The organism is Streptomyces sp. NPDC001970 (genome assembly GCF_053594115.1).
In genome coordinates this window covers 114,281-170,636 of record NZ_JBSFDW010000017.1, presented here as the reverse complement: position 1 = coordinate 170,636, position 56,356 = coordinate 114,281, and the positions used below count along the sequence as shown (strand labels likewise).

Here is a 56,356-nt window from a genome sequence, read left to right as displayed (position 1 = left end):
ACCTCCGATGCCCTCGCGCCGGGCGAGCGCGTCGACCCGCTGAGCGGCGAGCACGTCGACCCGCTGAGCGCCGTCCGCGGCGACGGCGACCCGGCGTGCGACGTCTTCCTCACCGGCACGGTCTTCCTCGACATCATCTTCACCGGCCTCGACAGCGCGCCCGTCCGCGGCACCGAGTCCTGGGCGCGCGGCATGGGCTCGAGTCCCGGCGGCGTCGCCAACATGGCCACCGCGCTCGCCCGCCTCGGCCTGCACACCTCCCTCGCCGCGGACTTCGGCGACGACCACTACGGCGACTACTGCCGGGACGCGCTGGAACAGGGCGAGGGCATCGACCTGACGCTGTCCCGGACCGTCCCCGGCTGGCACTCCCCGGTCACGGTCTCCATGGCGTACGAGGGCGAGCGGACGATGGTCTCGCACGGCCACGAGGCCCCGCCCTCCGAGAACCCGGAGAACACCGTCCCCGCCGGCCCGCCCCGTGCACGGGCCGCCGTCGCCTCGCTCGTCCCGGGGCGCCGCGAGGGCTGGATCGCCGACGCGGCCGCGCGCGGCGCCCGGATCTTCGCCGACGTCGGCTGGGACGACACCGGCCGCTGGGACCTCGCCTCCCTCCCCGGGCTGGAGCTGTGCGAGGCGTTCCTGCCCAATGCCGAGGAGGCGATGCGCTACACCCGCACCGACTGCCCGCGCGCCGCCGCGCGCGTACTGGCCGAGAAGGTGCCGGTCGCCGTCGTCACGCTCGGTGCGGAGGGCGCGTACGCCGTGGACGGCGCCACCGGCGAGACCGCGGAGGTCCCGGCGATCGAGGTCGAGGCGCTGGACCCGACGGGCGCCGGCGACGTCTTCATGGCGGGCTTCGTCACCGGCACGCTCGCCGGCTGGCCGCTCGCCGACCGGCTGGCCTTCGCCGGACTGACGGCCGCCCTGTCGGTGCAGGAGTTCGGCGGCTCGCTCTCCGCGCCCGGCTGGTCGGAGGTGGCGGCCTGGTGGCAGCGGGTCCAGGGATGCGCCGACCAGGACCCGCAGGCGCTCGCCCGCTACGGCTTCCTGGGCGGGCTGCTGCCCGCGTCCTGCCGCCCCTGGCCGCTGCAGCGCGCGGTGCCGACGATCGGCTTCCGCCGCTCCGCGTGATCCCGCCGGCCCGGCCGCCACGACGCTGGATCGTCGACCGCGCTGGATCGCGGACGCGGCTGTGAGGCCTGTGCGGCCCGTCCGGACCGCCCGGTCCGGGCCCGGGGCGCGGTCGGCGGTGGATGCGTGCGGAAAAACGCTTCGGGAGTGTCCGTGCGGGGTCGTACGCTTGGTGTTCCAGAGGTTGTCGAGCAGCGAGAACCCTGCAACGGGAGGTATGTGCAGGCCACAGAGCCGGCCCATGACTCAGACACCCACAGCCCAGACCCCAGCGCCGGGGCAGGCACGAGCCCACTTCACCGTCCCCGCCAAGCATCCGATGGTGACCGTTCTCGGCTCGGGTGACGCCCTGCTGCGCGTGATCGAGAAGGCCTTCCCGGCGGCCGACATCCATGTCCGGGGCAATGAGGTCAGCGCGGTCGGCGACGAGCGGGAAGTCGCACTGATCCAGCGTCTGTTCGACGAGATGATGCTGGTGCTCCGCACCGGACAGCCGATGACGGAGGACGCAGTGGAACGCTCGATCGCCATGCTCCGGGCGAGCGAGAACGGCGACGGACCGGACGAGACCCCGGCCGAAGTCCTCACGCAGAACATCCTTTCCAACCGCGGCCGCACCATCCGGCCCAAGACCCTCAACCAGAAGCGCTACGTCGACGCGATCGACCAGCACACGGTCGTCTTCGGCATCGGCCCCGCCGGTACGGGCAAGACGTATCTCGCCATGGCCAAGGCGGTCCAGGCGCTCCAGTCCAAGCAGGTCAACCGGATCATCCTGACCCGGCCGGCCGTCGAGGCGGGCGAGCGGCTCGGCTTCCTGCCCGGCACGCTCTACGAGAAGATCGACCCGTATCTGCGGCCGCTCTACGACGCACTGCACGACATGATCGACCCCGACTCGATCCCGCGCCTGATGGCCGCGGGCACGATCGAGGTCGCGCCGCTGGCGTACATGCGGGGCCGCACGCTCAACGACGCGTTCATCATCCTCGACGAGGCGCAGAACACGAATCCGGAACAGATGAAGATGTTCCTGACGCGTCTCGGCTTCGAATCGAAGATCGTCATCACCGGTGACGTCACCCAGGTCGACCTGCCCGGCGGGACCAAGAGCGGTCTGCGCCAGGTCCGGGAGATCCTGGACGGCGTCCCGGATGTGCACTTCTCCATGCTGACGTCGCAGGATGTCGTCCGGCACAAGCTCGTCGGCCGTATCGTCGACGCGTACGAGCAGTACGACAGCCGTAACGGCACCAACGGGAAGTGAACCGGTCAGCACCATGTCGATCGACGTCAACAACGAGTCAGGTACCGAGGTCGACGAGCAGGCGATCCTCGACATCGCCCGCTACGCGCTCGCGCGGATGCGTATCCACCCGCTCTCCGAGCTCTCGGTGATCGTCGTGGACGACGAGGCCATGGAGCAGCTCCACATCCAGTGGATGGACCTGCCCGGCCCGACCGACGTCATGTCCTTCCCGATGGACGAGCTGCGCCCGCCGGTCAAGGACGACGAGGAGCCCCCGCAGGGGCTCCTCGGTGACATCGTGCTCTGCCCCGAGGTCGCCCGTAAGCAGGGCGAGGAGGCGCCGACCCAGCACTCCATGGACGATGAGCTCCAGCTCCTCACCGTCCACGGAGTGCTGCACCTCCTCGGCTACGACCACGAGGAGCCGAACGAGCGCGCCGAGATGTTCGGCCTGCAGGCGGCGATCGTCGACGGCTGGCGCTCGGAGAAGGGTCTGACCGGCCCGTCCCCGGCGCCGACCGTTTCATGAGCACCCAACTGATCATCGGCGCCGTCCTCCTCGTCGTCGTCGCGTGGCTGGCGGCGTGCGCCGAGGCGGGCATCGCCCGCGTCTCCAGCTTCCGTGCCGCCGAGGCGCTGCGCTCCGGGCGGCGCGGCGCGGAGCGACTCGTCCAGGTCGCGTCCGACCCCACCCGCTATCTCAATGTGGCCCTGCTCGTCCGGGTCGCCTGCGAGATGGCGGCAGGGGTCCTCGTCACGTACGCCTGTCTGCAGGAGTTCCCCGAGACCTGGGAGGCGCTGGCCGTCGCCATCGGCGTGATGGTCCTCGTCTCCTTCGTCGCCGTCGGTGTCTCGCCGCGCACCATCGGCCGCCAGCACCCGCTGAACACGGCGACGGCCGCGGCGTACGTCCTGCTCCCGCTGGCCCGCGTGATGGGCCCGGTGCCGCAGCTGCTGATCCTCATGGGTAACGCGCTGACCCCCGGCAAGGGCTTTCGCAAGGGACCGTTCGCGAGCGAGGCGGAGCTGCGCGCGATGGTCGACCTCGCCGAGCAGGAGCAGCTGATCGAGGACGAGGAGCGCCGCATGGTGCACTCCGTCTTCGAGCTCGGCGACACCCTCGTGCGGGAGGTCATGGTCCCGCGCACCGATCTGGTCTGCATCGAGCGCTACAAGACCATCCGCCAGGCGCTCACCCTCGCCCTGCGCTCCGGCTTCTCCCGGATTCCCGTGACCGGCGAGAACGAGGACGACATCGTCGGGATCGTGTATCTGAAGGACCTCGTCCGCAAGACGCACATCAACCGGGACGCGGAGGCCGAGCTGGTCTCCACGGCGATGCGGCCGGCGACCTTCGTGCCGGACACCAAGAACGCGGGCGACCTGCTGCGCGAGATGCAGCAGGAGCGCAACCACGTCGCGGTCGTCATCGACGAGTACGGCGGCACGGCCGGCATCGTCACGATCGAGGACATCCTGGAGGAGATCGTCGGCGAGATCACCGACGAGTACGACCGGGAGCTGCCGCCCGTGGAGGAGCTCGGGGACTCGCGCTACCGGGTCACCGCGCGGCTCGACGTCGGTGACCTCGGTGAGCTGTTCGGTCTCGACGAGTTCGACGACGAGGACGTCGAGACCGTCGGCGGTCTGCTCGCCAAGTCCCTCGGGCGCGTCCCGATCGCAGGCGCGAGCGCGGTGGTGGAGCTGCCGGACGGCCGCTTCCTGCGGCTGACCGCGGAGTCGCCGGCCGGCCGCCGGAACAAGATCGTCACGGTGCTGGTGGAGCCCTCGTGACGGACCGGCTGACCGCGCAGCAGCTGAAGGCCTTCTGTCTGGAGCAGACGGCGTCGGTGGAGGAGTTCCCCTTCGGCCCCGAGTGGTCGGTCTTCAAGGTCGCCGGCAAGATGTTCGCGATCACCGACCTGGAGGCGACGCCGCTGAAGATCGGGCTCAAGTGCGACCCGGACGAGGCGGTGCGGCTGCGCGCCGAGCACCCGGAGATCGTGCCCGGCCGGCACCTCAACAAGCGCCACTGGAACACGCTGACGGTGGACGAGCTCCCGGCCCGCATGGTCCGCGAGCTCGTCGAGGACTCCTACGACCTCGTCGTCGCCGGCCTCCCGAAGGCGGAGCGGCTCCGCCTGGACCGGCCCTGACCGAGGGGCCCGTCCTCAGGATCCTGCCGGGCCCGCGGGCCCGGGGCGCCGGGAGCCGGCCGGGGACCCCCGCCTTATGCTCGGCACATGACTGAGAGCACCGAGCTTGGCCCCGAGGACCGCAAGATCATCACGCTTGCCCGCAGTGCACGCGCCCGCAACGGTGTGCCGGAGGGCGCGGCCGTGCGGGACGAGACCGGGCGTACGTATGTCGCGGGGACCGTGGCGCTGGATTCGCTGAAGCTCAGTGCGCTGCAGACCGCGGTCGCGATGGCGGTCGCAAGCGGTGCGAAGTCCCTGGAGGCCGCGGCGGTGGTGACCGAGGCCGAGACCGCGGCGGACGCCGACCGCGCGGCGGTACGCGACCTGGGCGGCCCTGAGACCCCCGTACTGCTGGCGGGCCCGGACGGAACGGTGCGGCTCGCCCTCACGGCCGGCTGACGCACACCCTCGTGGCCTTCTGACGCGCCGCCGCCGGCCGGAGGCGGCCCACTCGCCGACCGGACAGTAGCGTCCCGGTGTCAAGTCCGTTGAAGAATCAAGCGGCCTTCTCTTGCAATCGCCGCTCCACTGCGCATCAAAAACAGCAGTTTCCGACGGACCGTCAGATTCCTGGGCGGCCGGGTACTGGGCGCGAGCCGCAGCCCCGGGCCGCGGTCGGTCGTCCCTCCCTCGGTGTGGCGTCCGCACCCCGCCCGCGGACGGTCCGCGTACACCCGTCACGCAGCCCTGCAGCGCCGTGCCCGCATGTCCGTACGACCGGACGGCGGGTCCGGTGGGAGTCCACCGCGTGGATCGGTGCGCCCGAAATGCGGCATACGACCAACTCCCGGACAAGGGAAGGGGAATCGAATGAGACGCAGCAGGTTCGGCATCGGCACGGCACTGGCCGCGGGGGCGCTCGCGGTGAGCGGTCTGGTCTTCGCGCCGGCCGCGCCGGCCGTCCAGCCCGCCGACGCGACCGCGGAGTACGACTGCGGGGCCTTCGGCGGTGGCGACGCCGACCTCCATGCCACACAGTCGGGCGGCTATATCACGATCACCGTCAGCACGTCCGTCGTGACGCCCCTCCCCATCGGTGCGGGCGACGCGACCACCACGCTCGTCCTGACCCTGAACGGCGGCCCCGGCACCGCCACGTTCACGGGCAGCTCCAACCCTGCCATCCCGGCGTTCAACCCGTTCACCAGCGGTCCCCTCACGAGCTCCACCGGCTTCGCGGCCGGTGACACGCTCGACTCGTACTTCGGCGGCACCGCCCTCACGCTGGAGATCTTCGGCACGACGGTCGAGTGCGAAGCCGTCACCTCGCAGTCGAGCGAGTTCGTCGCCGACTGATCCACGCCAGGAGCGAAAGGGCCGCCGCCCCTCCTGGTGGCGGCCCTGCTTCTGCTGATGTGTCATCCGGTGAGTACCGGCAGGCCCCCGCATGCGGGGAAGTTGACAGTATCTGATGGCCCATCAGTCAGGACATTTCGATTCCATTGACTTCTTCCGCCCACCGGTCGTCAATGGCCCCCCGTAGGTGCAGAAGAGCAGAAGAGCCGCTGCATCCACACCCTCAGGAGGGGGTAACCATGGCCTTCTCGGGTCCGCCGAACCGAAGATCTGCCGGCCGAAGACGTCGATGGGCGGCAGCCCTGGGGGTGACCGCGCTCGCGGTCACCGGGGCAGGGGTGCCGGCATCGCCTGCCGTCGCGCAGGCGACGGCGTCCGTGGCGGTGGACTTCCCCACGCACTGCGTGCCGCCGCCCATCGCCGGCATCCCGCCGATCGACGGCACCACCACCGCTGAGATCACCGTCGACAACGCCGCGCCCAAGGTCGGCGACACGGTCACCGTCACCTACACGGTGACCAAGCCCGCGGCGAGCAACCCGGTCGACCTCGCGCTCCCCGCCGACATCATGACGCCCAGCGGCAAGGTCGCCCTCGGCGGCACCCAGAGCGGCAGCGTCACCGTCACCGGCCCCAAGAAGAACCCGCCGGTCCCGGGCAAGGGCGAGTTCCCGCCGTTCTCGATGACCGGGACGTTCACGGTCACCGCGCCCGGCTCGATCACCCTCTCGCCGGGCGACTACAACATCCACACCAGCTACATCATGGAGCTGGACACCCCCTGCACGGTGACGAATCCGCCCGCCCCCGTCTCCCGGACGATCATCGCGACGGACGACGGCGGCCCGGTCAACGAGCGCACCATCACGCTCGGCGCGGCCTCCGGGAAGCCCGGCGAACGGGTGACCGTCACCGGGGCCAGGTTCACCGCGAACGCCGATGTCACCGTGGCCGGGTGGAACGGCTCCGGACCGACCGCCGACACGATCACCTCCAAGGCGAACGCCGCGGGCAGCTTCACCTTCCGGCCGAAGATCAACGATCCGGCGACCGTCGGCATCGTCGCCTTCGAGGGCGCGAGCTGGGATCCGGCGAAGGGTGCGGGCCCGGCGGCGTACACGCTCGTCGGCGACGTGCCCCCGCTCAGCCAGCAGATCACCTCATCGGTGAAGGCGGGCACCCTGTCCATGACCCAGGCCGGCGACTCCGTCCCGCTGACGTCCGTCGACTTCGGCCAGGGCGGCGCCGCCACCGGAGACCTGAACGCGGTGACGGTCAAGGACTTCCGCGGCGGCCCCGCGGGCTGGTCCCTGACCGGCAGGGTCACCGACTTCACCGGACCGGGCGGAAAGATCGACGCGGGCAAGCTCTCCTGGACCCCGTCCTGCACCACCAAGGCGGGCAGCCCCAGCACCTGCGCGGCGGGCTCCGCGGGCGTGGTCGGCAACGCCGGTGCCACCCTGGCCTCCGCCCCCGACGGAGCGTTCACCGGCGGTGAGTTCACCGCGGGCGCGAAGGTGTCGCTGGACGTCCCGGCGTTCACGGCCCCGGGCGCCTACGCCGCAGTGCTCACGCTGACGCTCACGTGACCACCAGGCGGGCCGGGCGCGCACCCGGTCGGCCCGCCCCGACTCCCGGGGGTTCCGCACCCGTGCGAAAGCTGTCCGCACTCCTCCTGGCCCTGACCGCCCTCCTGTACGGCGCCCCGGGCACCCACGCCGCCGACAACGGCGAGTGGTCCGTCGAGCCCGCCGCCTCCGCGCTCGGCAGCCGCCCGTACTTCTCTCTCTTCGCCACGCCCGGCACCACGCTCACCGACCGGGTCACCGTCAGCAACAAGACCGCCGCCCCGCTGACCTTCCGGCTGTACGCCGCCGACGCGTACAACACCGAACGCGACGGCGGCTTCGCCGTACGCACCCGGAAGGAGCGCCAGCACGGCGTCGGCGCCTGGGCGAAACCGGAGCGCGACCGGGTCACCGTCCCCGCGCGGTCCTCGGTCACCGTCCCCTACACCCTCACCGTCCCCGAGACCGCCGAGCCCGGCGACCACCCCGGCGCCGTCGTCGCCCTCGACGAGCGCGTCGCCGCGGGGTCCGGGGAATCGGTCGCGGTCGGTGTCCAGCGGGCCGTCGGCGCCCGGATCTACCTACGGGTGAACGGACCGACGATGGCCGCCCTGTCCGTCGAGGACGTCCGGTACGCCCCGGACCGGCCGCTGGTCCCGGGCATCGGCGAGAGCAGCGCGCTCATCTCGTACACGCTCCACAACCGCGGCAACGTCACGCTCAATCCCAAGGTCGCCCTCCGCGCCGAGGGCCTCTTCGGCCGTACGCTCCTGGCCCGCGACCTGACGAAGATCCCCAGCGAACTGCTGCCGCGCCAGAAGATCCGGCTGACCGAACGGTGGCCGGGAGCGCCCCAGTTCGACTGGGGCGAGGTCACGCTGACCGCGAGCGCGCGTGACGTGCGCGAGTCCTCGGCGGTGTCCTTCCTCGCCCTGCCCTGGCTGGTCGCGGGCGTCCTGTCGGCGGCGGGTGCGGGCGCGGCGGTGTGGCTGCGCGTACGGCACCGGAGGGTGCGCGATGCGTGACGACGGCGGCCCGGCGAGGGCGCGCGGTACGTGAGGGGCCGCGGATCGGGGAGAATGGCCCGCATGAGCGTTCACACCCCTGGATCCGAGGCCCCGCACCGCGCCGGCTTCGCCTGTTTCGTCGGCCGCCCCAACGCGGGCAAGTCCACCCTCACGAACGCTCTGGTCGGCCAGAAGGTGGCCATCACCTCCAACCGGCCGCAGACCACCCGCCACACCGTCCGCGGCATCGTGCACCGCCCCGACCTGAACGCACAGCTCGTGCTCGTCGACACCCCCGGACTGCACAAGCCGCGCACGCTCCTCGGCGAGCGCCTCAACGATGTCGTACGGACCACCTGGGCCGAGGTCGACGTGATCGGCTTCTGCCTTCCGGCCAACGAGAAGATCGGTCCGGGGGATCGGTACATCGCCAAGGAACTGGCCGGGATCAAGAAGACCCCGAAGGTCGCGATCGTGACCAAGACCGACCTGGTCGACTCCAAGACGCTCGCCGAGCAGCTGATCGCCATCGACCGGATCGGCCAGGAGCTCGGCATCGAGTGGGCGGAGATCGTCCCCGTCTCGGCGGTCGGCGACAAGCAGGTCGCGCTGCTGGGCGACCTGCTCGTCCCGCTCATGCCGGAGAGTCCTCCGCTCTACCCGGAGGGCGACCTCACCGACGAGCCCGAGCAGGTCATGGTCGCGGAGCTGATCCGCGAGGCCGCGCTCGAGGGCGTACGGGACGAGCTGCCGCACTCGATCGCGGTGGTCGTCGAGGAGATGCTGCCGCGCGAGGACCGCCCCGCGGACAAGCCGCTCCTGGACATCCACGCGAACGTCTACATCGAGCGCCCCAGCCAGAAGGGCATCATCATCGGCCCGAAGGGCAGCCGCCTCAAGGAGGTCGGCATCAAGTCCCGCAAGCACATCGAGGCGCTCCTGGGCACGCCGGTCTTCCTGGACCTGCACGTGAAGGTGGCGAAGGACTGGCAGCGGGATCCCAAGCAGCTGCGCAGGCTCGGCTTCTGAGGTCCCGGGCCGTCCCGGACGCCGCCTTTCCCGGCCGCGTTTCCTAGGAGCCTTCCTCGAGGACCATCGAGATCAGCTTGCGCTGCTCCTCGGTGAGCCTCGGATCGGCGCAGTAGACCGTCTTCCCGTCCACGGTGAGCTGGTACTGGAAACCGTCCGGTACCCCCACCGGCGGGGTGCCCCGGCCGTCGTCCACGGCCCGCTCGGCCAGGGCATGCCACTCCTGGGCATCGGCGCGGGCCGAGGTGTCCACCTCGGCGACCTTCTCGATGCCGGCGAAACCACCCGTGCGTCGCACTTGAATACGCATGGGTCCTGTCTAACCCGTCCCGCGCCGTTCCGCCTCAGTTGGCCGGTACGCCGACCTGCGACCAGGCCTTGAGCACCGCCTCGTGCTCCTCGCCCTCCCCGTACCGCGCGGCCGCCGCCGCGACGGTGGCCCTGGCGAAGTCGGTGAAGGACGCGTCGACCTCCAGGGACCCCGAGACCATCACGTCGTACCAGATCTGCCCCGCCCGCTCCCATGCCTTGCCGCCGAGCCGGGTGGCCAGCTGGTAGAAGGCGTGGTTGGGGATGCCGGAGTTGATGTGCACCCCTCCGTTGTCCCGTCCCGTACGGACGTAGTCGTCCATCGTCGCGGGCTGCGGGTCCTTGCCGAGCACGTCGTCGTCGTACGCCGAGCCCGGCTCCTTCATCGACCGCAGCGCCACGCCCGTCACCCGCGGGGCGAGCAGCCCGGCGCCGATCAGCCAGTCGGCCTCGTCGGCGGTCTGGTCGAGGGTGTACTGCCTGACGAGCGAGCCGAACACGTCCGATACGGACTCGTTGAGCGCGCCCGGCTGGCCGAAGTAGGTGAGATTCGCCGTGTACTGGGTGAGGCCGTGGGCCAGCTCGTGCGCGATGACGTCGACCGGCACGGTGAAGTCGAGGAAGATCTCGCCGTCGCCGTCGCCGAACACCATCTGCTCGCCGTTCCAGAAGGCGTTCCCGTATTTCTCGTCGTAGTGGACGGTCGCGATCAGCGGCAGGCCCTCGCCGTCGATGGAGTTCCTCCCGTACGCGGACAGCAGCAGCTCGAAGGTCGCGCCGAGGCCGGCGTACGCGCGATTGACGGTCGCGTCCTGGCCCGGCTCGTCGCCCTCGCCGCGCACCTTCGTGCCGGGCAGGTCCGTCCTGTGCTCCGCGTCGTGGAGGGTGCGCTGCGGCCCGTCCACGACCGGCTCGGCGGGGGCCGGGGCGCCGATGACGGTGGTCAGGCGGCGGCTGGTGCGCTGTGCGGCGTCCGCGACCAGGGTGCGGCGGGCGGCCGCGGAGATCGCCGGGTCGTCGGAGCGGGCGAGCCTGTCGAGGAGGTGCGGCGGCACGATGCCGCAGAAGACGGGGGACAGGACCGGTGGCGTCGAGGAATCCATGTCTGGCAATGTGGCACTCGGTCATGACGATGTCACTAGCTGCGACCGTGATGAGTGAGGTATTGCTCACTGAATAGGGTGATGAGTCACATTTGGGCGTTACTTTGCCGTTATTGATCGCTCGTCCCGCATACTGAAACAGGACCGGCGCTCACGCCCGGGCTCAGCTAGGCTCGTCGGCATCATGCGTTTCGGGCTGCTTCTTCTTAGCTGCCGCGGCGAGGGCCTGTAGTCGTAGGCCGACCCCCTCCCCGCGGAGTCTGGTGCTGCTTCGACACAGTCGGCCGTCCCCCAGCAGGACACCGAGGAGCCCTACGCAATGTCTCAGTCGCAGTGGATCGGCCGGCCCACGCCGATCACCAGCACGACGCACACCCAGAAGCCCTCCGGCATGCCGGTCCACAAGTACGGCCAGTACGAGGCCGTGTCGATCCCGGATCGCACCTGGCCCGAGAAGCGGATCACCAAGGCGCCGCGCTGGCTGTCCACGGACCTGCGCGACGGCAACCAGGCCCTGATCGACCCCATGTCGCCGGCCCGTAAGCGCGAGATGTTCGACCTGCTGGTCCGCATGGGCTACAAGGAGATCGAGGTCGGCTTCCCCGCTTCCGGTGAGACGGACTTCGCCTTCGTACGCTCGATCGTCGAAGAGGGCGCGATCCCCGAGGACGTGACCATCTCCGTCCTGACCCAGGCCCGCGAGGACCTGATCGAGCGCACCGTCGAGTCGCTGATCGGCGCGAAGCGCGCCACCGTCCATCTCTACAACGCCACGGCACCCGTCTTCCGCCGGGTCGTCTTCCGCGGTTCCAAGGACGACATCAAGCAGATCGCCGTCGACGGCACCCGCCTGGTCATGGAGTACGCGGAGAAGCTGCTCGGCGACGAGACGGACTTCGGCTACCAGTACAGCCCGGAGATCTTCACCGACACCGAGCTGGACTTCGCCCTGGAGGTCTGCGAGGCCGTCTGCGACGTCTGGCAGCCCGGCCCCGGCCGCGAGATCATCCTGAACCTGCCCGCCACCGTGGAGCGTTCGACGCCGTCCACGCACGCGGACCGCTTCGAGTGGATGTCCCGCAACCTGACCCGCCGCGAGCACGTCTGCCTGTCCGTCCACCCGCACAACGACCGCGGCACCGCCGTCGCCGCCGCCGAGCTGGCCATCATGGCGGGCGCCGACCGCATCGAGGGCTGCCTGTTCGGCCAGGGCGAGCGGACCGGCAACGTCGACCTGGTCACCCTGGGCATGAACCTGTTCTCGCAGGGCGTCGACCCGCAGATCGACTTCTCGCAGATCGACGAGATCCGTCGCACGAGCGAGTACTGCAACCAGATGGAGATCCACCCGCGCCACCCCTACGCGGGCGACCTCGTCTACACCTCCTTCTCCGGCTCCCACCAGGACGCCATCAAGAAGGGCTTCGACGCCATGGAGGCCGACGCGGCCGCCCGGGGGAAGACCGTCGACGACATCGAGTGGGCGGTCCCGTACCTGCCGATCGACCCGAAGGACGTCGGCCGCTCCTACGAGGCGGTCATCCGCGTCAACTCGCAGTCCGGCAAGGGCGGCATCGCGTACGTCCTGAAGAACGACCACAAGCTGGACCTGCCGCGCCGCATGCAGATCGAGTTCTCCCGCATCATTCAGGCCAAGACCGACGCCGAGGGCGGCGAGATCACGCCGAAGGAGATCTGGTCGGTCTTCCAGGACGAGTACCTGCCCAACCCGGACAACCCCTGGGGCCGGATCCAGCTGCGCTCCGGCCAGAGCACGTCGGACACGGACGGCACGGACACCCTGACGGTGGACGCGGTCGTCGACGGCGTCGACACCGTCCTGTCCGGCTCCGGCAACGGCCCGATCTCCGCGTTCATCGACGCGCTGAACACGATCGGGGTCGACGCCCGCGTCCTGGACTACCAGGAGCACACAATGAGCGAGGGCGCCTCGGCGCAGGCCGCCTCGTACATCGAATGCGCCATCGACGGAAAGGTCCTGTGGGGCATCGGAATCGACGCCAACACCACGCGTGCGTCGCTGAAGGCGGTCGTCTCGGCCGTCAACCGCGCGGCGCGCTAGTACCTCCTCACGAACCCCGCCCCCGTCATGGGGGCGGGGTTCGGCCATGTCCGGGCGATCTGGCTCCCGGGTGCTGACGTCACATCGACGATGTGGCTAACATCACGTCAATGCGGCAATGTTGCCGCGGGGGCACCCCCGTGCCCGAAGGGCTACGGGGGAGTGACGGAGGTGCGACGTGCTGCCAGCCCGAGGACAACGTGGCCGAAAACCAAGCATCAACGGCATTCGTCCCCTTCGTGTCTTCGGCGTGCGCACGTCCTGGACCACCGTCGGCGACGGGGAGTTCTTCTGCTCCGCATGCGGAGGCGACCGCAACTACCGCCGCCGCACCGGCAGGCGCCGCTTCACCGTCCTCGGCATCCCCGTCATCCCGCGCGGCTTCAGCGGCCCGGTCCTCGAATGCGCCGCCTGCCACGCCCACTTCGGCACCGACGCCCTCGACCATCCGACGACCGTCCGCTTCTCCGCGATGCTCCGCGACGCCGTCCACACGGTCGCCCTCGCCGTCCTCGCGGCCGGAGGCACCTCGTCGCGCACGGTCAGGGAGACCGCGGTCGCCACGGTCCGCGCCGCGGGGATCGTCGACTGCACGGAGGACCAGCTGACGACGATGATCGAGGCGCTCGCCGCCGACACCGGCCGCTTCGTCACCGACACGGGGCCGTGCGGCGCCGCCCTCGCCATCGAACTCCACGAGGCACTGGAACCCCTCGCCCCGCACCTCGCCCCGGCGGGACGCGAATCGATCCTGCTGCAGGGAGCGAGGATCGCCCTCGCGGACGGGCCGTACAGCCCGGCGGAGCGCGACGTGCTGACGACCGTGGGCAACGCGCTGCGGCTGCGCGCGGACGACACCGCGCGGCTGCTCGCGGCAGCGCGCACGCCCTCGACGTAGCACGGCCCGGGCAGCCGGTCCGCGTGGCCGGTACGCCCCGGGGAGTAACCGCCCCCGCCCGCCGCCCCCGGGAGTAGCCCCGAACTCGCCCTGTGGCCCGACGAATCGGCCCTCCCGCGACGGGAGTCTGGATCCGTCCAGACACCCAGCCGGAGGGAGGCCCGCGATGGGGGCCCCGACCACCTCGTACGACGCCGCACCGGCCGCCCCGCCGGGCCCCGGGAAACAGCGCCCCGGCCGCGCCGCACTGCCCTGGGCGGTGCTCGCCCTGTGGATCGCGGTCCTCGCCGTCGCCGCGCCCTTCGCCGGCAAGCTCGGTGACGTACAGCGGGACAACATCGTGGACTATCTGCCGGCGGGCGCGGACTCCACCCAGGTCGCCCGGATCCAGCAGGCGCTGCCGGGCGGCGAATCCACCGAACTCGTCATCGTCTACCAGCGCGACAGCGGACTGACCGCCACCGACCGCGAGACCGCGGCCCGCCAGGTCGCCCGGATCGCCGCGGCGCACGACCTTGAAGAGGAGCCCAGGGGCATCCCGGCCGAGGACGGCACCACCCTCATGTTCCCCGTGTCGTCGACCGAACCCGGCAACGACGAGAAGGCACGGGCCGCCTTCGTCGAGGACGTACGGGCCGGCGTGAGCGGCAGCGGCGGACTGAGCGTCGAGGTCGGCGGGCCCAGCGCCCTCCAGACCGACATGGAGGACGTCTTCGAGACCATCGACGGCACGCTGATGATCGCGACCGTCGTCGTGGTCGCCGTCCTGCTCATCCTCACCTACCGCAGCCCGTTCCTGTGGCTCGTCCCGCTGATCGTCGTCGGCGTCGCCGCCCTCACCACCAGGGCCGTGATCTACGGCCTCGCCCAAGGCCTCGACATCACCGTCACCAGCCAGAGCGCGGGCATCATGACCGTCCTCGTCTTCGGCGCGGGCACCGACTACGCGCTGCTGCTCGTCGCCCGCTACCGCGAGGAACTGCGGCGCGTCCCGCAGCCGTACGACGCGATGCACGCGGCCCTGCGCGGCTGCGGGCCCGCCGTCCTCGCCTCATCGGGGACCGTCGCCGCGGGCCTGCTGTGCCTGCTCGCCGCCGACCTCAACAGTGCCCGCGGGCTCGGTCCCGTCGGGGCCGTGGGCGTGGTCTGCGCGCTGGCCGCCATGCTGACGCTGCTGCCCGCCCTGCTCGTGCTGCTCGGGCGCAGGGTCTTCTGGCCCCTCGTTCCTCGCTACGGCAGCGAGGCCGAGCAGCGCCGCAGTCTGTTCGCCGCGATGGGCGGCTCCGCCGCGCGCCGGCCGGTGGCCGTCCTCGCCTCCGGGACGGTGCTGCTCGGGGCGCTCGCGCTCGGCGCGTTCCAACTGCCCGGAACCCTCAAGAACGAGGACAGCTTCACCGAACGCCCGGAGTCCGTCTCCGCGATGCGGGCCCTGGCCGCCGCCTACCCCGACCGCAGCAGCCAGCCGATCAGCGTGATCACCCCGGCCGGCACCGCCGACCAGGCACTCGCCGCGGCCCGCGCGACCGACGGCGTGGCCGCCGCCGAACGCGGACGCACCGCGGAAGGCTGGACCGAGCTGGCCGTCTTCGCCGAGGACGCACCCGAAACGGCCGGCGAGACCGCGACGATCAAGGCGCTGCGGGCGGGTCTCGACGGCCCGTACGGCGCGTGCGTCGGCGGAGCGAGCGCCCAGCAACTGGACCTGGAGGACACCAACACACGCGACCGGAAGATCGTCGTCCCTCTGGTGCTCGCCGCGGTCCTGCTCATCCTCGTCGCCCTGCTGCGCAGCATCGTCGCCCCGCTGATCCTCATCGTCGCGGTCGTCGCCGTATGGGGTGCGGCCATGGGCCTCGGCGGGTTCGTCTTCCAGTCGCTCTTCGGCTTCGCGGGCGTCGACCCCGGGCTGCCGCTGCTCTCCTTCGTCTTCCTCGTCGCCCTCGGCGTCGACTACGGCATCTTCCTGATGCATCGGATGCGCGAGGAGGCCCTGTCCGGCGCCGAGCCCCGGGCGGCCGCACTGACCGCACTGCGCACGACCGGCGGAGTCATCGCCTCCGCGGGTATCGTGCTGGCGGCCACGTTCGCGGTCCTGATGAATCTGCCGCTGGTCACGCTGGTCGAGCTGGGCTTCGTCGTCGCCGTGGGGGTGCTGCTCGACACCTTCCTCGTACGGACCTATCTGGTGACGAGCGCGAGCCTGCTGCTCGGCCGCAGGGTGTGGTGGCCCGGAAGGCTCAGCAAGGCCAGTGCCGTCAGTGCCGTCAGCGCCGTCAGTGCCGCCAGTGCGGTCACCGCGGCCGAGGACCGACCCCGTACCGGAGGATGACCGCGTGAAACAGCCTGAGAGCGAGGGAGGGGCGCGTCCCCGCCTGGGCGAGCGCGTGCTCACCGCCGTCAGCCGCGACCCCATGACCGTGCCGCACCGGCAGCGCAACGACGTGCTCATCGCCGCCGCCACCGCCGTCGGCTCCCTCGTTCTCGCGCTGGTCGTCCGCGACGGGCGGACTCCCGACGCGATCGGCTGGGCCCTGCTGGCCGGCAGCATCGTGCCCCTCGCGTGGCGCCGCAGCCGCCCCGTCCTCGTCCTGTTCTCCGTGCTGGTGTGCGTCGCGCCGTACCACGCGGCCGACTACACGCACGCCGCGCCCGTACCGGGCGCGATGCTCGCGCTCTACACCGTGGCGGCCACCGCCCGGCCCCTGCACACGCTGCTCATCGGCACCGGTGTCATCGGCACCACCCTGACCGTCATGTTCAGCGTCAACACCCATCAGGGCCTGGAAACGCTGCGCACCACCGGCTGGATCCTCGCCGTGATCGTCTTCGGCGTCGATGTGCGCACCTACCGCCGCTACATCGCCTCCGTGGTGGCCCGCGCCGAACGCGCCGAGCGCACCCGCGAGGAGGAGGCCGCCCGCCGCGTCGCCGAGGAGCGCCTGCGGATCGCCCGCGACCTGCACGACCTCCTCGCCCACAGCATCACCCTGATCGGGGTGCGGACCTCGGTCGCCGCGCACATCCTGACCGTCGACCCGGACCGTCTCGACCGCGAGGCCGTCGCCGTCGCGCTGGAGGAGATCTCGGAGACCTGCCGGGAGGCGCGGGCCGAACTGCGCACCACACTGGCGGTACTGCGCGCGGACGGCACCCCGGACGCCGCCCTGGACGGCCCGCTGCCGGGCCTGGCCGCGCTGCCCGGTCTCGTACGCACGACGGAGGCCGAACTGACGATGCGGACCGGCGACGCGCGCGTTCCTGCGGCGTCGGCGGCGGCCGCGTACCGCATCGTGCAGGAGTCCCTGACGAACGCGGTACGGCACGCCGGCCCCGAATCCGGGATACGCGTCCTGGTGGAGGCGGGCCGCGACCTCACGGTCACGGTCACCAACGGCGGCGATCACTGCCCCGCCGATGGGGGCACGGGCTTCGGGATCGCCGGGATGCGGGAACGCGCCCGCAGCGTCGGGGGCACACTGTCCGCGGGCCCGCGCGACGAAGGCGGGTTCGAGGTGGTGGCCGTGCTGCCACTCGGTGAAGGGGAGGCCCTGGCATGACCGACCCGATCCGCGTACTGCTCGCGGACGACCAGACCCTCGTCCGCGCATCCTTCGCGATGCTCGTCGAGTCCGCCCGCGACATGGAGGTCGTCGCCCAGGCCGGTACGGGCGTCGAGGCGGTCGAACTGGCCCGCTCCGCCCGCGCCGACGTCATCGTCATGGACATCCGCATGCCCGAACTCGACGGCATCGAGGCCACCCGCCGTATCGCCGCCGACGAGGATCTCGCCGGCGTCAGGGTCCTCGTCCTCACCACGTACGACACCGACGACCACATCCTGGAGGCCCTTCGCGCGGGCGCCTCCGGCTTCCTCGTCAAGGACATCCGGCCGGCCGACCTGCTCGCCGCGATCAGGACCGTCGCCGCGGGCGACTCCCTGCTCTCGCCCGGCCCGACCGCGCGCCTGATCGCCCGGGTCCTCGCCGCCCCGCCCGCCGTCCCCGCCCCCACGGCCGGCGGCCCCGAAAACCTCTCGGAGCGCGAACGCCAGGTCCTCACCCTCGTCGCCCGCGGCCTCACCAACACCGAGATCGCCGAGACGCTCGCCCTCAGCCCTCTCACCGCCAAGACCCACGTCAGCCGCATCATGGGCAAACTCGGCGCCCGCGACCGTGCCCAACTCGTCATCGTCGCCTACGAGTCGGGGCTCGTGACCCCGGGCGCCGGGGCGCGCTGAGGGGCTCGAAAGAGCCCGTCCGGCGCTGGAGGACGGACACCCGGGCCCGCTGGACGGTACGGGTCTCGTCGCAGGGGTCCGAGGGCTTGCCACCGGTTCGGCGGATTCCCGCCGTGCCTTGTCGATGAAGTGTCAACTTCCGGTGTGCGTGTGGTTGTTGGTGGCCCATCGATGTGACGGGCGCGTGTGCGCATGGCATGCTTCGGTCACTGTTACTCGCGAGTAGATCCATGAGTGTCGATCCGTGACACGACCCGTGACTCGACGCATGAGTCGACGCGCAGGTGGATCCGCGAGCAACGGCTGCCACCCCCCCAACACCATCGCCGGAGGACCTCCCGTGCGTGCCCTCACCAGGAAATTCCTGGTCCCTGTCGCACTGACGACGTTCGCCCTCACCATGAGCGGCTGCTCCACCTCACCCACCACGCCCGCCACCGGCCCTGCCGCCGGTGCCACCCCCGCCGCCGAAGCGACCACTGCCGACGGCTCCCAGCGGCTCGATGTCGCCGCGGCGCCGACGGGCACACCCGCGCCGACCGCCGTCGCCAGGGCGGGCGGGCAAGGATCGGGCGCGAGCAGGACCTCCCTCAAGGTCGCCTCCTTCGACAAGCGCACCGGACGCGCCGTCATATCCACGCCACGGACGGCGCCGGTCAGCGCACCTGCCGCCACCCCGTCCGACGCCGACGCCGACGCCGACGCCGACGCCGACGCCGACCCCGATCCCGCCCACGCCCCCGTCAAGACCGGCGACATCATCGCCAGCGCACCCGCACCCGGCGCCCCCGACGGCCTGCTCGCCCAGGTCACCGACATCGTCGGCGAGACCGACCGGGGAACAGAGGTCACCACCAGGCCGGCCACCCTCAGCGCCCTCCTCGCCGACGACAAGGCGAAGGGCCGGATCCCCGTCGACCCGTCATCGGTCGACGTCGAACCCCTGCTGCAGGGAGTGAAGTTCTCCTGGGCCAGGTCCGGTGGCGCCACCTTCGGCCCCAAGGGCGCGAAGCTCCCCCTCGGCAGCCTGCGCCTCGACGTCGGTGCCGCCATCGCCACCGCGGAAGGCGCCCCCGCGTCCGCCGCCGCATCCGTCAACGGCTTCGTCCAGCTCGCACCCGAGGTGGAGTTCTCCTACGACGGCGCCGCCCACGACCACTTCCTCGGCCTGACCGGCGACTGGACGGCCCAGTGGGAGCTCAAGGGCCGCGCAGCGGGCGGCGTCGAGCAGCGGATTCCGTTCGCCAGGCTCCACGCCGACCCCGTGATCCAGGTCGGCCCCGTGCCCGTCGTCGTGAACCTCGACCTCACCTGCTACATCCAGGTCGAGGCCGACGGCCGCATCACCCTGGACGTCGAGCAGAACGTCGCCGGCGACTTCCGCGTCGGCGGCAGCTACGCGCCCGCCAAGGGCTGGACCCCGGTCAGCGCCTCCGACGTCACGGGCTCGCCGGTCAAGGCGACCGTCACGGCGGACGGCCGGGCAAGGACGGCGCTCGGCGCCGAGGCCGCCATCGGCCTGTACGGCATGGTCGGTGTCACCGCCGACTTCGCCCCGTACGTGCGCGGCGAGGCCACCGCCACCGCCACCGGATCCACGGACGGCACCGGCTCGGTCGTCGGCACCTGGGCCCTCCACGGCGGCTTCGACCTGAGCGGAAACCTCCAGCTCCAGCTGTCCGTCTTCGGTACGCCCGTCCTCACGCACCGCATCCCGCTGGGCAGCCTCCACCGCGAATGGCCGCTCGCGAGCGGTGCGGGAAGCGCGAGCGCCCTGCCGTCCACCCGAACGCCGGCTTCCTGACAGCCGGGTTGTCCACAGCCCCTCCGCCTTCGCCGTACGTGTGCGCCACAATGGCCGCATACGTACGGCGGTTGGGGACGGGGGGACTGTGCTGCTGCTCGTGGTTGCCCTCGTCCTCGTCGCGACAGCCGCCGTCGTGGCGGTACGGGGGTCACGCGCTCGCCGTCCCGAACCGGCCCCGGACGCGGACCCGTTGGTCGCTCCCGTCCCGCACGACACCACCCGCGGGGCCGAACTGCCCGACCCGATCGCCGACTTCGTGGGCCGGGCGGACGACCTCGCCACGCTCCTGCGCCTCGTCCGAACAGGCCACCGTGCCATAGCCGTCACCGGGGCCCCCGGCCTCGGCAAGTCCGCCCTCGCCGTCCGCCTCGCGCACGAGCTGCGGCCCTTCTACCCCGACGGCCTGCTGTACGCCGACCTCGGCTCGGGCCGCGGTGACGTACCGGCACGCCTCCTCGGCGCCCTCGGCGCGCCCGAGGAGGAACAGACGGGCGAGGCCCCCGCACTCGCCGCCCGCCTCCGCAGCCGCACCGCGGGCCGCCGCGTCCTCCTGCTCCTGGACGCCACCACCGACGCGCCCCAGGTCCGTCCTCTGCTCCTGCCCGGTGACGGCTGCCTGACCCTGATCACCAGCCGCAACGCGCTGACCGACCTCCCGGAAGCGACTCCCTTCCCCCTCGGGCCCCTGACCGAGTCGGACGCCCAAAGGCTGTGGGCCGTCGTTCCGCCGGGGGCTCCGCCGGGGCCTCCGCCGGGGGCACCTCCCGGACAGAGCTCCGGGGGAGGTGGAGGTACCACCCACGCCGGAAGGGCCATGGGGGAGGGTGGGCACATCCCGCCCACCGGCCCGCACCTGGCCGACGGCCTCGTCCGCAGCTGCGGCCGGCTGCCCCTCGCCGTCCGTATCGCCGCCGCGGTAGGCGGGCAGCCGTCCGAGCTGGCCCACCGCATCAACGCCGAACGGGCCCGCCTCGACGCCCTCCACGTCGGCGACGTGCACGCCCGCGCCGCCTTCGAGATCGCCTACGCCACGCTGAGGGGCGCCGACCGTCACCTGCTCCGCAGCCTCGGCGCGTACCCCGGCCCCCGCGTGACCGTCCGTATCGCCGCCGCTGCAGCAGGCTGGGAGCATGAGGCCGCCCACGTTGGCCTGCAGCGCCTCACAGCCGCCCAACTCGCGCAGCCCGACGGCCCCGACGCGTACCGCCTCCATGCGCTGGTACGCCGGTTCGCCGCCGAGCGACTCGAACGCGACACGGCACCCGCCGAGTGCCGAGGCGCCCTGGAACGGCTCCTCGCCGCCGGTCCGGAGGACTCCACCGCCGTCTCCCTTCTCGTACGCGCCGGAGTACGGGAAGGCCTCCACGGTGCCGCACACCACCTGGCGACCACGGCGGACAGCCGCTTGCGGGACGAGCCCAGCCAGCTCCCGCGCATCGCCATGTGGTCGGCCGTCCTCGACGCGGCCCGCCGGTCGGGCGAGCACGACTGGGCGGGGCACGCGCTGCACGGCCTGGGCGACGCGTACCGGCGCGAGGGCCGCTACGAACAGGCCGTGGACCATCTGCGGATGTCCATCGCCGTCCAGCAGCGACGCGGCGCTCGCGCCGAACAGATCGAGACCCGCCGGCTCCTCGGAGACGCCCTGCACCGGGCGGGCCGCTACGACGCCGCGCTGCGTGAGTTCCAGATGGCCCTGGACGGCAGCCGCGCCCTGAGCGGGCCGACGGGCGAGGCGGAGATCCTGCGCGGCCTCGGCGCCCTCCACCTCGACCGGCGCCGCCCCGACGAGGCGATCACGTGTCTCGAAGCGGCCGTCCCCCTCACGGGCTGCCCCGACACCCGGCGCGTCCTGGGCTCGGCCTACGTCCAGACCGGCAACCTCACCGCCGCCGAGCGGTGCCTGAGGTCGGCCCTTGTGACCTACCGGCGGCACGGCCGCGCGGTAGGGGAGGGCTGGACCCTGCGCGAGCTGGGCTATCTGGAGGAGCGCCGGTGGGCGTACGGGGCGGGCGCGGACCACCACCGTGCCGCCCTGGCCGCCTTCGACCGCGTCGGCTACGGCACGGGCGTCGCCGCCGCGGCCGAGGCGATAGGCGACAACCTGCTCGCGCAGGGCGACGAGGCGGGCGCCGACACGGAGTACCGCCGCGCGGCGACGGCGTACGCGGACCTGGGCGACCACATCCGCGAGGCCGAGGTCCGCCGCAAGCTCAGCGTCCCTTGACGGTCCCGTCGACGAACGCGGCCCAGGCGGCGGCCGTGACGACGAGGACGGGGCCGGTGGGGGTCTTGCTGTCACGGACGGGGACGACGCCGGGGATGTCGTCGAGGACTTCGACGCAGTCGCCGCCCTGGCCGTTGCTGTACGAGCTCTTGCGCCAAGGGGCCGCGCCGGGGAAGGCGTACGCGACCTCGATGCAGTCCTCCCCGCCGTCGCCGCCGCTGTAGGTGCTCTTGCGCCAACGGGCGGTGCTCAGGTCGTATTCGCGCATCGTCTGTAGTCCTCCGCCACCGACTGGATCAGGGCCAGGGACGCCTCCGGCGACTGCGCGGCGGCCCTGAGCAGATCGTAATGCGCCTGCGTGCGCTTCACTACGGCCGGATCGTCGAGCAGATTCCCCGAAAGTACAGCCTCTGTGTAGGCCGTTGGCGGAGCGTCCTCGAACTCCATGAGCCTCATCATCTTGCCCATCGCCGGGTGTGCCCCGGCCGAGAACGGAAGCACCTGCACCAGCACCTTGCGCTCGCGCGCCATCACCGCGATGTGGTCCAACTGCCGGGCCATCCCGGCCGGACCGCCCACCGTGATACGGAGCGAGGCTTCATGCAGGACGGCCCAATACACCGGCCGTGTAGCGTCGTTGAGGACAGGGGCACGGTCCATGCGGGCCCGAACCATCTCCTTGATGTACTCCTCGTCGGCGAGCGGGTTGCTCGCCAGGTACACCGCGCGGGCGTACTCGGCGGTCTGAAGCAGTCCCGGCACCACCGCAGGCGCGTACTCGCAGATCTTCGTCGCCAGTCGCTCAAGCTCCGCCACGTGCGCGAAGTACTCGGTGTACGGCGAATCGGCGATCAGCTTCTTCCACATCCGCTCGAAAAAGCCATCGGTTTGTAGCGTCTCGTCAATCCTGGTCGCTACATCCTTCTGTGGCTTCCGAATAGCCTGTTCGAATTGGCCGATGTAGCCCCCGGATACGAATACCCGCCGCCCCAGTTCCCCCTGCGTCAGCCCCGCCATCTCGCGCCTGGCCTTGAGCTCCAGCCCGAAGAACTCCCAGGCCGCCTGCCTGGACCCCGCCCCTCGCCGCATACCTGCGTTGGCCATGGATTAACTCCTTTGTGCTGCCGAGCAGTTGTAGCGCGCGTATGTCTGCCGATTCTAGGTCTGTGTCCTCACACTCATGAGGGGAAGGAAGAAAAGGAATCCGAGGCATGACGAGAGGAGCGCCGTGGAAGAAATGGACCATCTCCAGGACGCCGAGGCGGCTGTGGCGGAATTGAGGTGCGCACTGGCCCGGGCCGGAGTGACGTTGCCGTCGCTCGGACCGGATCCGGTCACGTGCGCCGGCCGGAGTCCGAGGGTGCTGGTCGAGCTGGGTCGCTGCACGGTCGAGACCGCGCGCCGGATGGCCGCCGCGCTGCCCGGACCGCGGGAGGAGGCGGGGCGATGACGGCACCGGCCGTGGGGTCGTACGTGATCGACACGAGCAACGGGCAGGTGGGGCAGGTCATGGGCCACGAGGGACCGTACGTCCAGCTCAGACCGATCGGCGGCGGGCGCGAATGGGACTGCCCGCCCGACGCGCTGCGCATCGCCACCGCGGCGGAGCGCCTCAGCGCGGCGACGTCCTACGCGAACGCCCGCAGCCGCGGCGAGGTGCCGTAGGCAGCCTGCCCGGATGGAGCCCGACGAGCCGCTGGAGGCAGAGGACCACGGCATCCGTTCGGCAGGCTGTCGAGGCTCCGGCGACCCGCTACGGCACCCCGACGCTTGGTCTTCGTACCGTACCGGCCGGGGAGAACCAGTTCCCGCCCTTCCGGCGGGATCACCCGCGGATGAACCCCGAGTGCCGGGGCGCGGCCCGCCGGCCCGGCGCCGTACGCGAGAATGGCCCCATGAGTCTGTTCCGCGACGACGGCATCGTGCTGCGCACCCAGAAGCTGGGTGAGGCGGACCGGATCATCACGATCCTCACCCGGGGCCACGGCCGTGTCCGGGCCGTCGCGCGCGGGGTGCGGCGCACCAAGTCGAAGTTCGGGGCGCGGCTGGAGCCCTTCTCGCACGTGGACGTGCAGTTCTTCGCCCGCGGCAGCGAGCTCGTCGGGCGCGGGCTGCCGCTGTGCACGCAGAGCGAGACGATCGCTCCGTACGGTGGCGCGATCGTCACCGACTATCCCCGCTACACCGCCGGGACGGCGATGCTGGAGACGGCGGAACGGTTCACCGACCACGAAGGCGAGCCCGCCGTCCAGCAGTACCTGCTGCTCGTCGGAGGCCTGCGCTCCCTCGCCCAGGGCGAGCACGCGCCGAACCTCATCCTCGACGCGTTCCTGCTGCGCTCCCTCGCCGTCAACGGCTACGCGCCCAGCTTCGAGGACTGCGCACGCTGCGGCCTCCACGGGCCCAACCGTTTCTTCTCCGTCGCGGCGGGCGGCGTCATATGCGGCGACTGCCGGGTACCCGGCAGCGTCGTACCCTCTGCGGAGGCCATCGGACTGCTCAGCGCGCTGCTCACCGGCGACTGGGACACCGCGGACGCGGCCGAGGCGCGCCACGTCCGGGAGGGGAGCGGGCTCGTGTCGGCCTACCTCCACTGGCACCTCGAGCGCGGCCTGCGCTCGCTGCGGTACGTAGAGAAGAACTAGGAAAGCGAAAGCTAGGAGAGTGTGACCCCCATGGCACGACGCGGAATCCTGGGACGTTCCCGCCGCGAGTACAAGGTCCCCGAGCCGCACCCCTCGGGGGCCCGCCCGCCGAAGATCCCGGGCGAGCTGGTGCCGAACCACGTGGCGATCGTCATGGACGGCAACGGCCGCTGGGCCAAGGAGCGCGGCCTGCCCCGCACCGAGGGGCACAAGGTCGGCGCCGAGCGTGTGCTGGACGTGCTGCAGGGCGCGATCGAGATGGGCGTCGGAAGCATCTCCCTGTACGCCTTCTCGACCGAGAACTGGCGGCGCTCGCCGGACGAAGTGCGCTTCCTGATGAACTTCAACCGTGACTTCATCCGCAAGACCCGCGACCAGCTCGACGAACTCGGCGTCCGGGTGCGCTGGGTGGGCCGCATGCCCAAGCTGTGGAAGTCGGTCGCCAAGGAGCTCCAGATCGCACAGGAGCAGACCAAGGACAACGACAGGCTCACGCTGCACTTCTGCATGAACTACGGCGGGCGTGCGGAGATCGCGGACGCGGCGCAGGCGCTGGCGGCGGACGTGAAGGCGGGCAGGCTCGACCCGTCGAAGGTGTCCGAGAAGACGTTCCAGAATTACCTGTACTACCCGGACATGCCGGACGTCGACCTCTTCCTCCGCCCGAGCGGCGAGCAGCGCACCTCCAACTACCTGATCTGGCAGAGCGCTTACGCCGAGATGGTCTTCCAGGACGTGCTCTGGCCCGACTTCGACCGCCGCGACCTGTGGCGGGCCTGCCTGGAGTACGCACAGCGCGACCGCCGCTTCGGCGGGGCGATTCCCAACGAGGAGCTCCTCGCGATGCAGGGCAAGGACCCGGCACCCGACGCGGCCGTCTGACCGGCTGGACCGGTTGTCGGACCCGCCCACTACGATCACGGCTCGTCACTGAAAGGAACCGGGGAGGGGCCGTGACCGAGAGGCAGAGCATGACGGCAGAGACCGTCGTCGAGCTGGCGTACGAGCTGCGGCAGCCGGACTGGTCCGACGCGTTCCATGCCCGCGGGCGAGTACGGGGGATCAAGGGCCGGCTGCGAGGCCTGCTCATGCCGTTGCTCTTCGCGTCGGCGGTGTGGCTGCTCGCCGATGACGTCCTGGCCGCGGGCTTCGCCTTCGTGGGCAGCCTGTTCGGCCTCGTCGCCAGAACGGGCGTCCTGGCCGCGCGGCACGCCAGGATGAGCGCCCCGCTCGCGCCCTGGACCGTGACCGTCGCCGACTCCGACGACGCAGTGCGCTTCACAGGCACGCATGTAGAGACCCGCCGGGGCTGGCAGACCTTCGGCGGGTACGTGGAGACCACCGCCGGATTCGTCCTGCTGTCCCCGGCCCCGTACTCGGTCGTCGTCCACTATCTGCCGAAGCGCGCCCTGGGCCAGGCCGACACCGACCGCCTGCGCGGCATACTCGACCGCCGCCTGCGCCGCTACGGCCGCCGCCCACCTCAGCACTGAGGGCCGACCAGTAGGATCCGTGGGTTGTCGCACCGGGGAGGGACCGTGGCCGAGGGCCGGAACGTTGAGGAAGAGGGCCGGAGCGTTGGGGAAGTCGTGACGGGGCAGGCGGTGGAACTGGTCTACCGCCCCACCACGGACGATGTGAACCAGGCCCTTCGCGTGAGGTTGAAGCGGTCCTTGGGCTGGCGCTTCGCGTGGGTGATGGGCGTCTTCTGCGCCGTGATCGTCGTCCTCTTCATGCTGCTGTTGCTGCTGACCGGCCGCGGCCTCGGCGCGATGCCGCCCGCGGTGTGGGTGGCGATGGTGGTCTTTCCGCTCACACTCTGGGGAACCCCGCGGCTGCAGGCCCGGGCCGTGACGAAGCACGCCGAGCAGCAGGGCGAGTTCCGGGCGTACGTCGACGACACGGGCATCCGCATCGCCGCCGAGAGCAGCTCGAGCCAGTACGGGTGGCAGAGCTGGGGCCGCTACGCCGAGACGGACGGAGTCTTCGTCCTGCTCAGCCCGGACAAGGCCGGCGTCGGCGTGATGATCCTGCCGAAGCGGGGCGTGACCGGCCCGGCCGACGTGGACCGGCTGCGGGCGCTCCTCGACCAGCACCTCACACGCATGTGACCCGACTGCCCGGCTGCTGACCTGCCCGCTACGATCACGGCCCATTCACCACAGAACTGGGGAGGGGCCATGGCCGGGCACAGGGGCATGCCGGAGACGGACCGGAGCACAGACGTCGTCGAGCTGGTCTACCTGCCGAAACCCGCCGACACCCTCGTCGGCCTCCGGGTCCGCGAACGCATCAAGCGCATGCATCTGCTGCGCGGCGCGTTCCTCGCACTGTTGGCGGTCTGGCTGCTGCCCGTCGTGGCCCGAGGGCAAGCCGACGTGGTGCAGACAGCTCTGTGGCTGTTCATCGTCCTCGTGATCTGGGGGTATCCGCGGATACAGGCCGCCCATGTGCAGCGGATCGTCGGGTGGCAGGGGGAGTACCACGTGACCGTGTCCGAAGCAGGGATCTCCTGCACCAACGACCACAGCACCCTGACCCAGAAATGGTCGCTCTTCCAGGGCTACCGGGAGACGGCCGGCCATTTCGTCCTGCTCAGCCGGGACCCCAACATCATGGTTCTCGACGTGCTGCCCAAGCGCGGGCTGAGCGCGCCGGGCGACGCGGACCGGATGCGGGCGCTCCTCGACCGCAACGTCGCCCGCGCCTGACGCCGTACCTCAGGCGATCGACCTGCGGGCGCGGCGGTCAGCCCTTCGCCGCCGCGCACTCCGCGCACGTACCGAAGATCTCCACTGTGTGCGCCACGTTCACATACCCGTGCGCCGCCGCGATCGTCTCCGCCCACTGCTCGACGGCCGGGCCCTCGACCTCGACCGCCTTGCCGCAGACCCGGCACACCAGATGGTGGTGGTGCTCACCGGACGCGCAGCGCCGGTACACCGCCTCGCCGTCGCTGGTGCGCAGCACATCGACCTCGCCGGCCTCGGCGAGGGACTGCAGCGTCCGGTAGACCGTCGTCAGGCCCACCGAGTCGCCGCGGTGCTTGAGCATGTCGTGCAGCTCCTGCGCACTGCGGAACTCGTCGACCTCGTCGAGCGCCGCCGCCACCGCAGCCCGCTGCCGGGTCGACCGGCCGCGTACGGGGGGTCCAGCAGTCGCCACAAGTGCCTCCTCACGTTCCGCCGCTCCTCGTCGGGCCATTCTGCCAGGCGTGGACCGGAGCCCGGGCCGAACCAAGATCAGACCCTGACGCCGTTCGGCGCACCGTCCACCGGACGAGGGACGGTGGCCGCCGGGAGATCCAGATCGCACTCCGACTCCGCCGCTTCCCGGGCCTTCGCCCGTCGGCGCGCCAGCGGTGTCGCCAGCACCGTCAGCAGCACGAACACCCCGATCGCCAGCAGCACGATCGTCGCACCCGGCGGCACGTCCTGGTAGTACGAGACCACCGTGCCCGACAGCGTCACCGCCGTACCGATCGCCACCGCGCCGACGAACGTCACCACGAACGACTTGGCGACCTGCTGCGACGCCGCCACCGGCACCACCATCAGCGCGCTCACCAGCAGCAGACCGACCACCCGCATCGCGACCGTGACCGTCACCGCAGCCGTCACGGCCACCAGCAGATTCAGCGCCCGCACCGGAAGACCCGTGACCCGCGCGAACTCCTCGTCCTGGCTGACCGCGAACAGCTGCCGCCGCAGACCGACCGTCACCAGCAGCACAAAGCCCGCCAGCAGACAGATCGCCGTCACGTCCTCGTCGGAGACCGTCGACAGCGAACCGAAGAGATACGACGTGAGATTGGCGTTCGAGCCGTTCGGCGCCAGATTGATCAGCATGACGCCGCCCGCCATACCGCCGTAGAAAAGCATCGCCAGCGCGATGTCGCCGCGCGTGCGCCCGTACGCCCGGATCAGCTCCATCGCGACCGAGCCCACGACCGCCACCAGCGTCGCCATCCACACGGGATTCGTCGACAGCAGGAAGCCGAGGCCGACACCGGTCATCGCGACATGGCCGATGCCGTCGCCCATCAGCGCCTGCCGGCGCTGCACCAGATGCACACCGACGGCCGGAGCCGTGATCCCCACGAGCACGGCGGCCAGCAGCGCCCGCTGCATGAAGGGGTCCTGGAGAAATTCCATGATCAGGTCAGCAGTCCCGTGCGGAGCGGCTCGTCGGCCGCATGCGGATGTACATGGTCATGGCCGGGCAGCGCATGCTGCCCGACGGCCTCGGGCGGCGGCCCGTCATGGACGACGCAGCCGTCGCGCAGCACCACCGCTCGGTCGATCAGCGGCTCCAGCGCGCCCAGCTCGTGCAGCACCAGCAGCACCGTCGTGCCGGCCGCGACCTGCTCGCGCAGCGTCGCCGCGAGGATCTCCTGGCTGGCCAGGTCCACGCCCGCCATCGGCTCGTCCATGATCAGCAGATCGGGTTCCGTCGCCAGCGCGCGGGCGATCAGCACCCGCTGATGCTGACCGCCGGACAGGGCGCCCACCGCGTCCCTCGTCCGGTCGGCGAGCCCGACCAGCTCGATCGCCCGCTGCACGGCCGCCCGATCCTCCTTGGACGGCCAGCGCAGCTTCGTACGCGACAGCCGCCCTGACGACACGACCTCGCGGACCGTCGCCGGGACACCGCTCGTCGCGGTCGTGCGCTGCGGTACGTACCCGACGCGCGACCAGTCACGGAAGCGGCGCAGCTCGGTACCGAAGAAGGACACCGAGCCGCCCGTGAGCGGCACCTGGCCGATCAACGACCGTACGAGTGTCGACTTGCCCGAGCCGTTGGCGCCGAGCAGTGCGACGACCTCACCGCCTTCAACGGTGAGGTCGACGCCACGCAGCACATGGCGCGAGCCGAGCGTGGCCCTCGCCCCGCGGACGGATATGACGGGATCGCTCACGCTCACAACTGCTCCTCGGATGCTGCTGTCGGTGCTGCCAGGGCTGCGGCTACGACGGCGGATGCCACGGCCGCGGCAGCGGTACTGCCTGTCACTTCGCGCCGAGAGCCTTCTGCAGCGCGGCGAGGTTGGACTGCATCACCTCGATGTAGTCATCGCCCTTGGACCGGTCCGTGATTCCCTCCAGCGGGTCCAGGACGTCCGTCGTGAGGCTCGCGTCCTCGGCGAGGGTCTTCGCCGTCCTGTCGCTGGCGAGCGTCTCGAAGAAGACCGTGGTGACCTTGTCCTTCTTCGCGATTTCCTGGAGCTCCTTGATGCGGGCGGGGCTCGGCTCGTTCTCGGGGTCGATGCCCGCGATGCCCTCCTGCTCCAGGCCGTAGCGCTCGGCGAGGTAGCCGAAGGCGGAGTGGGTGGTGATGAAGGTCTTGGTGCTCGTGTTCTTCAGGCCGTCGGTGAACCGGGTGTTCAGGGCCTCGAGCTTCTTGACCAGCTCGTCGGTGTTCTTCTTGTAGTCGGCGGCGTTCGCCGGGTCGGCCTTCTCCAGCGAGGCGCCGACCCCCTTCGCGACCTCCGCGTACTTGACCGGGTCCAGCCAGACGTGCGGGTCGGCGGCGGCATCCGCCGCGCCGTGCTCGTCCGCGTGCTCGCCCCCGTGCTCGGCGTGCTCCTCGGGGGTCTCGCCCTCGTGGCCGTGGTCGTGGCCGACCTCGGTGCCATGGTTCTCGAGCGTGGTCAGCGTGGCCGCGTCCACGGTGTTCTCGACGCCGGCCTGCTTGATCGCCTCGTCGACGGCGGGCTGGATACCCTTGAGGTAGAGGACGTAGTCGGCCTGGCGGAGCTCGGAGGTCTGCCTGGGCTTCAGCTCCAGGTCGTGCGGCTCCACGCCGGGCTTGGTGAGGGTGGTGACCGCCACATGATCACCGCCGATCTGCTCGGCGAGATACTGCAGGGGATAGAACGACGCCACCACATCCAGCTTGCCGTCGCCCCTGTCGCCGCCTGCGGCGTCGGAGGTTCCGGAGCAGGCCGTGAGGGTGACGAGGGAGAGAGCGGCCGCGCCGGCGACGGCGGTGGCGGGTATGAGGCGTCGTACGTTCATGACAGTCATTTTCAACAAACTTGGAAACGATTGTCAACAAAGATCGAGGTGGGTCCACTCCCGGTACCGATTTGATCCAGGGGGTGCGGCCGCCGGTAATCTGAAGCATTCGCTTCGCCCGTCGTCGTAATGAAGAGAGCACCGTGGCCGCCGACAAGATCGACACGATCGTCAACCTGAGCAAGCGCCGTGGCTTTGTCTACCCGAGCAGCGAGATCTACGGCGGCCAGAAGGCCGCCTGGGACTACGGACCGCTGGGTGTCGAGCTCAAGGAGAACATCAAGCGCCAGTGGTGGCGCTACATGGTCACCTCGCGTGAGGACGTCGTCGGTCTCGACTCGTCGGTGATCCTGGCGACGGAGGTCTGGGAGGCCTCCGGCCACGTCGCCACCTTCACCGACCCCCTCACCGAGTGCACCTCCTGCCACAAGCGCTACCGCGCCGACCACCTCGAGGAGGCGTACGAGGAGAAGCACGGCCACGCCCCCGCGAACGGCCTGGCCGACATCAACTGCCCCAACTGCGGCAACAAGGGCCAGTTCACCGAGCCCAAGCAGTTCTCCGGCCTCCTCTCCACCCACCTCGGCCCCACGCAGGACTCCGGCTCCATCGCCTACCTGCGCCCCGAGACCGCCCAGGGCATCTTCACCAACTTCGCCCAGGTCCAGCAGACCTCGCGCCGCAAGCCCCCGTTCGGCATCGCCCAGGTCGGCAAGTCCTTCCGCAACGAGATCACGCCGGGCAACTTCATCTTCCGCACCCGCGAGTTCGAGCAGATGGAGATGGAGTTCTTCGTCAAGCCGGGCGAGGACGAGAAGTGGCACGAGTACTGGATGGACCAGCGCTGGAACTGGTACACCGGCCTGGGTCTCCGTGAGGAGAACATGCGCTGGTACGAGCACCCCGCCGAGAAGCTCTCCCACTACTCCAAGCGCACCGCCGACATCGAGTACCGCTTCCAGTTCGGCGGCAGCGAGTGGGGCGAGCTCGAGGGCGTCGCCAACCGCACCGACTACGACCTCACCGCCCACTCCAAGGCCTCCGGCACCGACCTGTCGTACTTCGACCAGGAAGCCGGCGAGCGCTGGACGCCGTACGTCATCGAGCCCGCCGCCGGCGTCGGCCGCACCATGCTCGCCTTCCTCCTCGACGGCTACAACGAGGACGAGGCCCCCAACGCCAAGGGCGTCATGGAGAAGCGCACCGTGCTCCGCCTCGACCACCGCCTCGCCCCGGTCAAGGTCGCCGTCCTGCCGCTGTCCCGCAACCCGCAGCTCTCCCCGAAGGCCAAGGGCCTCGCGGCCGACCTGCGGCAGAACTGGAACATCGAGTTCGACGACGCGGGCGCCATCGGCCGCCGCTACCGCCGCCAGGACGAGATCGGCACGCCGTTCTGCGTCACCGTCGACTTCGACACCCTCGAGGACAACGCGGTCACCGTGCGCGAGCGCGACTCCATGAAGCAGGAGCGCGTGTCCCTGGACCAGATCCAGGGCTACCTCGCGACCCGCCTCATCGGCTGCTGACATCCGCCGGCGGACGCTCAACCGCCGACATTCATCAGTACGACAGCAAGAAGCCCCCGGTTCCGGGTACGGAACCGGGGGCTTCGATGCACACTGGGGCCCACTCGTCGACAGCCGACAGCCGAGAGGCGACAGCGGAGGCCCAGGATGCCGTCCACCACCAGCAGCAAGGTCAGCAGATGGGACCGGCACGGGCGGGAACACGTGGTCCGCGTCCAGAAGGCAGGCATACAGCGGGCGTTGACCTGTGACACCTGCGGCTGGCGCAAGAGCGCGCAGTTCCTGCCGTGGCTGAAGGCCGAGGAACACCTCGCCGAGGCCCACCAGGCCACGGTGGACCCGGCGGGCACGGGCACGGGTAGGTCGGGAACCTGAGACCTCGGGGTCGGATGACCGCGGACCTCAGGCCCGAAGGCCCAGAGCCGGCGGACCGTTGACCCGTGGACCTCAGGCGGGAGGGCCTCACGCGGGAGGACTTCAGGCCGGGGGACCTCAGGCCGGAGGACCTCAGGCCCGCAGGCCGCGCAGCAACAGCTCGCACACCGCGCGGAATTCGTCGTCGATCGACGCCCGCCGCCACTCCGGCGCATGCACCGGATCGTGAAAACGGGTCGTCGCGTCGAACACCGCCTGCGCCGCCGCGATCGGCTCCGAGGCCTCGAACTCCCCGCTGCGCACACCCGCTTCGATGATCCGCGTGAGCTGGCTGACCAGCACCACCAGATGCTCGTCCACCACGTCACTCGCCTCAGTGATCAACACCGAGTACGTGGCGAACAGCTCCGGATCACCACCCGCCTTGTGACGCTTCGCCTCGAAAAGACCCGCGAGCCAGGCGCGGAGCTTCTCCTCCGCCGACCGGGCGGGCCCCTCCGTGATCTCCGACAGCAGCGCCTCCGTCCGGCCGAGCCAGCGCGCCGTCACCGCCTCGCGCAGCGCCGCCTTCGTACGAAAATGCCGGTAGACGCTTCCATGGCTCACACCGAGCACCCGCGCCACGTCGACGACCGTGGCCTTCGCCGGGCCGTAACGACGCAGCACCTCCTCCGTGGCCTCGAGGATGCGATCCGTGGTCAGTGTCTCGGTGGTGGGCATGGCATCGACGGTACCTGGCCGGTCCGACAGCGGCGCCGTCAGTGCTCGCTGTCCAGGTGCGCCATCTGAGCCTCCGGATACCGCGCACCGGCCGCCGCGTCCGCCGGGACCGCACGCTCGATCGCCTCCACGTCGGCGGAGTCCAGCGTGACGGCGAGCGCACCGAGCGCCTCGGAGAGCCGGTCGCGACGGCGGGCACCGACGAGCGGCACGATGTCCTCACCGCGCGCCAGGACCCAGGCGATGGCGATCTGGGCGACCGAGGCACCCTTCTGCTCGGCGATCTTGCGCAGCTGCTCGACCAGGTCGAGGTTGTGCTTCAGATTCTCGCCCTGGAAGCGCGGGCTCATGCCGCGGAAGTCGTTGGCCGCGAGCTTCCGGTCGCTCGTGAAGTGGCCGCTGATCAGCCCGCGCGACAGCACGCCGTACGCCGTGATGCCGATGCCCAGCTCACGGGCGGCGGGCAGGATCGCGTCCTCGATGCCGCGCGAGATCAGCGAATACTCGATCTGGAGGTCGGAAATCGGGGCGACCGAGGCCGCCCGGCGCAGGGTCTCCGCGCCGACCTCGGACATGCCGATGTGCCGGACACGGCCCGCCTGAACCAGCTCGGCGATCGCGCCGACCGTCTCCTCGACGGGGACCTCGGGGTCGACGCGGGCGATCCGGTAGATGTCGATGTGGTCCGTGCCGAGGCGCTGCAGCGAGTACGCCGCGAAGTTCTTCACGGCGGCGGGCCGCCCGTCATAGCCGGACCAACCGCCGTCCGGGTCGCGCAGCGCCCCGAACTTCACGCTGGTGAGCGCCTTCTCGCGCGCCGAGGCGGGGGCGGTGCGCAGCGCCTCGTTGATCAGCAGTTCGTTGTGACCCATTCCGTAGAAATCACCGGTGTCGATCAGCGTGATCCCGGCGTCGAGCGCGGCATGAATGGTCGCGATGGACTCGGCCCGGTCGGTGTCCCCGTACAGCGCGGACATACCCATGGCGCCGAGGCCGAGGGCGGAGACCTCGGGGCCGGTGGTGCCGAGGGTGCGGGTGGGGACGGGGCGAGGGGCGTTGGACGTCATCGGGGGGCTCCTGGGGAGGGGACGAAACGGGTGTCGTGTGACGACTATGGCATGACGACTGACAGATTTCAATATTTGTCAGTCGTTATTCGTCAGCTCCTCGGTCGGTATCGGGTGTGGCGCGTGGAAAACCGGATGCCCTGGCACGGCCCCGGGCTGTAGGTTCGACCGCATGTCTTCCTTCTTCCAGATCTACGAGTGAGAGTGCGGCGGGCCGCGTCCCGCCCCCACCAGATGACATCCGGATCACTTCTCACCACGATGGGAGAACCCCGTGGCCAAGAGCCGAAACAACCTCCTCGGCGTGGGCGGACAGCGCCGGAAGCTGTCCCGCGCCGACCAGCACGGAAACGGACCGACGCGTAACGCCGAGCGCAAGGCGGTGTCGGACCAGAAGCAGGAGCTTCTGCGCAAGATGAAGGAGCGCGCCCAGGACGCCCAGGGCGACAGCGACTCCGGCTCCGGCTCGACCGCGCCGGCCTCGCAGAGCTGACGCTCTCTCGCCTCACGACGGGCCGGGCCGCTCAGGCACTCCGGGCCCGTTCGTTGGTTGGTGATGTCCGCGTCGAGAAGACGGCCGTGGGCCGGGATCACCTCGGGTGATCCCGGCCCACGCTTGCGTTCCACGACGGTGCATGATCAGCGGTTCGCCGCGATCACCTGGTCAGGATCTGCTGGCCTCGGGTGCCCGCACCTTCGCCGCCTCCAGCCGCTCCGCCGTCCGCCGCGCCGTCTTGCGCGCCCATCGTCCGCTGGTGGCGAGGCCGACCACGAGGACGGACAGGCCGCAGCCCATGATGATCCACCACGCGGGGCGGCTCGCCTCGACGAAGCCCGCCGTGTGGGCGGCCGCGCTCGTGCCCGCTGCCAGGACCGAGCCGATGACCGCGACGCCGAGGGTGGCGCCGGTCTGGCGGCTGGTCGAGGCGACCGCGGCGGCGACGCCCGCCTGGGAGCGGGGCATGCCGGAGACGGCGGTGTTGGTGATGGGGGCGTTGACCATGCCGAAGCCGAGGCCGAAGAGGACGTAGCCGGTGAAGAGGAGAGCTGTCGTCGTCTCGGCCTCGAAGGCGGCGAAGAGCAGTCCGCAGGCGGCCATGGCGGACCCGGCGACGATCAGGGGGAGTCGCGGGCCGCGGCTGCCGACGAGGCGGCCCGAGAGCGGGGCGCAGACGAAGGTGAGCGCGGCCATGGGGAGCATGTACAGGCCGGCCTGGAGGGCGGAGAGTCCGCGTACGTCCTGCAGGTAGAGGGTGTTGAGGAAGAGGAAGCCGCTGAGTGCGGCGAACGCGCTGATCGCGATGACGGTTGCGCCGCTGAAGGGTGCGGAGCGGAAGAAGCGCAGGTCGATGAGGGGTTCGTGGCGCCGCGGCTCGTATATGAGGAGTCCGGCGAGGGCGAGTACGGCGATCGCGGCGAAGGGGAGCACGGCGGCGAGTCCTTCGGCGGGTGCCTCGATGATCGCGTACGTGAGCGAGCCGAGGAGGGCGATGACGAGGAGTTGGCCGACCGGGTCGGGGCGGCGGGGCTTCGGGGCGCGGGACTCGGGGACGTAGCGCCAGGTGAGGACCAGGGCCGTGAGGCCGACAGGGACGTTGATCCAGAAGATGGAGCGCCAGCCGACGGTCTCGGTGAGGAGTCCGCCGACGACCGGGCCCGCGGCCATCGATATCCCGACGACGCCGCCCCACGCCCCGATGGCGCGGGCGCGCTCGCGCGGTTCGGTGAAGGTGTTGGTGATGATCGACATGGCGACGGGGTTGAGCATCGAGCCGCCGACCGCCTGGACCATGCGGAACGCGACGAGTGAGTCCAGGTTCGGTGCGAGGGAGCAGAGGATCGAGCCGAGGGTGAAGAGGACGAGTCCGGTCTTGAAGACCCTGCGGCGGCCGATCCGGTCGGCGGTCGACCCGGCGAGCATGAGCAGTGAGGCGAGGACGAGGGTGTAGGCGTCGATCGTCCACTGCATTCCGGCGACCGTGGCGCCCAGCTCGCGGCGCATGGAAGGCAGGGCCACGTTGAGGACGGTGTTGTCCAGGCTGACGATCAGCAGGCTCATGCAGCAGATCGCCAGGACCAGGAGCTGCCGGCGGTGGCTCAGCTCTGACGCGGGCATGCGTACATAGTACGCCTAACTAATGAACTTGCCAGTGCGCGACAATGGTCGAATGACCACGCTTGCCCAGCCTTCGACGCTGTCCATCGGCCCGCACGCCGTGCAGCCCCCTGTGGTGCTCGCTCCCATGGCCGGCATCACGAACGCACCGTTCCGTACCCTCTGCCGCGAGTTCGCCGAAGGCGTGCGAGGGTTCGGGGGCAGCCCTCCGATGGGCGCGGTCCCGGGCGGCAAGGGGCTCTTCGTCAGCGAGATGATCACGACGAGGGCGCTGGTCGAGCGCAACGAGAAGACGATGCAGCTCATCCACTTCGACGAGACCGAGACGCCGCGCTCGATCCAGCTGTACGGAGTGGACCCGATCACCGTCGGCAAGGCCGTCCGCATGATCGTGGACGAGGATCTGGCCGACCACATCGACCTGAACTTCGGCTGCCCCGTCCCGAAGGTGACGCGCAAGGGCGGCGGCTCGGCGCTCCCGTACAAGCGGAATCTGCTGCGGGCGATCCTGAACGAGGCCGTGGGCAACGCCGGGGACCTGCCGGTGACGATGAAGATGCGCAAGGGCATCGACAACGACCACATCACCTACCTGGACGCGGGCCGTATCGCGGTCGACGAGGGGGTGACCGCGATCGCTCTGCACGGGCGCACGGCGGCGCAGCACTACGGCGGCACGGCCGACTGGGACGCCATCGCCCGCCTCAAGGAGCACGTGCCCGAGATCCCGGTGCTCGGCAACGGCGACATCTGGTCGGCGGACGACGCCCTGCGGATGATGCGCGAGACCGGCTGCGACGGCGTGGTCGTGGGGCGCGGGTGCCTGGGCAGGCCGTGGCTGTTCGGGGATCTGGTCGCCGCTTTCGAGGGTAGGGGCACCTATGCGCGCCCGTCGCTGCGCGAGGTCGCGGACGTCATGGTGCGCCATGCCCAGCTGCTGGGTGAGTGGATCGGCGACGAGACCCGTGGCGTGATCGACTTCCGAAAGCACGTGGCCTGGTATCTCAAGGGCTTCGCGGTCGGCTCCGAGATGCGCAAGAGGCTGGCGGTGACGTCGTCGCTGGACGAGCTGCGCGCTCAGCTGAGCGAGCTGGACCTGGACCAGCCGTGGCCTGTGGGCGCGGCGGACGGGCCGCGCGGGCGTACGTCGGGGAACAACCGGGTCGTGCTTCCCGACGGCTGGCTGAAGGACCCCTACGACTGTGCGGGTGTGAGCGAGGATGCGGAACTGGACACCTCGGGGGGCTGATCAGGGCCTGGGTGCGGGCTGGGGCGCGGCGTCGGGCCGGGGCCCGGACCCGTGTCCGTTTTCGGGCGCGGAAGGGTCCGGATTCTGGAATCCGGCCGCCCGGAGCGGCGTGATTCTCGCCACCCTTGATAAGGGTTGCGCTCAGATGAGCGAACTCAGGATGGTTGCACCTTTAGAAGGGGTGGCACTCAGTGCCACCCCTTCCGTGTTCAAGAGTTGAACTCAGATGCCTCGAAGGCTGCTCATCTGAGCGCACATTTCCTGCTTTCGGTCAAGCGCTCTTCGAGGCGTGAAGAAGCTGGGCCGCCGCTCTTTACGCATCGGTAACCTGCGATCTGGTGGCGGACGGGTGGTTACGGCCGAATGACGGACAAGTGGACGTACCCAGGCGCCTTCGATCTGGGTATGTTCCTCGCCGTCAGGGCAGCCACCGAGTCCTCGAGGAGTCGAGACCCGTGTCGGAAAACAAAGATCAGAAGTTCGTCTACGACTTCACCGAGGGCAACAAGGACCTCAAGGACCTCCTTGGTGGGAAGGGCGCGAACCTCGCCGAGATGACCAACCTCGGGCTGCCCGTCCCTCCGGGCTTCACCATCACGACCGAGGCGTGCAAGGTCTACCTCGACAGCGGCGATGAGCCCGCGGCACTGCGTGACGAGGTGAGTGCGCACCTCGACGCGCTGGAGCAGCGGATGGGCAAGAAGCTCGGCCAGGCCGACAACCCGCTCCTCGTATCCGTACGCTCCGGCGCCAAGTTCTCCATGCCGGGCATGATGGACACCGTCCTCAACATCGGCCTCTCCGACGCCTCGGTGGAGGGCCTGGCCAAGCAGGCCGGCGACGAGCGCTTCGCCTGGGACTCCTACCGGCGGCTCATCCAGATGTTCGGCAAGACCGTCCTCGGCGTCGACGGCGAGCTCTTCGAGGACGCCCTGGAGGCGGCCAAGGAGGCCAAGAAGGTCACCGTCGACACCGACCTCGACGCCGCCGACCTGAAGAAGCTCGTCAAGCAGTTCAAGAAGATCGTCAAGACCGAGACGGGCCGCGACTTCCCGCAGGACCCGCGCGAGCAGATGGACCTCGCCATCAGGGCCGTCTTCGACTCCTGGAACACCGACCGGGCCAAGCTGTACCGCCGCCAGGAGCGCATCCCCGGCGACCTCGGCACCGCGGTCAACGTCTGCTCGATGGTCTTCGGCAACCTCGGCCCCGACTCCGGCACCGGCGTCGCCTTCACCCGCGACCCCGCCTCGGGCCACCAGGGCGTCTACGGCGACTACCTGCAGAACGCGCAGGGCGAGGACGTCGTCGCCGGTATCCGCAACACCGTGCCGCTCGCCGAGCTGGAGACGATCGACAAGACGTCGTACGACCAGCTGATGCAGATCATGGAGACGCTCGAGACGCACTACAAGGACCTGTGCGACATCGAGTTCACCATCGAGCGCGGCCAGCTGTGGATGCTGCAGACCCGCGTCGGCAAGCGCACCGCCGGTGCCGCCTTCCGGATCGCCACCCAGCTCGTCGACCAGGGCCTCATCGACGAGGCCGAGGCGCTGCAGCGCGTCACCGGCGCCCAGCTCGCCCAGCTGATGTTCCCCCGCTTCGACGAGTCGGCGAAGGTCGAGAAGCTCGGCCGCGGTATCGCCGCCTCTCCGGGCGCGGCGGTCGGCAAGGCCGTCTTCGACTCGTACACGGCCGTCAAGTGGTCCCGCTCCGGCGAGAAGGTCATCCTGATCCGCCGTGAGACCAATCCGGACGACCTCGACGGCATGATCGCGGCCGAGGGCATCCTCACCTCGCGGGGCGGCAAGACCTCGCACGCGGCCGTCGTCGCCCGCGGCATGGGCAAGACCTGTGTCTGCGGCGCCGAGGAGCTGGAGGTGGACACCAAGCGCCGCCGGATGACCGTGAACGGCACGGTGGTCGAGGAGGGCGATGTCGTCTCGATCGACGGTTCCACCGGCAAGGTGTACCTCGGCGAGGTCCCGGTCGTGCCGTCCCCGGTCGTCGAGTACTTCGAGGGCCGGATGCACGCGGGTGCCGACGACGCAGACGAGCTCGTCGCCGCCGTGCACCGGATCATGGCGTACGCGGACCGGATGCGCCGGCTGCGCGTACGGGCCAACGCGGACAACGCCGAGGACGCGCTGCGGGCGCGGCGCTTCGGGGCGCAGGGCATCGGTCTGTGCCGCACCGAGCACATGTTCCTCGGTGAGCGCCGCGAGATGGTCGAGAAGCTGATCCTCGCCGACACCGAGGACGAGCGCGAGGAGGCGCTGAAGGTCCTGCTGCCGCTGCAGAAGAAGGACTTCGTCGAGCTCTTCGAGGCGATGGACGGGCTGCCGGTGACCGTGCGGCTGCTCGACCCGCCGCTGCACGAGTTCCTGCCGGACATCACCGACCTGTCGGTGCGCGTCGCCCTCGCCGAGTCCCGCAAGGAGCCGCACGAGAACGACCTGCGCCTGCTCCAGGCCGTGCACCGGCTCCACGAGCAGAACCCGATGCTGGGTCTGCGCGGTGTCCGTCTCGGCCTGGTCATCCCCGGCCTGTTCACCATGCAGGTACGGGCGATCGCCGAGGCCGTGGCCGACCGCAAGAACGCCAAGGGCGACCCGCGTGCCGAGATCATGATCCCGCTCGTGGGCACCGTCCAGGAGCTGGAGATCGTCCGCGATGAGGCCGAGCAGGTCATCGCCGAGGTCGAGGCGAGGACCGGTGTCGAGCTGAAGCTCGCGCTCGGCACGATGATCGAGCTGCCGCGCGCCGCGCTGACCGCCGGTCAGATCGCCGAGGCCGCCGAGTTCTTCTCCTTCGGTACGAACGACCTCACCCAGACCGTGTGGGGCTTCAGCCGGGACGATGTGGAGGCCAGCTTCTTCACGGCGTACCTGGAGAAGGGCATCTTCGGCGTCAGCCCGTTCGAGACCATCGACAAGGACGGCGTCGGCTCGCTCGTCCGGAGCGCCGTCGAGGCCGGCCGGGCCACCCGCCCGGACCTGAAGCTCGGTGTGTGCGGTGAGCACGGCGGCGACCCCGAGTCGGTGCACTTCTTCCACGAGGTGGGCCTGGACTACGTCTCCTGCTCGCCGTTCCGGATCCCGGTGGCGCGGCTGGAGGCGGGCCGCGCGGCGGCGCAGTCCTCCGGGAGCGACAGCCGCTGATCCACCGGCCGGCGCCGGGCGCCGGCCCACGACTCCGGGGCCGTCGGTGGCTCAACCGACCCTCACCGACCCGCCGACGGTCCCGGCGCACCAAGAGACGAGCGGGGCGTACACCTTGTGCGGAGGTGTCCGTCCCGCTCGTTTTTCTTTTCGCACAAGCCTTGTCTCTTGCGCACAGGCCCGCACAGCCGCGCACAGCTCCGCACAGCCGTCCCGAGGGGTCTCGCGACGGTCGTGACGGTTTCCTGCCGCTGTTGAACGGCGGACCAGTAGCGGGCTTTGGCCGAAGGTGGATTTCCGCCATTCGTTGAGCAAAGAACGGGCGGGGCGCGGACGGCGGATCCCCATCCACCGGCCGCGCCCCATTCCCGATGCCGGACACGGAGCCGCAACCTCCGCCGACCGCCGCCGGGCGTGGAAAGCCCCCCACGGTCTTTACCTCGCCCCTCGGTACCCGAAGGTTTCGTGCCCGACGTCGTACAGCTTTTCGGTTCGCTGTGGTCTTCCGCACTGCGTTTCAAGTGTGGCCGAAACTCCGTGGTGACGGCCTGTGATTGCGTGCATACTCAGGGACCGGGACGATTGCGGATGCAACAGTGGGGGTTCCGTGCTGCGTATCCATTTCACCGGCGAGGACCTTGCGAGGGTACGGATGGCGGCAAGGCCGGACGTTTTGTGGGAGACCATTCTCAGTTTTCACCGTTTACGGGACCGGCGCGGTGCCACGGTCTACGGGGAATGGCGCACGGAAACCCGGGCCCGGTTGAATGGTGAAACACGTGTGCTGGCCGCGCTCGTGCCGCAGCGCGGCTATTTCCCTGACTTTCTGACCCCGCCCGAGGGGCTGGACGGCCTCGACGAGGGCCTCGACGCGGTGCGCACGACGCCGGTGCGGCGGCTGCGCGCCGAGCTCGCGCTGCTCGCCGCCGACCGCCCGCAGCCCGGGCTGCCGGCCAGGCTCACCGGGCTCGACGAGGGTGCGGCCGAGCCGATGGCCCGGCTCGTCGGCGCCCTGCGCAGTTACCACCGGGCCGCCGTGGAGCCGTACTGGCCCCAGATCCAGGCCGCGGTGGAGGCCGACCGGGCCGCCCGCGGCCGGGCGCTGCTCGACGGCGGCGCGGACGAACTCCTCGACTCGCTGCCGCCGATGCTGCGCTGGCGTGCCCCGGTCCTGGAGGCGGACTACCCCGTCGACCGGGACATCCATCTGGAGGGGCGCGGGCTGCTGCTGCAGCCGTCGTACTTCTGCCGCGGCACGCCGGTCGTGCGGCGGGACCCGGCGCTGCCGCCGGTGCTCGTCTATCCCGTCACGCACACGGGCGCCTCGTCGGCCACCGACGCCGAGCGCGAGCGGGTCTCGCTCGGGCGGCTCGTCGGCCACACCCGCTCGGCCGTCCTGCGGTCGATCGGCAACGGCTGTACGACGAGCGAACTCGCCCGCAGGGCAGGGGTCTCGCTGGCCTCGGCCAGCCAGCACGCCTGCGTCCTGCGCGAGGCCGGACTGGTGGTCACCCTGCGGAACGGCAACGCCGTGCTGCACACGATGACCCCGCTGGGCACCGCCCTGCTCAGGGGCGGCGCCCAGCGGGAGCCGGTGGTGCGCTCCGGTGGTGCCTACGCGCGGAACGGGCCCGTGACCTCGTAGGTGATGCCGCCGGACGAACTGCCGCTCGTGCCGCGCTGGCTGGAGAAGTAGAGCCGCTTCCCGTCCGGCGAGAAGGCCGGTCCGGTGATCTCGGAGCCGGACTGGCCGTTGATCCGCAGGAACGGGGCGACGACGTCGTCCGGGGTGATGATGCAGATCTCCATGTTGCCGCCGTCCTCGGCGACGAACAGGTCGCCGGAGGATGCGCCGGTGACGTTGTCGACACCGGTCAGCGGGGCCGAGCCGCCCGAGACCAGCGAGTCGTCGTAGGCGAGCTCGTAGGTGCCGGCGGCCAGGTTGAGCTGCCAGAGGCGGTTGTCGCCCTTGGTGGTGAACCAGACGGTGTCGTTGGCGTAGTGGCAGCCCTCGCCGCCGTTGAACTTCTTCGCCCCGGACACCTGGCTGCGGGTCGCGGTCGGCGAGCCGTCGGGGTCGGGGACGTTCGCCCAGCTGAAGCTGCCGGAGGTGGCGGATCCGGCGACCAGCACCTGGAGGGTGCCGGAGGAGAGGTCGCCCCAGGTGGTGGGGATGAAGCGGTACAGGCAGCCGTTCGTCTCGTCCTCGGTGAGGTAGACCACCCTGCGGACCGGGTCGGCGGCCGCCGCCTCGTGCTTGAAGCGGCCCATGGCGTCCCGGCGCACGGCCGCCTTCACACCCCACGGGTCGGTCTCGTAGACGTAGCCGAGGCTGACCTCCTCGCAGGACAGCCACGTGTTCCACGGGGTCTTGCCGCCCGCGCAGTTGGTGCGGGTGCCCGACAGGATCCGGTACGCACCGGTGATCGCTCCCGTCGCGCCGAACTTCACGGCGCTCGCGCCGCCGCTCGGGTTGATCTCCGAGTTGGAGACGTAGATCCAGCCGGTCCCGTCGGCGAAGCAGGCGCCGCCGTCGGGGGCGTTGTGCCAGGTGTACGAGGTGGAGCCGACCTGCTGCCCGGACCGGGCGATCACCCGGCTGGTGAACCCTGCCGGCAGCCGGATGCCGTTCGCATCGGCCGCCCCGAGCGCTCCGTACGGGCCGGGGCCGGGCTGGGCGGGAGCCGCGGATGCGGCGCCCTGCCACAGCGTGCCGCCGAAGGCGGCGGCGGACGTACCGATGACGGCTCCGCGCAGGAAACTGCGTCGTTCCACTGTCACTCACTCCATGGTGGGTCGTGACGGTCCCGCGACGCCGGGCGGCGGGCGGGGTCGCGCGCCAACGGACCCTAGGAGTACGGAATTGACACTGCTTCAACTGGCGATGAAGCGGAAACGTCGCGTGGGCCAGGGGAGCGGACCGGGTCGGGGCGCTGTCAGAGGCGGGCGCTAGCTTGTACGCATGTCGATCACCACCACGGTTCCCGCGCACCTGCTCGCCACTGTGTCCATGCCGGGCGGCGGCGCGCTGGTCAACGGCTTCGCCCTGGAGAGCCGCGCGGGCGGCGCGCACCGGGCGCTGCTCCGGTCCTGGGACGAGCTCGTCGTCCATGATCTGGACCGGCTGTGGGCGGGGGAGACGGAGCCGGTGGCTTCGTTCCCGTTCCCCTGGCAGGAGTGGGACCACGGGGTGCATTCGGTGAGCCCGGACGGCTCGTTCGCGGTGTTCTCGGGGCAGCGCGGGGTGCGGGCGGTGGGGGCGGACGGGCGGATGCTGTGGGAGTTCGGGCATTCGTGCTGGGCTCGCCATGAGCATGAGTGCGACGAGGACCGGGTCTGCGCCATGTCGGATTCCGGCTCCGTCCGTGTCTCGGACGACGGCCGGTTCGTGTGGGCGCATGTGGCCGGCGGCGAGGCGGAGGACTGGGACGAGCAGTGGGTCGTGCTCGACGCCCAGGACGGCACGGAGCTGGCTCGCACCGCCCTGGACAGCGCGGCCTCCGGTTCGAGCCATCTCACCCACCCGGACGGGGTGCACATGGGACTCGGCATCGGCATGGGTCAGGACGGCATCCTGCTGTACTGGGGGCGGTGGGACGGCAGTTCGCTGACCACCTGGGATCTGAACGAGACCCTCGACCGCATCCTCGCCGACGTGCACCCGGACCACGGCGGCTTCCTGTCGCTGGAGCACTACGGCGATGACATCACGCTCCACATGCTGGAGGGCGAGGCGCTGGCCACGGGCCGCTCGGACGTCCTGCCTCCCGTCGGCCGGGAGGAGCCGGCGGAGGGTGAGGAGCCGGACGAGGACGAGGATCCCCCGTGCTGGGACTATGCCTGCGGATTCGTGGACGCGGACACGGTCATCGCGACCACGACGGAGTACGACGAGGACCCCGACCTCGCGCGCCACTGGCTGCTCGACGTGCACAGCCTGGGGATACGCGGGCGGATCACGTACCCGGAGCCGGTCGACAGCCTGGTGCGGCCGCTCGGGGACGGGACGTGGCTGACGTACGACGACAAGCGCGGCGTGCTGTCCCGCTGGGGCACCGAGCCGCGGTAGGGGGTCCTGGTCAGCTCTCCAGCTGCTTCTTGAGCTCCGCCAGGCGTTCCTTCCAGAACGCCTTGTACGCCGCCACCGCATCCGCGTCCGGCAGCTTGGTGTGGCCCAGGCCGATCTGCGTCCTCTGCTCGCCCTTCACCGTCAGATAGACCGAGATCCGGCTGGTGCCGCCGTCCCAGTCCGCGGTCACGGACTTGCCCGGGCGGTGGGTGCGGAGGGTGAATTCGCCGTCGGGGAGCCAGCGGGCGCGCAAGGTGTCGTCGGTGAACCAGTCGGTGACGAGCTCCGCGGGCGCGTTCACCGTCTTGCTGCCCGACGCCTGCCAGTCGCCGTCGCAGGCCTGGCCGACGGCGCGCATCCCGCGCTCCTGCTCGTAGCCGACGGTGATCGACTGGGCGTACCAGCCGGGCACGCCGTGGGTGTCCACGAGGTGGCGGGCGATCGCGGTGTGGCCGTGGGCGGTGGCGCCCCAGGCGTCGAGCAGGGCGAACCAGTCGTCCCAGTCGCGGCCGGTCGCCTCGCTCAGGGCCGTACCCGACAGCTTCTCGGTGATCTTCTTGCCCGTGCTGCTCATGAACCGACGGTACCTCGTGGCCCCGGAAGTCCTTCACCCGCGAGCGATGAGTTCCAGGCGGGGTGCCGGTCTACCCTCGCGACAACCGGCACCACAGCGTGCGACGCCGAGAGACGAGAGCAGAGAACCGAGATGGCCCAGATGATCTTCGTGAACCTGCCGGTGAAGGACCTCGAGAAGTCGAAGACCTTCTGGAGCAGGCTCGGCTACTCCTTCAACCCGCAGTTCACCGACGAGACCGCCGCCTGTCTGGTGTTCAGCGACACCATCTTCGCCATGCTCCACAGCGAGCCCCACTTCAAGGAGTTCACCAAGAAGGACATCGCCGACGCCTCCGCCACCACCGAGGTGATCCTCGCGCTCGGCGTCGAGAGCCGGGAGAAGGTCGACGAGCTGGCCGACGAGGCGCTCGCGGCCGGTGGGTCGCCGGCCAACGACCCCCAGGACCACGGCTTCATGTACCTGCGCTCCTTCCAGGACCCGGACCACCACATCTGGGAGATCACCTGGATGGACCCGAAGGCCGTCGAGGGCCAGTGAGCGGTACCGGCGGCATCAGCCCTTGAGGCCGTCGTACGTCACGCCGGTGAGCTGCTCGGACGCCGCCCAGAGCTGCTCACCGGCCCTGTCGTTCAGCGTCCACGTGGCGCGCCAGGACTGTGCGGGCGTGCCCCGCCAGCCCTGGAAGCGCGGCCCTGTGAACGAGTCGGGGCGCACACCGGGCGCGGTCGCCGCGTACAGCGTCGGCAGCGCGCCCATCTCGGCGGACTGGGCGAAGAGCCGGTTGCCGAGCTCGGCGATCCGCTCGGCCGTCCGCCGGCCCTCCATCCTCGCTCCCGCGGTCTGGAGGTTGGTCGCCGCGAAGCCGGGGTGCGCGGCCGCCGAGACGACGTCCGAGCCCGCGGCCCCGAGCCGCCGCGCCAGCTCGTGCACGAACAGCAGGTTCGCCGTCTTGGAGCGGCCGTAGGCCACCCAACGGCGGTATCGGCGCTCACTGTTGAGGTCATGCATGTCGATGTTGGCGATCGCGTGCATCCCGCTGGACACGCTCACGACGCGGGCGCCCGGCGTGCTCAGCAGCTTCGGCAGCAGCCGTGCGGTGAGCGCGAAATGTCCCAGGTGGTTGACCCCGAACTGGGTTTCGAAGCCGTCGGCGGTGGTGCCGTACGGCAGCGCCATCACACCCGCGTTGTTGACGAGCAGGTCCAGCGTGTCCTGCTCGTACGACTCGGCGAACCGCCGTACGGAGGCGAGGTCGGCGAGGTCCAGCGGCCGGAACTCCGCGTCCGCGTCCGGGACCTGCTCCTTGACGAGGGCCTCGGCGTCCTTGCCGCGGGCCTCGCTGCGGCACGCGAGGAGCACCCGCGCGCCGCGCCGGGCCAGCTCGCGGGCCGTGACGAGGCCGATCCCGCTGTTGGCCCCGGTGACCACGGCGGTGCGTCCGCTCTGGTCGGGGATGTCGCGGGCCGTCCAGCCGGGCGTCCTCGAGGTCGTCGTCGGCATGCGGTGCCCTCCTACTCGTCGGCAGTCGTCGGTGCTGAGTCGGTACTGAGCGGTGGACCTGTGGGGCGGGCCTACGCCCGACCGTACGCCTGAGTAGGGTAGGGCGTCGCCCTGCGCCCGGGCCTGCGCTCACGTCCTGCCGCCGCGGCTGCGCTCACGTGCCGCTGAGCGCGGCGCGCTGATACGTCCCCGGCGTCACGCCGTAGTACCGCACGAACCAGCGGTGGAAGTGCGGCTGGTCCGGACCCGGCCCCCACCGCCGCCTCCGCCGCCGTGACCCCGCCCGCCAGCAGCTCCCGGCCCCGCCGCAGCCGCAGCAGCCGCTGGTAGTCGCTCGGCGGCATCCCGTACGCGGCGCGGAACCGCCCGGTACAGCGCGAACCTGCTCAGCCCCGCCGCGTCCGCCAGTTCCTGCGCCCGGATCTGCTCGCCGTACCGCTCCCGCAGCAGGTCGCGGGCCCGGCGCGCGGCGCGTGCACGGGCGCCGCCCGGCGCGTCGGGGGCGACGCCCCGGGACCGGCCCGGAGGCGCCGCGCCGCACCATCGCCGTCACCGCGTCCGTCAGCCGCTCGTCCCGCACCAGCGGATCCGCCCCGCCGGCCGGCGCGGAGAGCAGCCGCAGCAGGTGCCCCGCAGCCTCGGCGTGCAGCACCGGCGCCGTGAACAGGGGCATCGGCCCCCGCCGGCCGGTCGCGTCGGCCGGCACCTCGCGCACCAGCTCAGGCCCGATGTGCACCATCCGGAACCGGTACCCGAGTTCTGCCGCGGCCCGCCCGTCGTGCGGGTCGTCCGGATTGAACGCCATCAACAGCCCGGCGGCACTGGTGTGGGCCCCGCCGCGGCAGCTGAATCGCTGGGCGCCCGCCTCGGTGAAGCCGAAGGAGTACGCGTCGTGGCTGTGCCGCGCGTACACGTGCGTGGAGAAGTGCGCGTGCATGGCTTCCAGCGGCCGGTCGGGGGCACGCCAGTAGCGGGCCCAGTCGTCGTGCGCTCGGGTCGTCACGCGTCCGGTGTCCGCGGTGACACCTACATTGGAAGAGTCCGGGAGGCGAGGAGGCTGCCATGACGGGCGCGAGTCCGGCGGACCTGCCGCAGGGGGACGTACGACTGCTCCGGAGCGACATGGCCCGGCACCTGCTCGCATCCACCGAGCCGGCCCGCTTCGCCTATGTGGCGCGGGACGGGACGCCTCGCGTCATGCCGATGATGTTCCACTGGACCGGCGAGGAGCTGGTGTTCGCGACCTTCGTCGGCGCCCACAAGATCGCCTCCCTCCGGGCCCGTCCCGTCGCCGCCGTCACCATCGACACCCCTGGGCCGCCCCCCGAGGTCCTGCTCCTGCGCGGGCCGGTGGAGGTCACCGAGGTGGACGGGATCGTGCCGGAGTACGCCCTCGCGCAGCGCCGGTACTACGGCCCCGAGCAGGGCGCGCGCAACGTCGCCGAGGTCGACCGTCCGGGCGTGAGGATGGCGCGCATCGCGCTGCGGCCCACCTGGGTGGGTGTGCTCGAGTTCGTCAAGCGCCCGCCCGGCGCGACCCCGGGGCGGTGACCGTGTCGCTCTTCGTGCTGATTCCCGGTGCCGACGGCCGGGCCTGGTACTGGCACCGCGTCATCCCCGAGCTGCGGGCCCGGGGCCATGAGGCGGTCGCCGTCGACCTCCCGGCGGAGGAGTCGGCAGGGCTGGCCGAGCATGCCGACGCCGTGGTCCGGGCGATCGGGGAGCATACGGCCGCGACGGACGGCGGGACGGGCGGCGGGACGGGCGGCGGGACGGACGCCGCGACGGGAATCGTACTGGTGGCCCAGTCCTTGGCCGGCTTCACCGCGTCGCTGGTGCCCGGACGCGTGCCGGTGGATCGGCTGGTGCTGGTCAACGCCATGGTCCCGGCGCCCGGCGAGTCGGCGGGGGAGTGGTGGGCCGCCACCGGGCACGCCGACGCCCGGGCGGAGTACCTGACCCGCACCGGCCGCGACGCGGACGCCCCGTTCGACGTACGGGCGGACTTCTTCCACGACGTGCCGCCCGAGCTCACCGAAGAGGCACTCGCGGCGGGCGAATCCGGTCCGCCCGCCGCCCTGTTCACCCAGCCCTGGCCCCTGAAGCGGTGGCCCGACGTCCCCACCCTCTTCCTCCAGGGCCGCGACGACCGCTTCTTCCCGGTCGACTTCCAGCGACGTGTCGTGCGCGAACGACTCGGCCTCCCGATCGAGGAGATGCCGGGCGGCCACCTCCTTGCCCTCAGCCGCCCGGCCGAGCTCGCGGCCCGTATCGGCGCCTGAGACAGGCAAGTCCCCACCGTCGCCACCCATCTGACGCCCCATCGGCACTGGGATTTCATGCTCGCGGTCTACCCGCATAGACCCCGGTGGCGCCATGCTGTACCGGCCAACCCAGCATGCGCGGCCACCGGAGCGCCTCATCCGGGCGCTCCGTCGTGGCCGGCACCATCAGGAGGTTCTCTTGAGCAAGAGAAGTCTGGGACACAGATCCCTCGTCGCGCTCGTTCTCTCCGCGGTCACCTTCACCGGCGTCCAGGGCGCGGCCTCGGCGTCGGCCGCGCCGGCGCCGGGCGGCGCCCCCACCCCCTCCACGGTCAGCCGTATCGAGAACGAGGCGGCGCGCTCCATCGCCACCTCGCTCACCGACCCGGCTCTGCGGTCACGGATACGTACCGCCGCCCTCTCCTCCGACGAGGTGGACCCGGCAGCGCTCGCGGCGCGGACCGGCACCCTCACCGGCAAGGCGCTCGGCTCCACGCTCCGCGACGCCGACCGGCGCATCGCGGAGGCCAAGGGCCTGGACGCGACGGCCGGTTCCCTGCTGCGGGTCCGGCTGGGCGCCGACTCCATGCGTGAGGCGCTGGCCAGGGGGGCGGAGCCCCTGGTGGTCGCCGCGTCCTCGGACGACGACGGCGCGACCGTCACCGCCTACGACGCCCGCGGCCGCGCCCACACGCTCGACGCCCGCCGGGCTCCCGACCGGCCCGTGTACGTGGTGGACATCGACGAGTCGAAGGCCGTCTCGGCGGGCCTGGAGGTCCTGCGGGAGGCGTTCCGGCAGCAGAACCCGAGCGCTCCGCAGCTTCGGACGCAGCAGGCCTCGGCCGGCTGGTGGGCCACCAAGGTCGACTCCGTCCGGCTGTCGGACGACAAGGAGCCCTGGGTCAAGGGCGACGCGGAGATCTTCTCGCTGGTGACCGGGTTCGGCCTGGACGGCAAGGTCCGCGTCGACACCGTGGACATGCCCTACCTCAACACCGACGGCACCACGTACTACCCGAACCAGATCGTGGTCAACTGGTCCACCTACAAGTACAACCTCGCCGACATCGTCATGATGGAGGACGACGGCGACACCAACTACAAGGCGCTCGCCCAGGCCCTCACCGCCGCCTTGCTCACCATCGCCGACCAGGGCACGTACATCCCCCTGGTGAACGCCGTGCTCGACGCCCTGCCGGAATCCTGGTGGACCGACGACCCGGACTACGTGGAATCCTGGTACACCCTGGCCCAGGGCAGCAGCGGCCGCCTCAACGGAGCCTCGGGCAACGGCTGGATGAGCGTCTCGCCCTACTTCGTGCAGGAGTTCTGACACACGCCGCCCGACGCACCGACGGGGCGTCGCGCCGACCGGGCGGCAGGTCGCCGCACGCGGGGATCCGCGTGCGGCGCCACCTCCGTCAGTAATAGCCCTTCTCGCCGTCGAGCAGCTCCCGGATCGTGTCCAGGTGACCGGCGTGCCGGGCGGTCTCCTCGACCATGTGGATCAGCATCCAGCGCAACGACGCGGCAGCGGACGTGAAGTCCGGGTGCTTGCCCACGTCGTCCAGCGAGTGGTCCGCGATGATCTCGTTCGAGACCGCGCACTGCCGCTCGTACTCGTGCAGGAGCTGCGCCGGCGGGATGCCGTCGACCATCATGTCGGCGTCCTCGGGCTCATCGACGAACTGAGGGCTCGCGCCGGCCGGGCGGCCGAGGAAGAGGACCTCGAACCAGGCGTGTTCGACCCAGCGCAGGTGGGAGACGACGCCAGCCATCGTCATCAGAGGTGAGTCCGGCAGCACGGAACGGTGGGCGTCCTCCTCGGAGAGCCCTTCGCACTTCCAGTGGATGATCGCGCGCTGCATGTCCAGCCAGCCGACGAGCTGCGTCCGCTCGTCGGCCGTGAAGGGAGGGCGTGTGCGGGGAGGCGTCATGGACGCCGACGGTAGCCAAGGCCGTGGAAGTGCCGCACGCCATTTGCGCGGGCGTCCCACGCGGGCGTCCTACGCAGGCGTCCTACGCGGGCGTCGGCACCGTACAGCGGACCGGATAGGCCCGCACCGACACCGAGTCGTCGTCCAGGCACCGGCCCGTCTCCAGGTCGAAGCGCTGCTTGAGCAGCGGCGACGCGACGAAGACCCGGCCCGATGCGGAGCCCACCAGACCCCGGGAGAGGACCTGGGCGCCGGTGAACGGGTCGCGGTTGTCGATCGCGTACGCCTGGCCCGCGCGGTCCAGGAAGACGGCGACCTGCCGGCCGTCGGGGAGCAGCGCGGCCATCCCGCGGCCAGGGGTCAGCCGGGAGATCTCGCAGACCGTGAACCAGCCGCCGTCCACGCCGTCCAGCTCGAGTTGGATCGTCATCGCGTCAGGGTCCCTTCCAGGGTCAGAACGGTGAGGTCCGGCTTGATCTGGTCCCGCTCGGGGACGAACTTCACGGACGGGTCCGGCGCTTCGGGCGCGTTCACGAACGACACGAAGCGGCGCAGCCGGTCCGGGTCGTCCAGCGTCTCGGCCCACTCGTCGCGGTAGCCGGCCACGTGCTCGGCCATCAGCGCCTCCAGCTCGTCGCACAGCCCGAGCGAGTCGTGCACGACGACGTCCCGCAGATGATCGAGTCCGCCCTCCAGGCGCTCCAGCCACACCGAGGTGCGCTCCAGCCGGTCCGCGGTGCGGATGTAGAACATCAGGAAGCGGTCGATGAGACGGACGAGTTCGGCGTCGGACAGGTCCTGGGCGAGCAGGTCCGCATGGCGCGGTGTGGCGCCGCCGTTGCCGCCGACGTACAGGTTCCAGCCGCTCGCGGTGGCGATGACGCCGAAGTCCTTCGACTGCGCCTCCGCGCACTCGCGGGCGCAGCCCGAGACCGCCGACTTCAGCTTGTGCGGGGCGCGCAGGCCCCGGTAGCGCAGCTCCAGGTCGATGGCCATGCGGACGCTGTCCTGGACGCCGTAGCGGCACCAGGTCTGCCCCACACAGGACTTGACCGTCCGCAGCGCCTTCCCGTACGCGTGCCCCGACTCGAAACCCGCGTCGACGAGACGCGTCCAGATCGCCGGGAGCTGGTCCACGCGGGCCCCGAACATGTCGATCCGCTGGCCGCCCGTGATCTTCGTGTAGAGGCCGAAGTCCCGTGCCACCTCGCCGATCACGATCAGCTTGTCGGGGGTGATCTCCCCGCCGGGGATGCGCGGCACGATCGAGTACGAGCCGTTGCGCTGCAGGTTCGCGAGGAAGTGGTCGTTGGTGTCCTGCAGGGCGGCCTGCTCGCCCTCGAGGATGTAGCCGCCTCCGAGCGAGGCGAGGATCGAGGCGACGGTGGGCTTGCAGATCTCGCAGCCGTCGCCGCCGCGCGCCTCCTCGCGGCCGTGGGAGTCGAGCAGGGCGGCGTACGAGGCCAGGCGCAGGGTGGTGGCGATCTCGTACAGCTCGCTGCGGGTGTACGGGAAGCAGCCGCACAGGCCCTTGTCCGCGGACTGCGGCAGCAACTGGCCGATGACCTTGAGGCAACTGCCGCAGCCGGTGCCGGCCTTGGTGCACTTCTTCACCTCCGGGAGGGAGGTGTGCTCGCAGATCGCGCCCTTGGTGACGTTGTGGCAGGAGCAGATGACCGCCTCGTCGGGGAGCGCGGACGGGCCGAGTGCGACGGGCGCGCCGGCTCCGGCGGGCAGCACGAGCTGCTCGGGCGGGACCGGCGGCACGGAGCCGGTGAGCGGGCGGAGCATCCCGTAGGTGTCCGCGTCGCCGACCAGGACACCGCCGAGCAGGGTGCCCTCCGGGCTGACGACCAGCTTCTTGTAGATCCCGGAACGCGAGTCGGAGTAGACGACGTCCAGGCAGCCGTCGGCCGTGCCGTGCGCGTCGCCGAACGACGCCACGTCCACGCCGAGGAGCTTGAGCTTGGTGGACAGGTCGGCGCCCGTGAACCGGGACTCCTCGCCCACGATGGCGTCCGCCGCCGTCTTCGCCATCTCGTAGCCGGGCGCGACCAGCCCGTACACCCGGCCGTCCGCCGCGAGCGCGCACTCGCCGATCGCGTACACATCCGGGTCCGACGTGCGGCACCGCTCGTCGACGACGATGCCGCCGCGCCCGCCGACCGCGAGGCCCATGTCACGGGCGAGCTGGTCGCGGGGGCGCACACCGGCCGAGAAGACGACGAGGTCGGTGGCGAGGGACGAGCCGTCGGAGAGACTCATGCCGGTGACGACGGAGTCGGTGGTGACGATCTCCTGGGTGCCCACGCCCGTGTGCACGGTCAGGCCCATGCCCTCGATGGTGCGCAGCAGCGCGGCGCCGCCGCCGTCGTCGACCTGCACCGGCATCAGCCGGGGCGCGAACTCCACGATGTGCGTGTCAAGGCCGAGCCCCTTGAGCGCGCCCGCCGCCTCCAGCCCGAGCAGCCCTCCGCCGACGACGGCGCCGATGCGGGAGGTCTTCGCGTACTCCTCGATCGCGAGGAGGTCCTCGATCGTCCGGTACACGAAGCAGCCCTCGGCGTCCCGGCCGGGCACGGGCGGCACGAACGGGTACGAGCCGGTGGCGAGCACGAGCGTGTCGTACGTGAACGTCCGCCCGGCGCGCGAGGTGACCGTGCGGGCGGCGCGGTCGATGTGCTCGGCCGGGTCGTCGAGATGGAGCTCGATGCCGTGCCGCGCCATGAAACCGTCCTCGACGAGGGACAGTTCGTCAGGGGTGCGGCCGGTGAAGTACGAGGTGAGCTGGACCCGGTCGTACGCCGGCCGCGGCTCCTCGCACAGCACGACGATCCGCGCGCGCTGCGTGACACCCCGCTCGGCGAGGGCCTCCAGGAAGTGCTGGCCGACCATCCCGTGGCCGACGAGCACGATCGTGGGGGTGGTCATCTCAGAGTCCTCCATCGGTGGTGAGCAGGTGGAGCAGCGGTGCGTCCGGAAGGGGGTCGTCGCCCTCCCAGGCCCGGGCGAGCTCGCCGACACTGGCGAGGTCCCCGAGCAGTACGCCGCCGACGAGGCGATCCCCGCGGACGACGACCTTGCGGTACGCGCCCCGTGTGGCGTCGGCCAGTTGCACGACGTCGTCGCCGGGCCGCGGCGACGGGTCCCCGAAGGCGGCGACGTCGAAGCTGCCGGCGCCGGAGAGGGTGAGGCGGGTGAGGGCGCGGGTGCCGGTGTAGCGGGGGGCCTGCGCGGTGCCGGACGCGAGTTCGGAGGCCAGGAGGCCGGCGAGCGCGTCCGCCTGTTCCATCGCCGCGGTGGCCAGGCCGTACACCGTGCCCGCGTGTTCGGCGCAGTCGCCGATGGCGTGGATGTACGGGTCCGACGTGCGCAGCAGGTCGTCGACGACGATCCCCTGGCGGACCTCCAGGCCCGCGTCGGCGGCGAGCCCCGCGCGCGGGCGGACCCCGCACGCCAGGACCACGCACTCCGCGTCGAGGACGAACCCGTCGGCCAGTTCCACGCCGCGGACGCGCGTCCCGTCGCTCTGCAGCCCCCGGGCGCGGCACTCCGTGTGGACCTCCACGCCCAGGTCCTCCAGATGGCGCCGGACCAGTGCGCCCGCCGCCGGGTCGAGGTGACGGTCCATCAGGGCGGTGCCCTGGTGGGCCAGGACCACGTCCGCGCCGCGCTCCGCCAGGGCCCGGGCCGCCGAGACCCCGAGCAGGCCGCCGCCGACGACCACGGCACGGGTGCCGGGGCGGGCCTCGGCCGCGAGGGCCAGACAGTCGTCGAGGGTGCGGAACGGGTGGACGCCGTCCGGGAGCCGCCCGCCGACGCCGCGCAGGGGCGGCAGCACCGGGTTCGAACCGGTGGCCAGGACGAGCCGGTCGTATGCCGCCGACGTGCCGTCCGCGCAGTGCACCACCCGCTGCGCCCGGTCGATCGAGGCGGCCCGCACCCCGCGCCGCACCTCGCCCCCGCCGCTCACGGGCGGCAGGGCGATCACCTCGGGCGCGTACCGCCCGGCGAGGACCTCGGCGAGCAGCACCCGGTTGTACGGGGCGTGCGGCTCGTCGCCGAGCAGCGTGACGTCGCACGCCGGGGTCTGGGCCAGTCGGCGTGCCAGCCGCGTGCCCGCCATCCCGGCGCCGATCACCACGATCCTCGAATCCATGTACGCAGCCTGTGGCGTGGGTGTTACCTGATGGCATCCTGGTTGTTTCCCGTGCGGAACGCTGCCCTCAGCGCGCGGCCGGCCCCTGTGTGAGGGGTGCACACGTCCGCCTGGCCCAACCCGTGACCAGGCCTTCCTCAAGGCCGCCTCAAGGATCGCTCGTACGCCGTTGACCAGCCCTTTTCCCTCTCCGGCGGCTCTACGTCGGCCTGGTGACGATCGAGGCCGCCGAACACCACCACCACCGCCCCACCACCGCCCTGCCGCTGACGCTGCCGCCGGTGCGGATCCCGCCCCGGGCACTCCGGCACGGCCTCGCGGCCGGCGCCGGCGGAGTCGTCCTGCTCCGGGCCGTACAGGTCGAGCCGGCCGCCCGCCTCGACGCGCTCTTCGCGACCGGCGCACACCTCAGCGGACTGCTCGCCGGGTACGGGATCCTCGTCATGCTGCTCCTCATGGCGCGGGTGCCCGTGATCGAGCACGGCGTCGGCGCCGACCGGCTCGCCCGCCTGCATGCGCGCGGCGGTCGGCACGTCCTGTGCCTCTGCCTCTGCCTCGGGCACGCCCTGCTCGCCCTGTGCGGATACGCCGCCCACACCGGCACCGACCTGCTCGCCGCCACCGTGGAACTCCTCGGCTACGGCGGCATCGCGGCCGCCACGGCCGGCACCCGCGCTGCTCGTCGCCGGCGGGGCCGTCTCGGCCCGGGCCGTACGCTGCCGGATACGGCGCCCACACCGGCACCGACCTGCTCGCCGCCACCGTGGAACTCCTCGGCTACGGCGGCATCGCGGCCGCCACGGCCGGCACCCGCGCTGCTCGTCGC

54 protein-coding genes and 1 pseudogene are annotated in these 56,356 nt (G+C 71.1%); 36 read left to right on the top strand and 19 right to left on the bottom strand.

Annotated features, from left to right (window positions below):
- The first annotated feature begins 39 nt into the window (after window positions 1-39).
- The 10 genes from ACWCP0_RS21720 to era all read left to right on the top strand — a co-directional run bounded on the left by ACWCP0_RS21720 (window position 40) and on the right by era (window position 9,481).
- Window positions 40-1,134 carry a carbohydrate kinase family protein gene (locus ACWCP0_RS21720; RefSeq protein WP_451080454.1) on the top strand — a complete coding sequence of 365 codons (1,095 nt, stop codon included), beginning with the start codon at window positions 40-42 and terminating at the stop codon, window positions 1,132-1,134.
- A gap of 241 nt (window positions 1,135-1,375) precedes the next feature.
- On the top strand, window positions 1,376-2,401 hold the full coding sequence (locus ACWCP0_RS21715; RefSeq protein ID WP_451080440.1) for a PhoH family protein: 1,026 nt from the start codon (window positions 1,376-1,378) through the stop codon (window positions 2,399-2,401).
- A gap of 13 nt (window positions 2,402-2,414) precedes the next feature.
- Window positions 2,415-2,912 (top strand): rRNA maturation RNase YbeY, encoded by a 498-nt coding sequence (gene ybeY, locus ACWCP0_RS21710; RefSeq protein WP_451080439.1) that lies wholly within the window; start codon window positions 2,415-2,417, stop codon window positions 2,910-2,912.
- Window positions 2,909-4,177, top strand: coding sequence for a hemolysin family protein (locus tag ACWCP0_RS21705; RefSeq protein ID WP_451080438.1), 1,269 nt, complete (start codon window positions 2,909-2,911; stop codon window positions 4,175-4,177). Before ybeY ends, ACWCP0_RS21705 begins: the two co-directional genes overlap by 4 nt.
- 8 nt (window positions 4,178-4,185) lie before the next feature.
- The gene (locus ACWCP0_RS21700; protein WP_451080453.1) at window positions 4,186-4,539 is read left to right on the top strand and encodes an MmcQ/YjbR family DNA-binding protein; all 354 of its coding nucleotides are present in this window, start codon (window positions 4,186-4,188) and stop codon (window positions 4,537-4,539) included.
- Window positions 4,540-4,626: 87 nt separating this feature from the next.
- A complete protein-coding gene (locus ACWCP0_RS21695; protein ID WP_451080437.1) occupies window positions 4,627-4,980 on the top strand; it encodes a cytidine deaminase in 354 nt (117 codons plus the stop codon).
- Window positions 4,981-5,391: 411 nt separating this feature from the next.
- Window positions 5,392-5,877 (top strand): hypothetical protein, encoded by a 486-nt coding sequence (locus ACWCP0_RS21690; protein ID WP_451080436.1) that lies wholly within the window; start codon window positions 5,392-5,394, stop codon window positions 5,875-5,877.
- A gap of 239 nt (window positions 5,878-6,116) precedes the next feature.
- A complete protein-coding gene (locus ACWCP0_RS21685; RefSeq protein ID WP_451080435.1) occupies window positions 6,117-7,466 on the top strand; it encodes a beta-xylosidase in 1,350 nt (449 codons plus the stop codon).
- A 62-nt stretch (window positions 7,467-7,528) separates the two neighbouring features.
- Window positions 7,529-8,470: a WxL protein peptidoglycan domain-containing protein gene (locus tag ACWCP0_RS21680; protein ID WP_451080434.1), complete on the top strand. Its 942-nt coding sequence runs from the start codon at window positions 7,529-7,531 to the stop codon at window positions 8,468-8,470.
- Between the two features lie 54 nt (window positions 8,471-8,524).
- Window positions 8,525-9,481 carry a GTPase Era gene (gene era, locus ACWCP0_RS21675; RefSeq protein WP_451080433.1) on the top strand — a complete coding sequence of 319 codons (957 nt, stop codon included), beginning with the start codon at window positions 8,525-8,527 and terminating at the stop codon, window positions 9,479-9,481.
- Between the two features lie 43 nt (window positions 9,482-9,524).
- Here era and ACWCP0_RS21670 read toward each other — a convergent pair whose 3' ends face one another.
- Window positions 9,525-9,791 (bottom strand): protealysin inhibitor emfourin, encoded by a 267-nt coding sequence (locus tag ACWCP0_RS21670; protein ID WP_451080432.1) that lies wholly within the window; start codon window positions 9,789-9,791, stop codon window positions 9,525-9,527.
- 34 nt (window positions 9,792-9,825) lie between these two features.
- Window positions 9,826-10,893 (bottom strand): M4 family metallopeptidase, encoded by a 1,068-nt coding sequence (locus ACWCP0_RS21665; protein ID WP_451080431.1) that lies wholly within the window; start codon window positions 10,891-10,893, stop codon window positions 9,826-9,828.
- Between the two features lie 319 nt (window positions 10,894-11,212).
- On the opposite strand from ACWCP0_RS21665, the gene leuA reads away from it, so the two are divergent.
- The 7 genes from leuA (at window position 11,213) to ACWCP0_RS21630 (ending at window position 22,145) form a co-directional block, all read left to right on the top strand.
- Window positions 11,213-12,976: a 2-isopropylmalate synthase gene (gene leuA, locus ACWCP0_RS21660; protein WP_451080430.1), complete on the top strand. Its 1,764-nt coding sequence runs from the start codon at window positions 11,213-11,215 to the stop codon at window positions 12,974-12,976.
- Between the two features lie 178 nt (window positions 12,977-13,154).
- Entirely contained in the window at window positions 13,155-13,874 is a 720-nt protein-coding gene (locus tag ACWCP0_RS21655) for a TerB family tellurite resistance protein (protein WP_451080429.1), read from the top strand.
- 166 nt (window positions 13,875-14,040) lie between these two features.
- Window positions 14,041-16,203: an MMPL family transporter gene (locus ACWCP0_RS21650; protein WP_451080428.1), complete on the top strand. Its 2,163-nt coding sequence runs from the start codon at window positions 14,041-14,043 to the stop codon at window positions 16,201-16,203.
- A 4-nt stretch (window positions 16,204-16,207) separates the two neighbouring features.
- A complete protein-coding gene (locus tag ACWCP0_RS21645; RefSeq protein WP_451080427.1) occupies window positions 16,208-17,431 on the top strand; it encodes a sensor histidine kinase in 1,224 nt (407 codons plus the stop codon).
- Window positions 17,428-18,111, top strand: coding sequence for a response regulator (locus ACWCP0_RS21640; RefSeq protein WP_451080426.1), 684 nt, complete (start codon window positions 17,428-17,430; stop codon window positions 18,109-18,111). The genes ACWCP0_RS21645 and ACWCP0_RS21640 overlap by 4 nt, the downstream gene beginning before the upstream one ends.
- A gap of 340 nt (window positions 18,112-18,451) precedes the next feature.
- A complete protein-coding gene (locus ACWCP0_RS21635) occupies window positions 18,452-19,915 on the top strand; it encodes a hypothetical protein (protein ID WP_451080425.1) in 1,464 nt (487 codons plus the stop codon).
- An 88-nt stretch (window positions 19,916-20,003) separates the two neighbouring features.
- The gene (locus ACWCP0_RS21630; protein ID WP_451080424.1) at window positions 20,004-22,145 is read left to right on the top strand and encodes a tetratricopeptide repeat protein; all 2,142 of its coding nucleotides are present in this window, start codon (window positions 20,004-20,006) and stop codon (window positions 22,143-22,145) included.
- Here ACWCP0_RS21630 and ACWCP0_RS21625 read toward each other — a convergent pair.
- Both ACWCP0_RS21625 and ACWCP0_RS21620 read right to left on the bottom strand, forming a co-directional pair.
- The gene (locus ACWCP0_RS21625; RefSeq protein WP_451080423.1) at window positions 22,132-22,413 is read right to left on the bottom strand and encodes a DUF397 domain-containing protein; all 282 of its coding nucleotides are present in this window, start codon (window positions 22,411-22,413) and stop codon (window positions 22,132-22,134) included. The genes ACWCP0_RS21630 and ACWCP0_RS21625 overlap by 14 nt on opposite strands.
- On the bottom strand, window positions 22,395-23,249 hold the full coding sequence (locus ACWCP0_RS21620; RefSeq protein ID WP_451080422.1) for a helix-turn-helix domain-containing protein: 855 nt from the start codon (window positions 23,247-23,249) through the stop codon (window positions 22,395-22,397). Before ACWCP0_RS21620 ends, ACWCP0_RS21625 begins: the two co-directional genes overlap by 19 nt.
- A 133-nt stretch (window positions 23,250-23,382) precedes the next feature.
- Between ACWCP0_RS21620 and ACWCP0_RS21615 the strand changes: the two genes are divergently transcribed.
- The 7 genes from ACWCP0_RS21615 (at window position 23,383) to ACWCP0_RS21585 (ending at window position 27,501) form a co-directional block, all read left to right on the top strand.
- The gene (locus ACWCP0_RS21615; protein WP_451080452.1) at window positions 23,383-23,595 is read left to right on the top strand and encodes a hypothetical protein; all 213 of its coding nucleotides are present in this window, start codon (window positions 23,383-23,385) and stop codon (window positions 23,593-23,595) included.
- Window positions 23,592-23,810 carry a hypothetical protein gene (locus tag ACWCP0_RS21610; protein WP_351237011.1) on the top strand — a complete coding sequence of 73 codons (219 nt, stop codon included), beginning with the start codon at window positions 23,592-23,594 and terminating at the stop codon, window positions 23,808-23,810. The genes ACWCP0_RS21615 and ACWCP0_RS21610 overlap by 4 nt, the downstream gene beginning before the upstream one ends.
- 230 nt (window positions 23,811-24,040) lie before the next feature.
- Entirely contained in the window at window positions 24,041-24,790 is a 750-nt protein-coding gene (gene recO / locus ACWCP0_RS21605; protein WP_351231973.1) for a DNA repair protein RecO, read from the top strand.
- A 30-nt stretch (window positions 24,791-24,820) separates the two neighbouring features.
- Window positions 24,821-25,672 carry an isoprenyl transferase gene (locus ACWCP0_RS21600; protein ID WP_451080421.1) on the top strand — a complete coding sequence of 284 codons (852 nt, stop codon included), beginning with the start codon at window positions 24,821-24,823 and terminating at the stop codon, window positions 25,670-25,672.
- A gap of 71 nt (window positions 25,673-25,743) precedes the next feature.
- On the top strand, window positions 25,744-26,283 hold the full coding sequence (locus ACWCP0_RS21595; protein ID WP_451080420.1) for a YcxB family protein: 540 nt from the start codon (window positions 25,744-25,746) through the stop codon (window positions 26,281-26,283).
- Between the two features lie 96 nt (window positions 26,284-26,379).
- Window positions 26,380-26,901, top strand: coding sequence for a YcxB family protein (locus ACWCP0_RS21590; protein ID WP_451080419.1), 522 nt, complete (start codon window positions 26,380-26,382; stop codon window positions 26,899-26,901).
- 69 nt (window positions 26,902-26,970) lie between these two features.
- Window positions 26,971-27,501, top strand: a complete 531-nt coding sequence (locus ACWCP0_RS21585) for a YcxB family protein (protein WP_451080418.1) — start codon at window positions 26,971-26,973, stop codon at window positions 27,499-27,501.
- 37 nt (window positions 27,502-27,538) lie between these two features.
- On the opposite strand, the gene ACWCP0_RS21580 is transcribed toward ACWCP0_RS21585, so the two are convergent.
- The 4 genes from ACWCP0_RS21580 to ACWCP0_RS21565 all read right to left on the bottom strand — a co-directional run bounded on the left by ACWCP0_RS21580 (window position 27,539) and on the right by ACWCP0_RS21565 (window position 30,807).
- Window positions 27,539-27,955: a Fur family transcriptional regulator gene (locus ACWCP0_RS21580; RefSeq protein WP_351231963.1), complete on the bottom strand. Its 417-nt coding sequence runs from the start codon at window positions 27,953-27,955 to the stop codon at window positions 27,539-27,541.
- Between the two features lie 77 nt (window positions 27,956-28,032).
- On the bottom strand, window positions 28,033-28,944 hold the full coding sequence (locus ACWCP0_RS21575) for a metal ABC transporter permease (RefSeq protein ID WP_451080417.1): 912 nt from the start codon (window positions 28,942-28,944) through the stop codon (window positions 28,033-28,035).
- Window positions 28,945-28,946: 2 nt separating this feature from the next.
- Window positions 28,947-29,714 carry a metal ABC transporter ATP-binding protein gene (locus tag ACWCP0_RS21570; RefSeq protein WP_351231959.1) on the bottom strand — a complete coding sequence of 256 codons (768 nt, stop codon included), beginning with the start codon at window positions 29,712-29,714 and terminating at the stop codon, window positions 28,947-28,949.
- Between the two features lie 85 nt (window positions 29,715-29,799).
- Window positions 29,800-30,807, bottom strand: coding sequence for a metal ABC transporter substrate-binding protein (locus ACWCP0_RS21565; RefSeq protein ID WP_451080416.1), 1,008 nt, complete (start codon window positions 30,805-30,807; stop codon window positions 29,800-29,802).
- Window positions 30,808-30,950: 143 nt separating this feature from the next.
- On the opposite strand from ACWCP0_RS21565, the gene ACWCP0_RS21560 reads away from it, so the two are divergent.
- Together ACWCP0_RS21560 and ACWCP0_RS21555 are read left to right on the top strand one after the other, a co-directional pair.
- Window positions 30,951-32,333: a glycine--tRNA ligase gene (locus tag ACWCP0_RS21560; protein WP_451080415.1), complete on the top strand. Its 1,383-nt coding sequence runs from the start codon at window positions 30,951-30,953 to the stop codon at window positions 32,331-32,333.
- A 147-nt stretch (window positions 32,334-32,480) separates the two neighbouring features.
- Window positions 32,481-32,708: a hypothetical protein gene (locus tag ACWCP0_RS21555; protein WP_451080414.1), complete on the top strand. Its 228-nt coding sequence runs from the start codon at window positions 32,481-32,483 to the stop codon at window positions 32,706-32,708.
- 132 nt (window positions 32,709-32,840) lie between these two features.
- Here ACWCP0_RS21555 and ACWCP0_RS21550 read toward each other — a convergent pair whose 3' ends face one another.
- Window positions 32,841-33,428, bottom strand: coding sequence for a TetR family transcriptional regulator (locus ACWCP0_RS21550; protein WP_451080413.1), 588 nt, complete (start codon window positions 33,426-33,428; stop codon window positions 32,841-32,843).
- Window positions 33,429-33,466: 38 nt separating this feature from the next.
- Entirely contained in the window at window positions 33,467-34,495 is a 1,029-nt protein-coding gene (locus ACWCP0_RS21545; RefSeq protein ID WP_451080412.1) for an aldo/keto reductase, read from the bottom strand.
- A 274-nt stretch (window positions 34,496-34,769) separates the two neighbouring features.
- On the opposite strand from ACWCP0_RS21545, the gene ACWCP0_RS21540 reads away from it, so the two are divergent.
- Entirely contained in the window at window positions 34,770-34,988 is a 219-nt protein-coding gene (locus ACWCP0_RS21540) for a DUF6243 family protein (protein WP_451080411.1), read from the top strand.
- Window positions 34,989-35,159: 171 nt separating this feature from the next.
- On the opposite strand, the gene ACWCP0_RS21535 is transcribed toward ACWCP0_RS21540, so the two are convergent.
- Entirely contained in the window at window positions 35,160-36,611 is a 1,452-nt protein-coding gene (locus ACWCP0_RS21535; RefSeq protein WP_451080410.1) for an MFS transporter, read from the bottom strand.
- Window positions 36,612-36,663: 52 nt separating this feature from the next.
- Between ACWCP0_RS21535 and dusB the strand changes: the two genes are divergently transcribed.
- From dusB to ACWCP0_RS21520, 3 genes are all read left to right on the top strand, one after another.
- Window positions 36,664-37,860: a tRNA dihydrouridine synthase DusB gene (dusB, locus tag ACWCP0_RS21530; RefSeq protein ID WP_451080409.1), complete on the top strand. Its 1,197-nt coding sequence runs from the start codon at window positions 36,664-36,666 to the stop codon at window positions 37,858-37,860.
- A gap of 455 nt (window positions 37,861-38,315) precedes the next feature.
- Window positions 38,316-41,024, top strand: a complete 2,709-nt coding sequence (gene ppdK / locus ACWCP0_RS21525; protein WP_451080408.1) for a pyruvate, phosphate dikinase — start codon at window positions 38,316-38,318, stop codon at window positions 41,022-41,024.
- Window positions 41,025-41,631: 607 nt separating this feature from the next.
- On the top strand, window positions 41,632-42,669 hold the full coding sequence (locus ACWCP0_RS21520; RefSeq protein ID WP_451080407.1) for an ArsR/SmtB family transcription factor: 1,038 nt from the start codon (window positions 41,632-41,634) through the stop codon (window positions 42,667-42,669).
- Here the strand turns inward: ACWCP0_RS21520 and ACWCP0_RS21515 are convergent.
- Window positions 42,639-43,799 (bottom strand): PhoX family protein, encoded by a 1,161-nt coding sequence (locus ACWCP0_RS21515; protein ID WP_451080406.1) that lies wholly within the window; start codon window positions 43,797-43,799, stop codon window positions 42,639-42,641. The genes ACWCP0_RS21520 and ACWCP0_RS21515 overlap by 31 nt on opposite strands.
- 187 nt (window positions 43,800-43,986) lie before the next feature.
- Here ACWCP0_RS21515 and ACWCP0_RS21510 point away from each other — a divergent pair, with 187 nt between their 5' ends.
- A complete protein-coding gene (locus ACWCP0_RS21510; protein ID WP_451080405.1) occupies window positions 43,987-45,093 on the top strand; it encodes a hypothetical protein in 1,107 nt (368 codons plus the stop codon).
- Between the two features lie 10 nt (window positions 45,094-45,103).
- Here the strand turns inward: ACWCP0_RS21510 and ACWCP0_RS21505 are convergent, their stop codons facing one another.
- A complete protein-coding gene (locus ACWCP0_RS21505; protein WP_451080404.1) occupies window positions 45,104-45,667 on the bottom strand; it encodes a hypothetical protein in 564 nt (187 codons plus the stop codon).
- A 132-nt stretch (window positions 45,668-45,799) separates the two neighbouring features.
- Between ACWCP0_RS21505 and ACWCP0_RS21500 the strand changes: the two genes are divergently transcribed.
- Window positions 45,800-46,207 (top strand): VOC family protein, encoded by a 408-nt coding sequence (locus tag ACWCP0_RS21500; RefSeq protein ID WP_451080403.1) that lies wholly within the window; start codon window positions 45,800-45,802, stop codon window positions 46,205-46,207.
- A 15-nt stretch (window positions 46,208-46,222) separates the two neighbouring features.
- Here ACWCP0_RS21500 and ACWCP0_RS21495 read toward each other — a convergent pair whose 3' ends face one another.
- Together ACWCP0_RS21495 and ACWCP0_RS21490 are read right to left on the bottom strand one after the other, a co-directional pair.
- Window positions 46,223-47,170: an oxidoreductase gene (locus ACWCP0_RS21495; protein ID WP_451080402.1), complete on the bottom strand. Its 948-nt coding sequence runs from the start codon at window positions 47,168-47,170 to the stop codon at window positions 46,223-46,225.
- 154 nt (window positions 47,171-47,324) lie between these two features.
- Window positions 47,325-48,173, bottom strand: a complete 849-nt coding sequence (locus ACWCP0_RS21490; RefSeq protein WP_451080401.1) for an AraC family ligand binding domain-containing protein — start codon at window positions 48,171-48,173, stop codon at window positions 47,325-47,327.
- 59 nt (window positions 48,174-48,232) lie between these two features.
- Between ACWCP0_RS21490 and ACWCP0_RS21485 the strand changes: the two genes are divergently transcribed.
- The 3 genes from ACWCP0_RS21485 to ACWCP0_RS21475 all read left to right on the top strand — a co-directional run bounded on the left by ACWCP0_RS21485 (window position 48,233) and on the right by ACWCP0_RS21475 (window position 50,767).
- Entirely contained in the window at window positions 48,233-48,721 is a 489-nt protein-coding gene (locus tag ACWCP0_RS21485; RefSeq protein WP_451080400.1) for a pyridoxamine 5'-phosphate oxidase family protein, read from the top strand.
- Entirely contained in the window at window positions 48,718-49,452 is a 735-nt protein-coding gene (locus ACWCP0_RS21480; RefSeq protein WP_451080399.1) for an alpha/beta fold hydrolase, read from the top strand. Before ACWCP0_RS21485 ends, ACWCP0_RS21480 begins: the two co-directional genes overlap by 4 nt.
- Before the next feature lie 181 nt (window positions 49,453-49,633).
- A complete protein-coding gene (locus tag ACWCP0_RS21475; RefSeq protein ID WP_451080398.1) occupies window positions 49,634-50,767 on the top strand; it encodes a DUF3103 family protein in 1,134 nt (377 codons plus the stop codon).
- Window positions 50,768-50,855: 88 nt separating this feature from the next.
- On the opposite strand, the gene ACWCP0_RS21470 is transcribed toward ACWCP0_RS21475, so the two are convergent.
- The 4 genes from ACWCP0_RS21470 to ACWCP0_RS21455 form a co-directional block, all read right to left on the bottom strand.
- Complete coding sequence (locus ACWCP0_RS21470) at window positions 50,856-51,371, bottom strand: DinB family protein (RefSeq protein ID WP_451080397.1); 516 nt, start codon at window positions 51,369-51,371, stop codon at window positions 50,856-50,858.
- An 82-nt stretch (window positions 51,372-51,453) separates the two neighbouring features.
- Window positions 51,454-51,801 (bottom strand): nitrite reductase small subunit NirD, encoded by a 348-nt coding sequence (gene nirD / locus ACWCP0_RS21465; protein WP_451080396.1) that lies wholly within the window; start codon window positions 51,799-51,801, stop codon window positions 51,454-51,456.
- Window positions 51,798-54,302, bottom strand: coding sequence for a nitrite reductase large subunit NirB (gene nirB, locus ACWCP0_RS21460; protein WP_451080395.1), 2,505 nt, complete (start codon window positions 54,300-54,302; stop codon window positions 51,798-51,800). The genes nirD and nirB overlap by 4 nt, the downstream gene beginning before the upstream one ends.
- 1 nt (window position 54,303) lies before the next feature.
- Window positions 54,304-55,530 carry an NAD(P)/FAD-dependent oxidoreductase gene (locus tag ACWCP0_RS21455; RefSeq protein ID WP_451080394.1) on the bottom strand — a complete coding sequence of 409 codons (1,227 nt, stop codon included), beginning with the start codon at window positions 55,528-55,530 and terminating at the stop codon, window positions 54,304-54,306.
- A gap of 212 nt (window positions 55,531-55,742) precedes the next feature.
- Between ACWCP0_RS21455 and ACWCP0_RS21450 the strand changes: the two are divergent.
- Window positions 55,743-56,356, top strand: a pseudogene (locus tag ACWCP0_RS21450) (hypothetical protein); the annotation flags it as partial.

What these genes read in the sequence shown, in the direction of transcription:
- dusB (WP_451080409.1), top strand. Translation starts at nt 36,664, where the DNA reads ATGACCACGCTTGCCCAGCCTTCGACGCTGTCCATCGGCCCGCACGCC.
- leuA (WP_451080430.1), top strand. Translation starts at nt 11,213, where the DNA reads ATGTCTCAGTCGCAGTGGATCGGCCGGCCCACGCCGATCACCAGCACG.
- nirD (WP_451080396.1), bottom strand. Translation starts at nt 51,801, where the DNA reads ATGACGATCCAACTCGAGCTGGACGGCGTGGACGGCGGCTGGTTCACG.
- ACWCP0_RS21455 (WP_451080394.1), bottom strand. Translation starts at nt 55,530, where the DNA reads ATGGATTCGAGGATCGTGGTGATCGGCGCCGGGATGGCGGGCACGCGG.
- ACWCP0_RS21510 (WP_451080405.1), top strand. Translation starts at nt 43,987, where the DNA reads ATGTCGATCACCACCACGGTTCCCGCGCACCTGCTCGCCACTGTGTCC.
- era (WP_451080433.1), top strand. Translation starts at nt 8,525, where the DNA reads ATGGCCCGCATGAGCGTTCACACCCCTGGATCCGAGGCCCCGCACCGC.
- ACWCP0_RS21575 (WP_451080417.1), bottom strand. Translation starts at nt 28,944, where the DNA reads ATGGAATTTCTCCAGGACCCCTTCATGCAGCGGGCGCTGCTGGCCGCC.
- ACWCP0_RS21690 (WP_451080436.1), top strand. Translation starts at nt 5,392, where the DNA reads ATGAGACGCAGCAGGTTCGGCATCGGCACGGCACTGGCCGCGGGGGCG.
- ACWCP0_RS21470 (WP_451080397.1), bottom strand. Translation starts at nt 51,371, where the DNA reads ATGACGCCTCCCCGCACACGCCCTCCCTTCACGGCCGACGAGCGGACG.
- ACWCP0_RS21565 (WP_451080416.1), bottom strand. Translation starts at nt 30,807, where the DNA reads ATGAACGTACGACGCCTCATACCCGCCACCGCCGTCGCCGGCGCGGCC.
- recO (WP_351231973.1), top strand. Translation starts at nt 24,041, where the DNA reads ATGAGTCTGTTCCGCGACGACGGCATCGTGCTGCGCACCCAGAAGCTG.
- ACWCP0_RS21600 (WP_451080421.1), top strand. Translation starts at nt 24,821, where the DNA reads ATGGCACGACGCGGAATCCTGGGACGTTCCCGCCGCGAGTACAAGGTC.
- ybeY (WP_451080439.1), top strand. Translation starts at nt 2,415, where the DNA reads ATGTCGATCGACGTCAACAACGAGTCAGGTACCGAGGTCGACGAGCAG.
- ACWCP0_RS21695 (WP_451080437.1), top strand. Translation starts at nt 4,627, where the DNA reads ATGACTGAGAGCACCGAGCTTGGCCCCGAGGACCGCAAGATCATCACG.
- ACWCP0_RS21555 (WP_451080414.1), top strand. Translation starts at nt 32,481, where the DNA reads ATGCCGTCCACCACCAGCAGCAAGGTCAGCAGATGGGACCGGCACGGG.
- ACWCP0_RS21685 (WP_451080435.1), top strand. Translation starts at nt 6,117, where the DNA reads ATGGCCTTCTCGGGTCCGCCGAACCGAAGATCTGCCGGCCGAAGACGT.
- ACWCP0_RS21625 (WP_451080423.1), bottom strand. Translation starts at nt 22,413, where the DNA reads ATGCGCGAATACGACCTGAGCACCGCCCGTTGGCGCAAGAGCACCTAC.
- ACWCP0_RS21705 (WP_451080438.1), top strand. Translation starts at nt 2,909, where the DNA reads ATGAGCACCCAACTGATCATCGGCGCCGTCCTCCTCGTCGTCGTCGCG.
- ACWCP0_RS21615 (WP_451080452.1), top strand. Translation starts at nt 23,383, where the DNA reads ATGGACCATCTCCAGGACGCCGAGGCGGCTGTGGCGGAATTGAGGTGC.
- ACWCP0_RS21545 (WP_451080412.1), bottom strand. Translation starts at nt 34,495, where the DNA reads ATGACGTCCAACGCCCCTCGCCCCGTCCCCACCCGCACCCTCGGCACC.
- ACWCP0_RS21485 (WP_451080400.1), top strand. Translation starts at nt 48,233, where the DNA reads ATGACGGGCGCGAGTCCGGCGGACCTGCCGCAGGGGGACGTACGACTG.
- ACWCP0_RS21670 (WP_451080432.1), bottom strand. Translation starts at nt 9,791, where the DNA reads ATGCGTATTCAAGTGCGACGCACGGGTGGTTTCGCCGGCATCGAGAAG.
- nirB (WP_451080395.1), bottom strand. Translation starts at nt 54,302, where the DNA reads ATGACCACCCCCACGATCGTGCTCGTCGGCCACGGGATGGTCGGCCAG.
- ACWCP0_RS21585 (WP_451080418.1), top strand. Translation starts at nt 26,971, where the DNA reads ATGGCCGGGCACAGGGGCATGCCGGAGACGGACCGGAGCACAGACGTC.
- ACWCP0_RS21550 (WP_451080413.1), bottom strand. Translation starts at nt 33,428, where the DNA reads ATGCCCACCACCGAGACACTGACCACGGATCGCATCCTCGAGGCCACG.
- ACWCP0_RS21505 (WP_451080404.1), bottom strand. Translation starts at nt 45,667, where the DNA reads ATGAGCAGCACGGGCAAGAAGATCACCGAGAAGCTGTCGGGTACGGCC.
- ACWCP0_RS21665 (WP_451080431.1), bottom strand. Translation starts at nt 10,893, where the DNA reads ATGGATTCCTCGACGCCACCGGTCCTGTCCCCCGTCTTCTGCGGCATC.
- ACWCP0_RS21650 (WP_451080428.1), top strand. Translation starts at nt 14,041, where the DNA reads ATGGGGGCCCCGACCACCTCGTACGACGCCGCACCGGCCGCCCCGCCG.
- ACWCP0_RS21500 (WP_451080403.1), top strand. Translation starts at nt 45,800, where the DNA reads ATGGCCCAGATGATCTTCGTGAACCTGCCGGTGAAGGACCTCGAGAAG.
- ACWCP0_RS21610 (WP_351237011.1), top strand. Translation starts at nt 23,592, where the DNA reads ATGACGGCACCGGCCGTGGGGTCGTACGTGATCGACACGAGCAACGGG.
- ACWCP0_RS21620 (WP_451080422.1), bottom strand. Translation starts at nt 23,249, where the DNA reads ATGGCCAACGCAGGTATGCGGCGAGGGGCGGGGTCCAGGCAGGCGGCC.
- ACWCP0_RS21715 (WP_451080440.1), top strand. Translation starts at nt 1,376, where the DNA reads ATGACTCAGACACCCACAGCCCAGACCCCAGCGCCGGGGCAGGCACGA.
- ACWCP0_RS21640 (WP_451080426.1), top strand. Translation starts at nt 17,428, where the DNA reads ATGACCGACCCGATCCGCGTACTGCTCGCGGACGACCAGACCCTCGTC.
- ACWCP0_RS21495 (WP_451080402.1), bottom strand. Translation starts at nt 47,170, where the DNA reads ATGCCGACGACGACCTCGAGGACGCCCGGCTGGACGGCCCGCGACATC.
- ACWCP0_RS21535 (WP_451080410.1), bottom strand. Translation starts at nt 36,611, where the DNA reads ATGCCCGCGTCAGAGCTGAGCCACCGCCGGCAGCTCCTGGTCCTGGCG.